Origin of the sequence: Antarcticimicrobium sp. (genome assembly GCF_029212575.1) — a bacterium.
GTDB lineage: Bacteria > Pseudomonadota > Alphaproteobacteria > Rhodobacterales > Rhodobacteraceae > Antarcticimicrobium.
Genome location: NZ_JARGPK010000050.1, coordinates 1 through 45,606 on the forward strand (window position 1 = coordinate 1; position 45,606 = coordinate 45,606).

Genomic DNA, 45,606 nt, shown 5'->3' on the forward strand with positions numbered 1-45,606 from the left:
GGGGCCTGGGCGCCGCTGCTGGCCGGGCGCGGGGTGGCGCTGACCCCCTTTGCCCCCGCCAACGCCGGGCTCTGCGTGGACTGGTCCGAGCCGATGCGCGCCCGGTTCGGGGTGCCGCTCAAGGGGGTGCGGTTCAGCGCCGGGCGAATCCTGTCGCGTGGCGAGGCGGTGATCTCGGCGCGCGGGCTGGAGGGCGGCGGCATCTACCCGCTGACCCCGGCGCTGCGCGAGGGGGCGCCGCTTATTGTCGATCTGCTGCCCGATCTGGCGCGCGAGGCGGTCATCGCGCGCCTGTCCCGCCCGCGTGGCAAGGCGAGCCTTGCAAACCACCTGCGCAAGGCGCTGAGGTTTGATCCCGCGCGGGTGGCGCTGTTGCAGGAGTTCGGCCGGCCGTTGCCCGCCGATCCATCGGATCTGGCCCGGCTGATCAAGGCGCTGCCGATCCGCCACGCGGGCCTGCGCCCGATCGACGAGGCGATTTCCACCGCCGGCGGCGTCGCCCGCGCGGCACTGGACGATTCGCTCATGCTGCGGGCGCTGCCCGGCACCTATTGCGCCGGCGAGATGCTGGACTGGGAGGCCCCCACTGGGGGCTACCTGCTGACTGCCTGCCTTGCCACCGGGCGCTGGGCGGGCCGCGCCGCGGCGGCCCGTCTGAATGCGGGGTAGCCGGGATCACCCCAGCGCGCGCACCCGCTTGAACGCGTCGCGCGCCCGCATCTGTTTGGAATAGGCGATCAGCCTTTCGTTCTCGACCGGGAACTTTGCGCCGAAGGCCCAGTTCAGGCAGTGTACGCAGATAATATCGGCGATGGTCATCTGGTCGCCTTGCAGGAACGGACCGACGAAACGGTCCGCCAGGCGATCGAGGTTGCGGGCAAACTCCCACTTCAGGCTGTCGGAGACCTGCGGCACGCGACGGTCCTCGGGCAGGATGAAGCTGTGCCGCGCGGCGGTCCAGAGCACGGCGTCGAATTCATCGAGGATGGTGTGGGTCAGCGCGTCCTGATGCGCCCGGTCCACGGTCCCGGCGGGATAGGTCAGTTGACCGTGCTTGTCCGCCAGATAGGTCAGGATCGCAGTCGAATCGGTCAGCACCGCGTCGCCGTCCAGCAGGATTGGCACCTTGCCCGAGGGATTCAGCGCGCGCGCCGCCTCGCTTTGCGGTTTGGCATCGTGGTGTTCATAGGCGACGCCCATTTCCTCCAATGCCCAGAGCACGCGAAAGGCACGGCTCACGACACTTCCATAGACCTTGTACATTGGGATCTCCCTGTTCCCGCTTCGCGCGCAGTCTTTACCGCACGAGGGCGCGGCCGCAAGGGGGATGGACGGAGGTCCGACGGCCGGGGCGCCTGGTGTCAACGCTGCCTCAGCATTGCCAGCCGGATCAGCGCGCGCTCCATCACCGCCATGGCGGGTGCGGTCTGGCGCGCCGAACGCAGTTGCAGATCGGTGTCGGTCAGCAGGGTCAGCGCGGATTCGAGCTTGGCAGCGCCCCAGTCCTGCGCCTGCCGAACGATCTGGTCACGCCGCTTGCCATAGACCGGCGGGCGCAGTCTGCCGACCCCGGAGGCGGCACCGCCCGGATCGGAGGCGGCGGCGTAGAGCGTGCGGAAATGGCGGGTGGCCCCGATGCAGAGCGAGACCGCGTTGGTGCCCTGCGCCTGCAGCCGGTTCAGAAGCGGGCCGATCTCTCCGCTGCGGCCCTCGGCCACGACGTTGAGCATATCGTCCAGCGCCGCCTCGGTCGAACGCGGCGCGCAGGCCTCGATATCCTCCTGCGAAACGGGGAGTTCGTCGCCGAATTTGTACAGGGAGAGTTTCTCGATGGTCTGGGTAAAATCCCCCGGCCCCAGATCGTTGGCCAGATCGGTCAGCGCCGCCATCGAGTCGCGCGGCACGTCGCGAATGCCCTTGTCGGCGAGGGTGCGCTCGATCTCGTCGCGCGAGGGGGGATCGTCGTAAAGACCGACGGCAAAGGCGGCCCTGTGCCCTTCGAACGCCTTGCGCAGTTTCGAGCTTGCCTTGAGCGCGCCGGCGGTCACCACGATCTGCGCATCGCCCGGGGCCCAGTCCGTCAGCGCGGCCTGAATCGCGGGGGCGGTGCCGTCGCCGGCCTCTTCGACGAAGACCGCGCGGGGGCCGGGAAAGAACCCGACCGCCTTGACCGCGTCGAGCAGTTGCGCGGCATCCTTGCGCAACTCGCCCCCCGAAAGGCGGGTGAGGCGCATCTCTTCCTCTGCGCCGTCGCCCAGCAGCGCCTTGAGCACCTGTTGCCGCTTGATCGCGACCCGCATCGCGTCGGCGCCGTAGATCAAGAGGCCGGTCTTGTCCGGGTCGGGACGGGTAAAGTAACGGTCCGCCTCGCGTGCCGAGAGTTTCATTCCGGCAGGTCCGCCGTGGCGTAAAGCCGGGTTACCAGTTGATCGGCGAGGACGATCATCAACCGCTCGCTCGCGTCGCGCTCGCCGGACAGGGTCTCGACGGTGGAGCCGGTGGCGGAATAGCCGGTGAAATTGCCGACCCGCCCGGAGGCTGCGACCGCGCCGCTGTCAAGTTCGGTCAGCACGTAGTCGAGTTGCCCGACCAGGCTGTAGCGGGTGGTCTCGCCGGTGGCCGTCACCGCCTGGCCTTCGGTCTCGGTTTCGAGCGTGTAGCTTAGCGCATAGGCCGGTGTTGCGGCGCGGCCCAGCCTGTCTTCCAGCGTCCGCACGAGCACATATTCGTCCGGCGCATCCGGTTCCTGCACCCGGACCCGCCCGCGCAGGGCGGCTCCCGCGCCGCCGGGGCCATAGACAGGGGCAAAGCCGCAGGCGGCCAGCGCCAGCGGCAGGATCAGCAGGCTTCTGCGGTCAAACGACGACATTCACGATCCGTCCGGGGACGACGATCACCTTTTTCGGCGCCGCCCCGTCCAGCGCCTTTTGCACAGCCTTCACCGCCAGCGCGGCTTTTTCAACCTCTGCCTTGTCCATGTCCTTGGGCACGCTGATTTCCGCGCGCCGTTTGCCGTTGACCTGGATCGGCAGGGTCACGGTGTCGTCGACCAGCATCGCCGCATCCGCCTGTGGCCAGGGGGCGTTGGCGACCATGCCCTCGCCGCCCAGCATCTCCCAGATCTGTTCGGAGAGGTGCGGGGTCATCGGTGCCATGAGTTGCGCCAGGGTCAGCGCCGCCTGCCGCTTGGCCGCGCCGCCCGCCCTGGATTTCGCCAGCGTGTTGGTAAAAGCATAGAGCTTGGCGATCGCGGCGTTGAAGCCAAAGCTTTCGACCCCGCCGGTGACGTCATGGATGCATTTGTGCATCTCGCGCAGCAGTGCGGCGTCCTCGCCGGTGGCGGGGGCGTCGGCGTCGATCTCGGAGGCCAGACGCCAGACGCGCGACAGATGCTTGAACGCGGCCTCGGCCCCGGCGGCGGTCCATTCCACATCGCGCTCCGGCGGGCTGTCGGAGAGGACGAACCAGCGCGCGGTATCGGCGCCGAACTGGCCGATGATGCTGACCGGGTCGACCACGTTCTTCTTGGATTTCGACATCTTGGCCGAAGGGATGATCTCGACCGGCTCACCGGTGGCTTTCAGTTTCCCGTCCTCGACGTCCTCGGGCAGGTGATAGACCGGCCGCCCCTTTTCGTCGCGGGTCTGGTAGATCTCATGCGTCACCATGCCCTGGGTAAAGAGCGCGTCGAAGGGTTCGATTGCCTTTTTCGGCAGGTGGCCGGTGATCTGCATCGCGCGGGCGAAGAACCGCGAATAGAGCAGGTGCAGGATCGCGTGTTCGATGCCGCCGATATACTGGTCGACGTTCATCCAGTAGTCGGCCTCTTCCAGCACCGTCGGGGTGTCGGCATGCGGCGCGGTGAAGCGGGCATAGTACCACGACGAATCGACGAAAGTGTCCATCGTGTCGGTCTCGCGCCGGGCGGGCTTGCCACATTTCGGGCAGCTGCAATCGCGCCAGCTTGGGTGGCGGTCGAGCGGGTTGCCGGGAATCGAGAAATCGATCGCTTTGCCGTCTTCGTCATAGGGCAGCTTGATCGGAAGATTCTCTTTCTTTTCCGGCACAACGCCGCAGCTGTCGCAATGTACGACAGGGATCGGGCAGCCCCAGTAGCGCTGCCGCGACAGACCCCAGTCGCGCAGGCGGAACTGCACCTTGCCCTGGCCCAGACCCTGTTTCTCGGCCCAGTCGATGGTGGTGTCGATCGCCTCTTGCCCGGTGGCGACCTCGATCCCGGCGGGCTGGTCGATCCAGCGCACCTTCTCGGTTTTCGGCGGGACAAAGGCGGTGTTCTCGACGCGGCTGTCGTCGTCCAGCGCGGTGAAGGTGTCGATCACCGACAGGTCGTACTTGCGGGCGAAATCGAGGTCGCGCTGGTCATGCGCCGGGCAGCCGAAGATCGCGCCGGTACCGTAATCCATCAGCACGAAGTTGGCGACCCAGACCGGCAGGGTCCGGTCGGGGTCAAGCGGGTGGCGAACGGTCAGCCCGGTGTCAAAGCCGCGCTTCTCGGCCTTTTCCAGCTCGGCCTCCGATGTGCCCAGCTTGCGGCAGTCGGCGTTGAATGCGGCCAGATCTGGGTTGTCGGCCTCGAGCGCCCTGGACAGCGGGTGGTCGGTGCTGAGCGCCATGAAGCTGGCCCCGGCCAGCGTGTCGGGCCGGGTGGTATAGATCTCGATCCCGTCATGGCCGTGCGTCGATTCGGTCAGGCCGAAGCGCATCTGCAGCCCGCGCGACTTGCCGATCCAGTTTTCCTGCATCAGCCGCACCTTGGCGGGCCAGTTCTCCAGCCCGTCCAGCGCCTCGAGCAGGTCCTCGGCCATGTCGGAGATCTTGAAGAACCACTGGGTCAGTTCGCGCCGCTCGACCTCGGCGCCCGAGCGCCAGCCCTTGCCGTCGATCACCTGTTCGTTGGCCAGCACGGTCATGTCGACCGGGTCCCAGTTCACCACCGCGTTCTTGCGATAGACCAGGCCCTTGTCGAGCATGTCGAGGAACAGCGCCTGCTGCTGGCCGTAGTATTCCGGATCGCAGGTGGCGAATTCGCGGGACCAGTCGATCGACAGGCCCAGCGGTTTCATCTGGCCGCGCATGTCGGCGATGTTGTTATAGGTCCAGTCCTTGGGGTGGCCTCCGCTCGCCATCGCGGCGTTTTCGGCGGGCATGCCGAAGGCGTCCCAGCCCATCGGGTGCAGCACGTTGTGCCCGGTGGCCAGCTTGTAGCGCGCGATCACGTCGCCCATGGTATAGTTGCGCACATGCCCCATGTGGATGCGCCCCGAGGGGTAGGGGAACATCTCGAGCACGTAGTATTTCGGCTTGTCGGCGCTGCGGCGGGCGGTGAAGATCCCGGCCTTGTCCCAGGCCTGCTGCCATTTGGTTTCGATTTCGGCGGCAGAATAACGCGACATCGCTGCGGTCCTTTGAATGAAAACGCCGGGTCAAGACCCGGCGTGGTGTTACTTCGGTTCCGGCCGGCATTCCAGCCCGGTTTGCGGCTACAGCCTCTTGTCGCGCACGCGCAACTGACGGGCCCGGGTCAGGATGGCGTCCTCGACCGCGCGGGCGGTGCCGGGGCTGACCGAGCGGCCGCCGCTGGTTTGCAGGGCGACCTTGAGCGACCGGGCGTCCAGCGAAGGATCGCTGATATGCACGGTGGCGCGATAGGACCGCCCGCCGCCCGGCGGGGTGCCATAGCCGGTGACGATCACCCCGGTGAAGGGATCGACCGACTGCACCGGCAGAAAGCTGAGCACATCCAGCGACGCGGTCCACAGGTAACGGTTCACCTGGACCTTTGTTTCGCCCTTGCCGGGGCCGAACAGATCCCAGATCGAGGATTTTTTATTGTAGTCTTCGGACGATTCCCGGTTGAGGGCGATCTGGTCGTCGATCGTCGTCTTTTCACCGACACGCACGCCGCCCAGACCGCGCAAGCGGCTGCAGGATGCAGCGGTAAGGCAGATGGCGACAATCAAGACGACCTTGGTCGGGTTTTTCAGGAAGGTCATTAGGGCAGCCCCGGCTTTTCCATTCTGGCCTGTCCTACCCAAGAGGGCCATGCTGGGCAAGGCTTTCGTGTGAAGACCCGGTCGCCGGGGTCCGCGTCAGGCGGGAAGAAACCGGCGAGATGCCCCGGCAGGGCGATTCCAGGGGCTGCAACAGGACTGTGGCAAAGCTGCACCATCCGGGACGACTTTGATCCATGCCCGGCGGCGGGCCTTGCCAAAATGGCCCCGAAAGAGCGAAACCCCTTGCCATACCCACACCGGATTCCCCGGTTTGGGCGTATGAATCGAAAACCGAGGGAAAGACTATGAAAAAAGTTCTTTTCGCAACGACTGCACTGATCGCGACCGCGGGCATGGCTGCAGCCGAAGTGAGAATCAGCGGCTACGGCCGGTTTGGTGTCGACTACAATGACGGCGCCGATGCTGGCTTGGCCGGTCTGGGTGACTATCCGGGTGGCCGCGGCCCGAGCCGTGGTAACGACACCGCCGTGAACGGCGTCAGCTCGACCACCATCACCAGCCGTCTGCGTCTGCAGTTCGACATGTCGACCGAAACCGACGGTGGCGTCGCCCTGGGTGGTCGTTTCCGTGCGCAAGCCAACAGCGGCAACAACGTTGCTGGCGGCGCCGCGTTTAACGGCGCGCGTTTCTTCGCAAGCTACGGCGGCTTCACCCTGATGGTTGGCAACATCCTCGGCGCCATCGAAAACACCACCGGCCTGTACCTCGAGACCAAGTCGGCTGGTACCGGTGTTGATGGTTCCAACTTCGTCTCGCTGGTCACCAACGTGAACAACGAATACTTCGACTGGGATGCCTACTCTTCGGGTGGTGCCGGTGCGAACGGTGTCGAGGTTCTCTATTCGTCGGGTGCCTTCAACGGCCACATTTCGTATTCCCAGCGTAACGTGGCCCCCGGCGGCTACTACGGCTTGGTTGCTGGTGAAACCCAGCACTCGCGCGTTGGAGCCAACGTTTCCTACACCTTCGGTAACTGGACCGGGGCTCTGGGCTTCCAGGATTCGACCGCTCTGTTCGAAGACAAGGTTCTCGTCACCCTGCAGGGCGACCTGGGTCAGTACGGCGTTCGCATGGCCTATGCCGACAACGACGGCATCAACAAGTGGGGCCTGTACGGCAACATGGATATCGGCGCTGCGTCGAACCTCCTGGTCTGGGTCACCGACGAAGAAGCCGTGTCGGCTGCTGACGTTGTTGCTGGTCGTGGCGACAACCGCGATGCGGTTGCCGGTTCGAACCAGGAAGAAGGTACCTCCTACGGTATCCACTACTCCTACGACCTCGGTGGTGGCGCTTCCTTCGAAGCTGGCTACCGTGAGGCCTCGAACGGCAACACCACCGTTCAGGCTGGTGTGTTCTTCAGCTTCTGATAGCTGTCGACACGTCTGACGTGATTTGGGCAGGTCCTCGGACCTGCCCTTTTCTTTTGCCGCGATCTGGTGTTTTCCTGCCGGCATCACCACGCAAGGGGGCCGTCATGTCGCTGGAAGAGATCAAAACCCGTATCGCCGAGGCCGAGCGCACCGCCGGGCGCGCGCCCGGGGCGGTCAAACTGATCGCGGTCTCCAAGGTGCAGCCGCTGGAGCGGGTCGAGGCGGTGCTGGAACAGGGTCAGCGGATCTTTGGCGAGAACCGGGTTCAGGAGGCGGCCGGGAAATGGCCGGATTTCAAGGACCGCTTCGACGGGGTCGAACTGCATCTGATCGGCCCGTTGCAAAGCAACAAGGCGCGCCAGGCGATCGGCCTGTTCGACGCGATCCATACGGTCGACCGGCCCAAGCTGGCCAGGGCGCTGGCCCGGCTGGCACAGGAGGAGGGGCGCTGCCCCGGGCTGTTCATCCAGGTGAATACCGGCGAGGAGCCGCAAAAGGCCGGGGTTCTGCCCGATGACACCGATGCGCTGGTCGCGGAGTGCCGCGCGCTCGACCTGCCGCTGCGCGGGCTGATGTGCATCCCCCCGGTCGAGGAGGAGCCCAGCCTGCATTTCGCGCTGCTGGCCAAGCTTGCCGCGCGCAACGGGCTCGACGGGCTGTCGATGGGCATGAGCGGCGATTTCGAGAGTGCCATAGCGCTGGGGGCCACCCATGTGCGCGTCGGTTCGGCGATTTTCGGGGAACGCAGCGCTGCGGTTCCGTCGTGACCTGAGACCGCGGCAGGAAAATCTCTTCGAAGAGATTTGCCCGGAAAATTCGAATTTTCCGGTTCAACTCAGCGGATGGGAACGACCAGCCTTGTTCCGGGCAGGACCCGGGCAGCAAGCCAGAGCAGATCGGCGCGGGAAAAGCCGATGCAGCCCTCGGTCGGGAACCCGGGCCGGCGCCATTGGTGCAGGAAAATCGCCGAGCCGCGCCCCGGCTGTGCCCGGGGCCAGTTCCAGTCGGTGAGCAGCACCAGGTCGTAAAGCGGATCGGCCCGCCGCAGCCGTTCGTGGCTGTGCCGGTAGGGTGCCCTCACCCATTGATTGTACGAGGTCTCGCCGCTGGCGTCCGACCACAGGTCGCGCGGCCCGATCGGAAGTGCCCAGCGGGTCGGGCGCGCCATCCGGTCGGGCCGGTAGAGCATCCCGGTGATCCGGTGCAGGCCCGCAGGGGTGGCGCCGTCGCCCTCGCGCTTGTCGGCCGTGATGCCGCCGCGCCCGATCGAGCAGGGCAGCCGGCGCCCGGCGACCCGCAGCCCCATCGGCGTGAGGACAAGATCACGCGGGCTCACAGCAGGTGCCCGGACTTCTTCGCCTTGGTCGCCAGGTAGGCGCGGTTGTGCGCGGTCTCGCCGACCTTGAGCGGCACCCGCTCGGCCACGGCGATGCCGGTCTTTTCCATCATCGCGATCTTCTTCGGGTTGTTGGTCAGCAGCCGCACCGAGGAGAATCCCAGCTCGCGCAGGATGTCGGCGCCAAGGCGAAAGTCGCGCTCGTCATCCTCGAACCCCAGCCGGTGATTGGCCTCGACGGTATCGAACCCCTGGTCCTGCAGCGAATAGGCCCGCATCTTGTTGGCCAGGCCGATGCCGCGCCCCTCCTGGTTGAGATAAAGCAGCACGCCGGCGCCCTCGGCCCCCATCTGGGCCAGCGCCCCGCGCAGTTGCGGGCCGCAATCGCATTTCAGGCTGCCCAGCACATCGCCGGTGAAACAGGCCGAATGCAGCCGCGCCAACACCGGCTTGGCGCGGTCGGGGCGGCCGATCTCGATGGCGTAATGTTCCTCGGCGCCATCCTCGGGGCGATAGATATGCAGCCGTCCAGCCTCCGAGGCCTCGACCGGGAGACGGGCGTGCACCACCTCGTTGAGCGGGCTGCGCTCGTCCAGGTGCGGCACGGCAAGCCGCTGCACGATCCGGGTCAGCCCGTATTGCGCGGTGACCCCGGCACCGTCGGCCACCGGCACCACCACCACCGCCGGCAGCAGCCGCGCGGATTTCACCAGCGCGATCGCCAGACGGTGCAACGCAGCGGTTCCGCCGCGCTGGCTGGAGAGCGGCCCCTTCATCGGCGCGATCAGGTCGTCGGCAGGATCGGCCAGCGCACGGATCCAGTCCAGGTCGGCGTCGGCGGGGATCTCGACCCGCGCCAGATCGCCGTCATAGGCGCGCGCCTTGAGCGTGTCGGCGCGCCGGGCGGTGAGGGCGATGACCGGCGTCGCGTCCAGCGCGCGCAGATCGCCGAGCCGTTCGTCGGTAAGCGTCTCTGCCGCCACGGCGAGGGCCGCGCCATCCTCGCCCTGGAGGACCACGGGCACGCCCATGCGCAGATCGGCGCGGGCGCGGGCAAGAAGTTCGTTGATGTCTGGCAAAAGGCTCATCGTCGGATCCCGGTCAACGTCAGCCGATATCTAGGGGGTTTTGTCGGAATATGAAACAATAGCCGAAAAAGGGACACGACGGCGTGAGCGGATTGCAGCAAAGCTTGTCTTGCGCGCGTCGTGCCCGCATCTGGAAAGCACCGCACAGGAGACACCCGATGGCCCAACTGAAGAAAATCTTGCTGGTGGACGATGACGAGGATCTGCGCGACGCGCTGAGCGAGCAGCTTGTCATGACCGAGGAGTTCGACGTCTTCGACGCCGATGACGGCCAGACGGCGATGGAGCGCGCAAGAGAGGCGTTCTACGACCTGATCATCCTCGACGTGGGCCTGCCCGATACCGATGGGCGCGAGCTGTGCCGGCGGATGCGCAAGCAGGGGGTCAAGGCGCCGATCCTGATGCTCACCGGGCACGACAGCGATGCCGACACCATCCTGGGCCTCGATGCGGGCGCCAATGACTATGTCTCCAAGCCATTCAAGTTTCCGGTGCTGCTGGCCCGCATCCGCGCCCAGTTGCGCCAGCACGAACAGAGCGAGGACGCGGTGTTCCAGCTTGGCCCCTATACCTTCAAGCCGGCGATGAAGATGCTGATCACCGAGGACGACCGCAAGATCCGGCTGACCGAGAAGGAAACCAACATCCTGAAGTTCCTCTACCGCTCGACCGAGGGCGTGGTGCCGCGCGACATCCTGCTGCACGAGGTCTGGGGCTATAACGCCGGGGTGACGACGCATACGCTGGAAACCCATATCTATCGCCTGCGCCAGAAGATCGAGCCGGACCCCTCCAACGCCCGGCTGCTGGTGACCGAGGCCGGCGGCTATCGGCTGGTGGCGTGACGGCGGGAAACTTGACCCAAATCAAAGACGCACCCCGCAGGTATCTTTTAACTGGACCTATCCCGCGCATGTCCGGGTCATGACATGCACCTCCCTGTTGGACTGGACCGGGCCTCGTGCCCGGTCTTTTTTTGTCTGCGGTGGCGTCCCGGGCAAACACCGGTTGTGACACCGGCGCCGGGGACATAACGTGCCGCCAACGCGCACAGGAGAGACGCTCATGCCCTTCACCCTCGCCACCTGGAACATCAACTCGGTCCGCCTGCGCGAGGGGCTGGTCTGCAAGCTGCTGGAGCAGGAGGCGCCCGATGTGCTTTGCCTGCAGGAATGCAAGAGCCCGGTCGAGAAGATCCCGGTCGAGCGGTTCCGCGCGCTGGGCTATACCCACATGGTCGCGCGCGGGCAAAAGGGTTACAACGGCGTGGCGATCCTGTCGAAACTGCCCATCGAGGACATGGGCGACATGGATTTCGCCGGGCTGGGCCATGCCCGCCACGTCGCTGCGCGGCTGGACAACGGGGTGGTGATCCACAATTTCTACGTGCCTGCGGGCGGCGACAAGCCGGACCGCGCGGTGAACGAGAAGTTCGGCCAGAAGCTCGATTACCTGACCGAAATGCGCGACTGGTTCCGCGACGAGCAATTCGGCAAGTCGATCCTGGTGGGCGATCTGAACATCGCCCCGCGCGAGGATGACGTCTGGGATCACAAGAAGCTGCTGAAGGTGGTCAGCCACACGCCGGTCGAGGTGGAGCAGCTGGCCGAGACGCAGGCGGCCGGGCGCTGGGTGGATGTCACCAGAACGGACATTCCGGAGGGCAAACTGTACTCCTGGTGGTCCTACCGCGCCCGCGACTGGGACGAAGCCGACAAGGGGCGGCGGCTCGACCACATCTGGGCGACGCCGGACATCGCCGGGGCCGCGCATGGCAGCCGGGTGCTGCGGGCGGCGCGCGGATGGGAACAGCCCAGCGACCATGCCCCGGTTTTCGCCGGTTTCGACCTGTGATCGCCCGGCCCGGTGACGTCGGGACAGATCGCCCCCTTGGTTTCCGCGCCGATAGCTTTCATATAGGGCGCAAGCACAAAGCAGCGGAGAGCTGAAATGATGGATATTCTTTCGGGTAACGGGGCGGCACCTGCCGCCGATCTGATCAAGGACTCAAGCGAGGCCACTTTCATGGCCGATGTGATCGAAGCCTCGAAAGAGGTGCCGATCATCGTCGATTTCTGGGCGCCCTGGTGCGGCCCGTGCAAGACGCTGGGCCCCTTGCTGGAAGAGGCGGTGAAAGCCGCCGGCGGCGCGGTGAAGATGGTCAAGGTCAACGTGGACGAGGCCCAGATGATCGCCGGCCAGTTGCAGATCCAGTCGATCCCGACGGTCTATGCCTTTCACAACGGTCAGCCGGTCGACGGGTTTCAGGGCGCGCTGCCCGGCTCGGAGATCAAGGCGTTCATCGACCGGGTGATCCAGGCTGCCGGCGGCGAGGCGCCGGGGGCCGGGCTCGACGAGGCGGTGGCGGCAGCAGAGGAGATGCTGGACCAGGGGGCGGCGGCGGATGCGGCGCAGACCTTTGCCGCGATCCTTGGTGAGGACCCCAACCATGCCGGTGCCTACGGCGGGCTGGTGCGCGCCCATATTGCGACCGGAGACCTGGACCAGGCCGAGGCGGTGCTGAACGGCGCCCCGGCCGAGATTTCCCACGCCCCGGAACTGGAGGCGGCGCATGCCCAGCTGGAACTGGCGCGGCAGGCGGCCGATGCCGGCCCCGTGGCCGAGCTTCTGGCGGCGGTCGAGGCCGACCCGAGCAACAACGAGGCCCGGTTCGACCTGGCCAAGGCGCTGCATGCCAAGGGCGATGTCGAGGAGGCTGTGGCCCAGCTGCTCGAACTGTTCCGCCGCGACCGGGAGTGGAACGACGGCGCGGCCAAGGCGCAGCTTTTCACCATCTTCGAGGCGCTCAAGCCTAACGATCCGGTCGTGCTGAACGGGCGGCGCAAGCTGAGTTCGATGATATTTGCCTAATCCGGCTTCGGGGCTAAACTCATAGCCATGATGCAAGCCGCCGACCTGCCGGACACGATCCCCGTTTTCCCGTTGCCCGGGGCGCTGCTGCTTCCCCGGTCGCGGTTGCCGCTGCATATCTTCGAACCGCGTTACCTGCAGATGCTGGAGGATGCCCTGAAGACGCCGCAGCGGCTGATCGGGATGGTGCAGACCTGCGGGGCGCCCGGCAAGCCCGACGCGCTGCACAGCATCGGTTGCGCCGGGCGGGTCACCCAGTTTTCGGAGACCGAGGACGGCCGTTACCTGATCACCCTGACGGGGATCAGCCGCTATCGCATCCTGAACGAGGTCGAAGGCTTTGCCCCCTATCGTCGCTGCGCGGTATCCTGGGACGGATTCGACCGCGACCTGGGTCAGGAGGAGAGCGACCCGGGATTCGACCGGGCGCGGTTCCTGGATCTCTTGGGGCGGTTCCTGTCGGCGCGCGAGCTTCAGACCGACTGGGAGACGCTGAAACAGGCCGAGGAGGAGTTGCTGATCAACTCGCTCTCGATGCTGCTTGACTTCAACCCCGAGGACAAGCAGGCCCTGCTGGAGGCGCCATCGCTGGAGACACGGCGCGAAACCCTTGTCACGCTGATCGAATACACCATGCGTGGCGGATCGAACGAGGAAACCCTGCAATGACCGACCCGCAGATTGCCCCAGAGCCGGGCCACCCCGCCTTTGATCGCCGCATGCTCGAGGCGCTGGTCTGCCCGCTGACGCAGGCGACGCTGGAATACCGCGCCGAGCAGCAGGAGCTGATCTCCAAGGGGGCCGGGCTCGCCTTTCCGATCCGCAACGGGATTCCGGTGATGCTGGTGGACGAGGCGCGCAAGCTCGACTGAGGGCGTGCGCCCGCTTCCGGTGGGGGAGCACCCCTATGGGGCGCTGCCTCCGGCGGGAGTATTTTCGGCCAGAAAAAGACGATGCCGGCGGTTTCCGGAAGACCGGGTGGCGCGCGTCGTCAGATCGGCTGTCCCTTCAACAGGCGCGGCAGATCGCCGGTCAGCCCGGCGGCCTCGCGCAGGAAACCGCGCCGCAGGGCCGGGGCGGCGTTGACCAGCCCCATGCCCAGATCACGGCCCAGCCGCAGCAGCGGGTTATCGTTCGAGAAGAGCTTGTTGAAGGCATCGGTGGCCAGCGCCAGCGTTGCGGTGTCGAACCGGCGCCATTGCTGGTAGCGCTCCAGCACCGGGGCGGCGCCGATATCCTCGCCGCGCCGGGCGGCCTGAACCAGGACCTCGGCCAGGGCGCCGACATCGCGCAGCCCGGCGTTCAGCCCCTGGCCGGCAATCGGGTGCATACCGTGGGCGGCATCGCCCACCAGCGCCAGCCGGTCGGCGATGAAGCTGTTGGCGACGGTCAGCCCCAGAGGGTAGGACCAGCGCGCGCCGGCCAGCTCGATCGCGCCCAGGAAATCGCCAAAGCGGGGGCGTAGCACGGCGAGATAGTCGTCATCGCCCAGCGCGTTGATCGCCTCGGCGGTTTCGGTCCGTTCGCTCCAGACGATCGAGCTGCGGTTGCCGGTCAGCGGCAGGATCGCCAGCGGACCGGGTGGCATGAAGAACTGATGCGCGACACCGTGGTGCGGTTTCTCATGCGCGATGGCGCAGACCAGCCCGGTTTGCCCGTAGCTCCAGCCGGTGCGGGAAATGCCGGCACGCCGGGCGGTGCCGCTGGCGCGCCCGTCGCAGCCCACCAGAACGCTTGCGGTCAGGCTGCGGGTGTCGTCCAGGGTGACCGTGACGCCTTGCGGTCCGATGTCCTGCGCCACCACGGTGCCGTCGACCTGGGTGATCCCCGGTTCGGCATCCATCGCCTCCAGAAAGGCGCGGCGCAGGTGGCGATCCTCGACCATGTAGCCCATCGGGCCCTCTTCGATCTCGTCATGGTCGAAATGCAGGAAGAACGGCGAGGGACCGGCGCCGGCGTGGCCGTCGGTGACCTTGATGTCGAGCATCGGCTGCGCCGCGTCGGCGATCCGGGACCAGACGCCGGTGGCGACCAGCAGCCGTTGCGAGGCCAGCGCCAGCGCATAGGCGCGGCCGTCGAAGCCCGCGTCCTTGCGCGCGGCGCCGGGCAGCGCGTCGATCAGGGTCACGCTTTGGCCGGCCCGGGCCAGCGCGAGGGCCAGCGCGGGGCCGTTCAGCCCGCCGCCGACGATCAGGATATCGGAGTCGTTCGTCATGACCTGCAATATGGCCGGTGGTTCGGGATTGTCCATGCGCGGCGCTGTCGCTACCGTCGCGAATACCGGCAAAAGGGGGATGACATGCAGGACTGGCTGAGCATGACGGCGGGCGACCTGGGGCGCGGCATCGCGCGGGGCGAGATCGACCCGGTGGCGCTGACGCGGACCTATCTGGACGCGATCGACGCCCATCCGCAGCGCGACCGCATCTATGCCCGCATCACGCCCGACCGGGCGCTGTCCGAGGCCGGTGCGGCGCAGGCGCGGGCGCGGGCCGGGCGGCGGTTGTCGCCGCTCGACGGGGTGCCGATCAGCTGGAAGGACCTGTTCGACAGCGCCGGCACCGTGACCGAGGCGGGATCGGCGCTGCTCAGGGGGCGGGTGCCGGGGACCGATGCGGCGGTGCTGCGCAATGCCACCGCAATGGGGCTGGTGTGCCTGGGCAAGACCCACATGAGCGAGCTGGCGTTCTCCGGACTGGGGCTGAACCCGATCACCGCGACCCCGCCCAACGTGCACGACGATGGCGCGGCGCCGGGGGGCTCGTCCTCCGGGGCGGCGGCCTCGGTGGCGTTCGGCCTGGCGGCGGCGGGGATCGGATCGGACACCGGCGGCTCGGTGCGCATCCCCTCGGCCTGGAACGACCTTGTCGGGCTCAAGACCACCTCCGGGCGGATCAGCCTGGAGGGGGTGGTGCCGCTGTGCCTGAAGTTTGACACGGTGGGGCCGCTGGCGCGCTCGGTCGAGGATGCGGCGCTGCTGCTGGCGGCGCTGGAGGGCGGGCGCGCGCCCGACCTGGCAGGCGCCTCGCTGCGCGGGCGGCGGTTGGCGGTGTTGCAAACGCTGGCGATGGACAATCTGCGCGAGGCGCCCGCCCGCGCCTTTGACGGGGCCGTGGCGCGGTTCCGTGATGCGGGTGCCGAGATCGTGCCGCTGGAGGTGCCCGAACTGGTCGAGGCGCATGCGCTGTCGCCGGTGCTTTATACCGGCGAGGCCTATGGGCTGTGGCGCGAGGCGATCGAGGCCGACCCGGAGGCGATGTTCGGCGAGATCCGCGACAGGTTCCGCGCCGGGGCGAATTTCTCGGCCCCCGATTACGTCGCCGCCTGGCGCAGGCTCGAGGCGGCGCGCGCGGCCTGGGCCCGGGCCACGGCGGGATTCGATGCGGTGCTTTGCCCGACATCCCCGATCCTTGCGCCCGAGGTGGGCCGGCTTATGAACGACTCGGAGTATTACGTGACCGAGAATCTGCTGACGCTGCGCAACACGCGGGTGGGCAACCTGATGGGGCTTTGTGCGCTGAGCCTGCCAACGGGCACGCCGGGCTGCGGGGTGCAGATCATGGCCCGGCCCGGCACCGAGGAGGCGCTGTTGCGGCTGGGCGCGGCGGCTGAGACCGCGCTGGCCTGAATGCGCGGGCCTGATTGCCACATTTCCCCGCCCGCACACCGGCTTAGACTGGACGCAAGGGCCACATCCCTGTAACCTTTGGGGAAAAGGGACGCTCACGATCCCGACCTTGAGGCACTGATGATGGACTTTCCCGAGCGGTTTTCGAACCTGCCGCCCTATGCGTTTCCGCGCCTGCGGGCGCTGCTGGACGCCCATGCGCCCGGCGGCGATGTGGTGCATATGACCATCGGAGAGCCCAAGCACCCTTTTCCCGCCTGGGTGACCGAGATCGTCACGGACCATGCGGCGGAGTTCAACAGCTACCCGCCGAACGATGGCAGCCCGGCGCTGCGGGGCGCGATTTCGGGCTGGATGGGTCGCCGATACGGGGTGACGGTCGATCCCGAGACCCAGGTGATGGCGCTGAACGGCACGCGCGAGGGGCTTTACAACGCCGCGATGGCGCTGTGTCCGGAGCAGAAGAACGGCAACCGGCCGGTGGTTCTGATCCCGAACCCGTTTTACCAGGTCTACATGATCGCGGCGATATCGGTGGCGGCCGAGCCGGTGTTCCTGCCCGCGACGCAGGAAACCGGGCATCTGCCGGATTACGCGGCGCTGCCGGCGGACCTGCTGGACCGCACCGCCATCGCCTATGTCTGTTCGCCGGCCAATCCTCAGGGCGCGGTGGCGGATCGCACCTATTGGGCCGATCTGATCGCCCTGGCGGAAAAACACGATTTCCGCATCTTCGCCGACGAATGCTATTCCGAGATCTACCGCGATGCGCCGCCGGTGGGGGCGCTGAGCGTTGCTGCCGAGGTGGGGGCGGATCCTGAGCGGGTCGTGCTGTTCAATTCACTGTCGAAACGCTCGAACCTGCCCGGTTTGCGGTCGGGCTTTGTCGCCGGTGGCGCGGAGAGCCTCAAGCGGATCAAGACCCTGCGCGCCTATTCCGGGGCGCCGTTGCCCGGGCCCCTGCAGGCGGCGGCGGAAAGGGTCTGGGCGGACGAGGCGCATGTGGAGGAGAACCGCGCGCTCTACCAGGAGAAATACCGCGTGGCCGATGCGGTCTTTGACGAGGTGCCGGGATATGCCGGGCCCGAGGCGGGGTTCTTTCTCTGGCTGCCGGTCGAAGACGGCGAGGCGGCGGCGCTGAAGGCATGGACGCAGACCGGGGTGCGGGTGCTGCCCGGTGCCTATCTGGCGCGCGAGGTCGGGGGGCAGAACCCCGGCAAGGGATATGTCAGGGTTGCCATGGTGGCCCCGAAGGATGAGTTGCAGCGCGGGCTGATCACGCTCCGCGACTGCCTTTATGAGTAAGAACGGGCTTTACACGTAAGTACGGGCGTTATGAACAAGAACGAGCGGGACCGGGGATAAGCATGGCATACCAAACGCGCAGCCGCGATCCCCTGCTGGACAGCACCATGCAGGAACAGATCGAGAAACGCGGCAAGGAACTGATCGGGATCGTGCTGATCTGTCTCGGGCTGGCGGCGGCGGCAATGATCGTGTCCTACACGCCGGACGACCCCAACTGGATGGTCTCGACCGACGCGCCGGTGCAGAACTGGATGGGGCGGCTCGGGGCCTCGGTCGCCGCGCCGCTGTTCATGATCGTGGGCGAGGGAAGCTGGGGCATCGCACTGGTTCTGCTGGCCTGGGGGCTGCGTTATGCCCTGCATCGCGGCGAGGAGCGGGCGATGGCGCGGCTGATCTTCTCCCCGATCGCGGTGGCGCTGGGCGCGGCCTATGCCGCCACGCTGGTGCCCGGTGCGGACTGGCGCGCGACCCACAGTTTCGGCCTTGGCGGGCTGTTCGGCGATACGGTGATGGGCGCGCTTCTGACGCTGCTGCCGCTGGGATCGCATTTCGCGGTCAAGCTGGTGTCGCTGGTCTCGGCGGTGGCGATGCTGGCGCTGGGGGCCTATGTTCTGGGCTTCACCCGGCCCGAAATCACCCGGGTCCTGCGCTTTGCGATGATCGGGATGGTGATGGTCTATGGCACCGTTGCCGGCCTGCTGGGGCGCGGCGCGGTCACTGCGGCACATGCGGCGCGGGCGCGGCAGGCGCAACGGGCCGAACGGCGCGCAGCCGAACGGCAGATGCAGGCGGCCCGCGAGGCGGGGCCGATGGCGTCGAGGCATGCGGCACCCGCAGCGATGCCCGCACCGATGTCCGAACCCATGTTTGCCGAACCGCAGACCGAGGAGCGCGGCGGTTTCCTGTCGCGGATGCCCGGGCTGATCCGCCGCCCCGAACCGCTGCCCGAGCCGGAACTGGTGGAGCCGGATCCGGTGGCGGGCGACCGCGCGATGCCGGGCGATGACCGCATCCGGGCCAAGATCGCCGACGCGATCCGTGCCCGGGCACGGCCCCAACCTGACGCCCCCGTGATTGAGGAGGCGCGCCCGCTGACCAAGGGGCGTGGACGGGGACCCGATCCGCTTTTGCTGAACGCCGAAGGTGGGGTGCCCCTGCCGCCGGAGCCGCCGGTGACGATGGTCGCCCGGGCCGGGTTGCCGCCGGAGCCGCCCCTGGCCGCTCCGGTTGCCCCGCTTGCCGCCGCGCCCGCACAGCCGGTCCCGCAGCAGGCGACGCCCAAAGCGCCCGCGCCGACACTGGCCGCCCTTGGGGCCGCCCCCGCCGCCCCCGCCGGGGATGCGGCATTGCCGTTGCGGGCGCCGCAACCGGCGCCGCAGGTGCCTTTGACCGAGCAGCGCAAGGTCGTGCAGAATGCGCCCAGAAAGGCACTGGCCCCCTCGCGCCGGGCGCAGGCAGAGGTGCAGCCGGCGCTGGCCTTCGACGAGAACACGGTGGACTTCGAGCTTCCGCCGCTGGGCCTTCTGACCAACCCGGCGAAGATCCAGCGCCATTACCTCAGCGACGAGGCATTGGAAGAGAACGCCCGGATGCTGGAAAACGTGCTGGACGATTACGGCGTCAAGGGCGAGATCGTCAGCGTTCGCCCCGGTCCGGTGGTGACGATGTACGAACTGGAGCCTGCACCGGGCCTCAAGGCCAGCCGCGTCATCGGGCTTGCCGACGATATCGCGCGGTCGATGTCGGCCCTGTCGGCGCGGGTCTCCACCGTGCCGGGGCGCAGCGTGATCGGGATCGAGCTGCCCAATGACAACCGCGAGAAGGTGGTGCTGCGGGAAATCCTTTCCTCCCGCGATTTCGGCGACAGCAAGATGAGCCTGCCGCTGGCACTGGGCAAGGATATCGGCGGCGAATCCGTTGTCGCCAACCTTGCCAAGATGCCCCACCTGCTGATCGCGGGGACCACCGGCTCGGGCAAATCGGTGGCGATCAATACCATGATCCTCAGCCTGCTTTACAAGCTGACGCCCGAGGAATGCCGGTTGATCATGATCGACCCCAAGATGCTGGAACTGTCGGTCTATGACGGCATTCCGCATCTGCTCAGCCCGGTTGTGACCGACCCGAAAAAGGCGGTTGTCGCCCTGAAATGGGTGGTGGGCGAGATGGAGGAACGCTATCGCAAGATGTCCAAGATGGGCGTGCGAAATATCGAGGGGTTCAACGGACGGGTGCGCGACGCGCTCTCCAGGGGCGAGATGTTCTCGCGCACGGTTCAGACCGGGTTCGACGACAACACCGGCGAGCCGGTGTTCGAGACCGAGGAATTCGCCCCCGAGGCGCTGCCCTATATCGTGGTGATCGTCGACGAGATGGCCGACCTGATGATGGTGGCGGGCAAAGAGATCGAGGCCTGCATCCAGCGTCTGGCGCAGATGGCGCGGGCCTCGGGCATTCATCTGATCATGGCGACCCAGCGCCCCTCGGTCGATGTCATCACCGGCACCATCAAGGCCAACTTTCCGACCCGGATCTCTTTCCAGGTGACCTCGAAGATCGACTCGCGGACCATTCTGGGCGAGCAGGGGGCCGAACAGCTTCTGGGCATGGGCGACATGCTCTACATGGCCGGAGGCGCGCGGATCATCCGCTGCCACGGGCCATTCGTTTCCGACGAGGAGGTCGAGGAGGTGGTGACCCATCTCAAGCAGTTCGGCCCACCCGAATACGTCGGCAAGGTTCTGGATGGTCCCGACGACGACAAGGCCGAGAACATCGACGCGGTTCTGGGCCTGTCCACCGGGGGCAACACCGATGGCGAGGATGCGCTTTACGATTCCGCCGTCCAGATCGTGATCAACGACCGCAAATGCTCGACCTCCTACATCCAACGCAAGCTGGCGATCGGCTACAACAAGGCCGCGCGCCTGGTCGAGCAGATGGAGGACGAGGGGCTGGTGAGCCCGGCCAACCACGTCGGCAAGCGCGAGATCCTGGTGCCGGAGCAGGAGTAGCGGCGGCTTTTTTTCGGTCGCCGCGCACCTATGTTGATGTCATGAAACAGATCCTTTTTGCCTGTGCGCTCTCTCTCGCCGCACCCGCTGCCTGGGCGGCAGACAAGCTGCCGCTGTCGGCAATCTCGACCTATCTGAACGGACTCACCACCGCGCAGAGCCCGTTCACCCAGATCAACGACGATGGCAGCCTGTCGACCGGCATGCTTTACCTGCACCGGCCCGGGCGCGCGCGGTTCGACTACGACCCGCCCGACGGCGCGGCGGTCGTGGTCGGGGCCGGAACCGTGGTGATCCATGATGAGAAATCCAACCAGCCGCCGGAAAGCTACCCGCTCAAGCGCACGCCGCTGTCGATCATCCTGGCCGAGCGTGTGGACCTGGATCGTGCCAACATGGTGGTGGGGCACGGGTTCGACGGCACCGCCACCGTGGTGACGGCGCAGGACCCCGAGAACCCCGACTACGGGCGCATCGACCTGATGTTCACCGGCGACCCGGTGGAGCTGCGCAAATGGGTAATCCACGATGGCGGCGGCGGCCGGACAACGGTGATCCTGGGCGCGCTGGAGACCGGCGTCGACCTCAGCGCCAGCCTGTTTCAGCCCTATACCGCCGGGGGCGTACCCGACCGCTGAGCGCCGCTCCGTCCCGCCGGCGCGATCCGGTCAGTCGCAGCCGCGCAGCTGGGCGCTGTAGGTGTTCGCGCGCTGCTCGACTTGCGACGCGACGCGCAGCAGCCAGCTCTTGCTTCTGTGCGATCCGCGGGAATACCCGGTATGCCCCTCGTGGTAGGCTAGGTACTGGTTGCGCGCATCGGTCAGCGCGATGCCGTTGCGTTCGTAGCTGCGGGTCATGTACCAGCCCATGAAATCGGCCGCGTCGCGCATGTCGTCGCGTTTCGCGCGCCGCCGGCCGACCGCATCCTTGTACTCGTCCCAGGTGCCGTCGAGCGCCTGGCTGTAGCCATAGGCGCTGCTGACCCGACCCATGGGAATCACCCCCAGCGCGTAGCGGTGCGGCGTGCGCGCATCGGAGCGGAATTTGCTTTCCTGATAAATCACGGCCATCTGGACATGGACAGGAACCCCCCACTTGCGCTGGGTCGCGCGAAAGGCGCGCTTGTACTTCGGCCGCTGCGCCAGAATGCTGCAGGCGTTGTCGAGGTTCCGCGGCGGTGCCTTGTACCCGCCGCCGCAGGACGCCAGAAGAAGGACGATTATCAGTGCGCTCAGAGGTCTGCTCATCTGCCTCATGCCTTTTTTTATAGGATTTTAGCCTAACATCTGCCGGGATGAAATCCAATTCACAGCTGCTTTGGGTGCTTGGTCCGCAAGGGGCACTGTCAAGGCCGGGTCCACAGACTGTTTCTGCGAAAATCCCGGCCCGGGGTTGGACAACATGGTGCATTTACGGTTAAGAACGGGCGGTAGGGGCAAGGTCTGATGCTGAAGACACGTGCAAAATATTATCTCGGCCAGGTGGTCCGTCACAGGAAGCATCCGTTTCGTGGGGTGGTGTTCGACGTGGACCCCGAGTTCTCCAATACCGACGAGTGGTACGAGGCGATCCCGGAGGAGAGCCGTCCGGTGAAGGACCAGCCGTTCTATCACCTGCTGGCCGAAAACGACAGCAGCTACTACGTCGCCTATGTCTCGGAACAGAACCTGGTTGCCGATTATTCAGGCGAGCCGGTGGATCACCCCGACATCCCCGAGATGTTCGGACCGTTCCAGGACGGCGCCTATCCGCTGCATTTCCAGTTCAACTGAGCGAACAGGATAAACCGCGGGCCGGGCGTTGCCGCCCGGCCATCCGTGCTCAGTACCCCAGTGCGCAGCCATCCTTGCGCGGATCGCTTGCCCCCTCCAGCACACCGTCGGGGCGGATGCGGATCGCCTGGGCGCCGCCGAGGGGCGTCGGGTAAGGAATAGATACCGACGGCTCATTGGGGGGGCTCTTGCCTCCTTGGGTTGATTCAGTTGCCAAGATGGTGCACTCTAAGTGGCGGCGGAGGCTGTCCTAGGTGTTTTAGATGAAACGGTACCTAATTGTAGCTGCCCTGTTGAGCGGATGTACGGGGTCCTATGGTGGCACTGGGCAAACAACGTCAGGTTTGCCTGTCGCAGGACAGTATACTGCACTCGGTGTCCAGAACGGGCAGGCTGTTTTCGATATCTCAGTCGCTTCAGCATCTGCTGGGGCATGTGTTGGTCAGTCTAAGCGCCCGACGAATTCTGTCATCTCGCCGATCAGGTTAACTTGTGAAGGCGGCGTAAATGGGTCAGGGACCTTTGCATCCGATTTTTCCAAGGGGCAGGACACCATAATCTACCGGCTTTCTAACGGTGAGCGTGGCGACGTTGTGATCGGAGGAGTCAGCCCACAGCAACAAGCTACAAACCGTCAAGCAGCCTACAATGCAAGCTACAACGTTGGTGTCGCACTGGCCGGTGGAGTTCGAAATTCTGCGGATGATCGCGTGACCTGCCGCACTTATGGTAGCACGACAAGATGCCAAGCATATTGATTGGCTACTTATAGTTGTGAGTGGTTCCTATGCGAGAGCGACAGTGATTGGTCTGACGTTAATCCTTGTGCCTTGGAATATCCGGGTAACCCCATAAAGGACCTCTCCCCTGGCGGGAAAGGTCAACTAGAAGGGTTAAAGAGCCAACGCGTAGCAGGCGCTAAAGACATTGATCCAGAGAGATAGCTGAGGTGCTCAATACCCCAGTGCGCAGCCATCCTTGCGCGGATCGCTTGCCCCCTCCAGCACACCGTCGGGGCGGATGCGGATCGCCTGGGCGCCGCCGAGGGGCGTGTCCGGGATCGCCACCTTGTGCCCGAGATCGGCCAGCTGCTGCCGCACGGCGTTCGAATAGCCGCGCTCGAGCTTCATCGTGCCGGCATCGGAAAAGGCGCGTGGCGCGTCCACGGCTGCCTGCAGGCCCATCCCGAAATCGTGCAGGTTGCTGACGAACCGGGCATGCCCGTTGGGCTGATAGGCACCGCCCATCACGCCGAAGGGCATCAGCCCACCGTCGCCGTCGCGCAGCATCGCCGGGATGATCGTGTGCATCGGCCGCTTGTTGCCCGCCAGCTCGTTCGGGTGCCCCTGCTGCAAGGAAAACCCGGCGCCGCGGTTTTGCAGCAGGATGCCGAATTTCTCGCTGGCGATGCCCGATCCGAAGCCGTGGAAGATCGAATAGATCAACGAGACAGCCATGCGATCCCGGTCCACCACGGTGATATAGATCGTGTCCTTGTGCACCGCCTCGCTCAGCGGTGCGGGATCGGCCATCGCCCTGTCCATGTCGATCAGCGCCGCCAGCCTGGCGGCGGTTGCCGGTGCCAGCATATGGTCCAGCCGGGTGGTGTGGTCGGCATCGGCGATGAAACGGTTGCGCGCGTCATAGGCCAGCTTGGCGGCCTCGGCCTCCAGGTGGGCGCGTCGGGCGCCGAGCGGGTCCATCCCGGCGATGTCGAAATGTGACAGGATATTCAGCATCAGGATCGCGGTCGCACCCTGGCCGTTGGGCGGATGCTCCAGCAGCTCCGCCCCCTTGTAGGTGCCCGACACCGGGTCGGTCTCGGCACAGCGGGTGGCGGCGAAATCCTCGGGCGTATGCACCCCGCCCAGCGCATTGAGCGTGGCGCAGATATCCTCGGCCACCTCGCCGGTGTAGAAGGCATCGCGCCCGTCGCGCGCGATCCGGCGCAGCACCTCGGCCTGGCCCGGGGCGCGGAAAACCTCGCCCACCCTGGGCACGCGGCCGCCGATCAGGTAGGTGTCGCGCGCCGCGCCCTGCAGCGTCTCCGCGGCACTGGCCCAATCGAAGGCCACCCGCGGGGCCACCGGAACGCCTTCGTCTGCATAGCGGATCGCGGGGGCAAGAAGGCTGTCCAGCCCCAGCTTGCCGACGGTGCCCGAGAGGTGGCAAAAGGCATCGATGGCCCCCGGAACGGTCACCGCGTGGGCGCTGTGGACCGGCACCACGGTTTCACCGGCGGCGCGCAGCGCCTCTGCGCTGGCCGCCGCGGGCGATCTGCCGGACCCGTTCAGCGCCTTGACCGCGCCGGTTTTCGGATCGCTGTAGAGCACGAAGCAATCGCCGCCGATCCCGGTCATCTGCGGCTCGCAGATCCCCAGCAGCACCGCGCCTGCGATCGCCGCGTCCATGGCGTTGCCGCCCTGCTTCAGGATCTCAACCGCGGCCTGTGCCGCCAGCGGGTGCGAGGTTGCGCAAACCCCGTTCGTGGCCAGCACCTCCGACCGTCCGGGCCTGTGAAAATCGCGCATGGAAACCCCCCTTGTCCTGTCCGCCAGGGGACATTAGGGCGCGGCGGGGCGAATGCCAACCGATGTAAATGTCGGGGGGAAAGACCTCGGCGCCGCGCATTGGGTGGGGGCAATTACAGCGCGGCACCGAGGGAAGCCTGTTGCAGCTACATCCCCCTTATCGCGGCGCAATCGGGCAGCAGTTGGGAGCGATTGCGGCGGTTTCAGGGCGCGATTTCCCGCCCGGTTCGCGGAGTCCCGGTGAGGCGGAAGCGCAGCGACAGCATGTTGCACGCGTCCCTGCGTTGGTAATCGACCTGATCCGTCAACTGGTGGATCAGCGTCCAGCCGAACCCGCCTTCGGGCAGGTCGGCCCGCGGCAAACCGGGATCCAAGGATTTTGCCTGCGGCACGCGCCCGCCAGGAAGCGGGCGGCCATCGTCGATGATCCGCAGGTCCAGCATTGCCTCTGACAGCCGTGCGTGGATCGCGATCCGATGCCCCGGTTTGCCGCCGAAGGCATGCTCGATGACGTTGTTTACGGCCTCCACAAGGGCCAGTTCGACATCGCCGACTAGCGTCGCGGGCAGGCCGCTTGCGCGCAACCGGCCGATAACGCCGCCGATCCCGTCGCGAGCGGCAAGATCGGTCGCGTCGAATTCAAACGAACACTGATGCGACATCGTGCTGTGGCGCCATCCGGCCGGGAGATGGACCCGGGCTCATCCGCCGAGCTCGGTCATGGCGTCGTCCAGGGAGGGGAACAGGGTGAAAACCGTGTCCATCCGGGTCAGGCGAAAGACCTTCTCGACCATCGGGGATAGGCCGGCAAGGTCGAGCCGGCGATCGGCGCCCAGGTGCTTCATCGCGGCGACGATGGCGCCCAGCCCGCTGGAATCGATGAACGACACCTCCGACAGGTCCAGGATCACCCGCTCAGGCCCGCCATCGGTTTCGGTGCGCATGTTCTCCTTGAACTGGATTGCGACCGCCGCGTCGATCCGCTCGGCCTTGACGGTGACCACGCGGGCGCCGCCGTGCTGTTTGCTGGACAGGAACATGGATCTCCTCATATGGCGTTTTGGCCCGGTTCAGGCTAGACGGGAATCCTTACCAATCGGTTGTCCTGAGCTTTGAGGAGTAAGCGGCATGAAAGAAGTTGTGATCGCGGGGGCGGCCCGTACGCCAATGGGCGGTTTCCAGGGCATCTACGACGGGGTTCCGGCCGCCAAGCTTGGCGGCGCGGCAATCCGGGCGGCTCTGAAGGGGGCAGGCACCGATACCGTCGATGAGGTTCTGATGGGTTGCGTCCTGCCCGCCGGCCAGGGCCAGGCCCCGGCGCGCCAGGCCGGGTTCGCCGCCGGCCTCGGCGAAGAGGTGCCGGCCACCACGTTGAACAAGATGTGCGGATCGGGGATGAAGGCGGCGATGCTGGCCTGCGACCAGATCGCGCTGGGCCAGAACGACGTGATGATCGCCGGCGGTATGGAAAGCATGTCGAACGCCCCCTACCTGCTGCCCAAGATGCGCGGCGGAGCGCGGATCGGTCACGGTCAGGTGATCGACCACATGTTCCTCGACGGGCTCGAGGATGCCTATGACAAGGGACGCCTTATGGGCACCTTTGCCGAGGATTGCGCCGAGGCGTTCCAGTTCACCCGCGAGGCGCAGGATCAATACGCCATCGGTTCGCTCGACAACGCGCTGGAGGCCGAACGGTCGGGCGCCTTCGAGGGTGAGATCACGCCGGTTACCATTCACGCCCGCACCGGCGAAGAGGTGGTCACCCGAGACGAGCAGCCCGGCAAGGCGCGCCCCGAAAAGATCCCGATGCTGAAACCGGCCTTCCGCAAGGACGGGACGGTGACGGCGGCGAACTCCTCGTCGATCTCAGATGGCGCGGCGGCCCTCGTGCTGGCCTCGCGCGATCACGCCGAGGCGCAGGGGCTCAGCATCCGCGCCCGCATCCTTGGACATGCCTCGCACGCGCAGGCGCCGTCGATGTTCCCGACCGCCCCGGTGCCCGCGGCGCGCAAGCTGCTCGATCGCCTGGGATGGAAGATTGGCGACGTGGACCTGTGGGAGGTCAACGAGGCCTTTGCCGTGGTGCCCATGGCCTTCATGCGTGAAATGGGCGTGCCCCGCGACATCATGAACGTCAACGGCGGCGCCTGTGCGCTGGGCCATCCGATCGGCGCCAGCGGCGCGCGGATCATGGTCACGCTGCTGAACGCGCTTGAAAAACGCGGGCTGAAACGCGGCATCGCCGCGATCTGCATCGGCGGCGGCGAGGGCACCGCTATCGCCATCGAACGGGTCTGACCCAGCCGTCAACCGGGGGCGGGGGGCCGCCTCCGCCACAGGCAAAGGGACCGCCGATGCGCGTCGATTACGCCACCCTGTCCAAGACCGTCGCCGCGCTGACCGTGGGCGAAACCGACCCCATCGCCCTGATGGCGACCGTCGCCTGCGAGGTGCACCAGTCGGACGACCGGTTCGACTGGACCGGGTTCTATCGCGTGGTGGCGCCCGAGTTGCTCAAGATCGGCCCCTACCAGGGCGGGCATGGCTGTCTGACCATCCCGTTTTCGCATGGCGTCTGCGGGGCGGCGGCGCGCAGCGGCGCGGTGCAGCTTGTCGCGGATGTCGAGGCCTTTGCCGATCATATCGCCTGTTCCAGCTCGACCCGGTCGGAGCTGGTTCTGCCGGTGCGTGACGGCGCCGGGCGGCTGATCGGGGTGTTCGACATCGACAGCGACCTGCCGAGCGCCTTTACCGAACAGGACGCCGAGGCGCTGACCGCGATTCTCGACCGGGTTTTCGGCCAGGTCGGAACGGGTTAGCCGAAGCGCGCCAGCCGGTCGATCTGTGGCGCCATGGTGCACCATCCATCCGCATCAGTGAGGACCCAGACGGCTTGTCCCTCGGTGGCGTGGACGATAATCCGCCCGGCGTCAGAGGAAATCAGCCCCGGGTCCAGCAGGTTCAGAAACAGCGCGAGCGCTTCTCCGGTCAGGCACATTTTCCGCATCTCCTTGCAATCGGTTCCGCGGCGCAGCGTCGCCTCCCACGGCTGAGCCGGGTTCAGTCTATCAAGGCGCGGGATTTGCCGGGCGCGAATAATGCTGCGATGCAGCAAATATGACAGCAACACTCCCCCATATGCGGTTCCGTGCTCATTTGCCGGGCGCTGGGCCAGGGCGGATTCGGGAAAACGGGCGGCTTGCGTGAAAAAGGAGGCGAAAAATTCACCGAATCGCGCGATCATGAAAAACAGGAACGAATTTTCACCGCGCCGAGGGGCAACAGGGCATGATCCACGCGCAGCCAGAACGTCCGCAAAGCCTGGGCGCCGACCTGCGCGCGTTGCGCCGCGCGCGCGGGCTGACCCTGGTAGACCTGGCCGAGCGGCTTGGCCGGTCGGTCGGCTGGCTCAGCCAGGTGGAGCGGGATCTTTCGGAACCCTCGATCGCCGACCTGCGCCAGATCGCCACTTGTTTCGACGTGCCGCTGTCGCTGTTGTTCGGCTCGGCCCAGGCCCCCACAGATGAACAGGGCTACGTGGTGCGCGCCGGGGCGCGGCGACCGATGGGGCCGGGCGACGACGGGCTGGTCGAGGAATTGCTCTCGCCCGACCTGACCGACGATTTCGAAGTGATCCATTCCACCTTTCATCCTGGCACGCGGCTGGAAACGGCAACGCAACGCCCGACGCAGGAGCTTGCCTATCTGGTCGCCGGGCGGCTCGACCTGGAGATCGGGTCGCGCGCCTTTACCATCCAACCCGGCGACAGCTTCCGCATTCGCGGCGAACCATTCCGCTGGGCCAACCCTTACGCCGATCCGGCGGTGGCGATCTGGGTCATCGCCCCGCCGGTCTATTGATCCGCCATCAAGGAGCCGATCCCATGTCCAACCTTCCCACCCGGGCCCGCGTGGTCATCATCGGCGGCGGTGTCGTCGGCTGTTCGGTCGCCTATCACCTGACAAGGCTGGGCTGGACCGATGTTGTCCTGCTGGAGCGCAAACAGCTCACCTCCGGCACCACTTGGCACGCGGCCGGGCTGATCGCGCAGCTGCGCGCCACCGCCAACATGACCAAACTGGCCAAGTACAGCCAGGAGCTTTACGGCGAGCTGGAGGGCGAAACCGGCGTTGCCACCGGGTTCAAGCGGGTCGGGTCGATCACCGTGGCCCTGACCGGGGAGCGGCGCGAGGAACTGTGGCGACAGGCCGCCATGGCCCGCGCCTTTGGCGTCGAGATCGAGGAGATCACCCCCGACGAGGTCGGCGCGCGCTATTCGCATCTGAACCTCGACGGGGTGTTGGGCGGGGTCTACCTGCCCAAAGACGGGCAGGGCGATCCGGCCAATATCGCGCTGGCGCTGGCCAAGGGCGCGCGGCAGCGCGGTGCGATCGTCCGCGAACGGGTCAAGGTCACCGGGATCCCCCGCGACCACCGCCGCGTCACCGGTGTCGACTGGCAGGATGAGGCGGGCGCCTCCGGGCATATCGCCTGTGACATGATCGTCAACTGCGCCGGCATGTGGGGGCATGAGGTCGGGCGCATGGCCGGTGTCAACGTGCCACTTCAGGCCTGCGAACATTTCTACATCGTCTCCGAGCCGATCAAGGGGCTGACGCAATTGCCGGTGCTGCGGGTGCCGGATGAATGCGCCTATTACAAGGAAGACGCGGGCAAAATCCTGCTGGGCGCCTTCGAGCCGGTCAGCAAGCCCTGGGGCATGGCGGGCATCCCCGACAGTTTCGAGTTCGACCAGTTGCCCGAGGATTTCGATCACTTCGAGCCGATCCTGGAACGGGCCGTGAACCGGATGCCGATGCTGGCCGATGCGGGGATCCACACCTTCTTCAACGGACCGGAAAGCTTTACCCCCGACGATGCCTATCACCTTGGCCTGGCACCCGAGATGGACAATGTCTGGGTCGCCGCCGGCTTCAACTCGGTCGGCATCCAGAGCGCGGGCGGCGCCGGCATGGCACTGGCGCAATGGATGGACGAGGGTGAGAAACCCTTTGACCTGGGCGACGTCGACATTTCGCGGATGCAGCCGTTTCAGGGCAACAAGCGCTATCTGGTCGAACGGTCCACCGAAACGCTGGGCCTGCTTTATGCCGATCACTACCCTTACCGGCAAAAGGCCACCGCGCGCGGCGTGCGGCGCTCGCCCCTCCACGCGCAGCTGGCCGAGCGTGGCGCGGTCTTTGGCGAACTGGCGGGGTGGGAGCGGGCCAACTGGTTCGCCCGGCCCGGTCAGGCGGCCGAGTACGCGTATTCGTGGAAACGGCAGACCTTCTTTGACAACGTGGCGCAGGAACTGGCGGCGGTGCGCAGCGGGATCGGCCTGTACGACATGACCAGCTTTGGCAAGCTGCGTATCGAGGGGCCCGACGCCGAGGGCTTCCTCAACCATGTCTGCGGTGCCGACATGTCGGTGCCCGCGGGCAAGATCGTCTATACCCAGTTTCTTAACGCGCGCGGCGGGATCGAGGCCGACGTGACCGTCACCCGCCTGTCCGAGACCGCCTATCTTGTCGTCACCCCCGCCGCCACGCGGCTGGCCGACGAGACCTGGCTGCGTCGCCACCTGGGCGACTATCGCGTGGTGATCACCGACGTGACGGCGGGCGAGGCGGTGCTGGCGGTGATGGGACCCGATGCGCGCAAGCTGATGCAGGTGGTCTCGCCCAATGACTTCTCCAACGCAACCAACCCCTTCGGCACCGCGCAGGAGATCGAGCTGGGCCTTGGCCTGGCCCGCGTGCATCGGGTGTCCTACGTGGGCGAGCTGGGCTGGGAGATCTATGTCAGTTCCGACATGGCCGCCCATGTCTTTGAAACCATTTGGCAGGCCGGCGAGGGGATGGGCCTGAAACTCTGCGGGATGCACATGATGGATAGCGCCCGGATCGAAAAGGCGTTCCGCCATTTCGGTCATGACATCACCTGCGAGGATCACGTGCTGGAGGCCGGGCTTGGCTTTGCCGTCAAGACCGACAAGCCCGATTTCATCGGCCGCGATGCGGTGTTGCGCAAGAAGGAGGCCGGGCTGGAGCGGCGGCTGGTCCAGTTCCGCCTGACCGATCCCGAACCGCTGCTCTATCACAACGAGCCGGTTCTGCGCGACGGCCAGATCGTCGGCTACCTGTCTTCCGGCGCCTATGGCCACCACCTGGGCGGGGCGATCGGGATGGGCTATGTCCCCTGCGCCGGCGAGACCGCGCAGCAGGTGCTGGCCTCGCGCTACGAGATCGACGTGGCCGGCACCCGCGTTGCCGCCGAGGTCTCGCTGAAACCGATGTACGATCCCAAGTCGGAACGCGTGCGCGCCTGACCGGAGTATCGACCGACGCGCCGTCGCCATTGCACGTCCCCCGGCGCTGACCTAAAGCGTCGGGGGCAGGAGGAGCGCGCGATGGTGTCGAAAACCACCCCCCGGATCATCGAAAACATCGACACGCCGCAGGGGCTGGTGTTTGCCGTCTCGGCCTATGTGATGTGGGGGGTCCTGCCGCTCTATCTCAAGGCGGTGTCGCATATCCCCGCGCTCGAGGTGGTGGCACATCGGGTAATCTGGTCGGTGCCGGTGGCGGCGGGCCTGCTGATCGTGCTGCGCCGCACCAATGACCTGCGCGCCGCGCTGCGCAGCCCGCGCACGCTGGCCATGGCCTGCCTGACCGCGGCGCTGATTACCGTCAACTGGTTCGTTTATGTCTGGGCGGTCTCGACCGGCCATGCGCTGGATGCGGCGCTGGGCTATTACATCAACCCGCTGTTCAGCGTGTTCCTCGGCGCGGTCTTGCTGCGCGAGCGGCTGGACCGGGCGCAGGTCACCGCCATCGGCCTGGCCTTCGCCGCCGTCGTGGTCCTGACGGTCGAGGCCGGCGGTCTGCCCTGGGCGGCGCTTGGCCTGACGCTGAGCTGGGGGTTCTACGCCTTTCTCAAGAAATGGCTACCGGTGGGCCCCAACCAGGGCTTCCTGCTCGAGGTGCTGATCCTGCTGATCCCGGCGCTGGGCTACGCAGGCTATCTGGGCGCCACCGGTGCCGGGCATTTCGCCGCGAGCGCGGGCGATACCGCGCTGCTGCTGGGCTGCGGCGTGATCACGGCGGTGCCGCTGATCACCTATGCCAATGGGGCAAAGCTGTTGCGGCTTTCGACCATCGGCATCCTGCAATACATCGCGCCGACAATGATCTTTCTGGTCGCCGTTTTCGTCTTTGAAGAGCCGATGGGGCATGCCCGGATGATCGCCTTTCCGATGATCTGGGCGGCGCTGGTGCTCTATTCCGCGGCGATTCTGCGTCAGGCGCGCCGTCGCCGCAAAAGCTGAAGGCGTTTACGACAGCGCCTCGCGGTACTTCAGGAACCGCGGATCGCTCATCACCCGCGCGTTCATCGCCTCGCGCAGGGCAGCGACGGTCTTGAGCGGGCGCATCGCCACCTCGAAGGTCTCGATCAGCCCCTCGGCGTTCAGCGTGATCAGGTCCACGCCCACCGCGTCGAGATCGCCGACCTTGCACTGAAACTCCAGCGCCCAGTCGCTGCCCGATCCCATGACCCGGCGATAGCGAAAGTCGCTGAACACCTGGCCGACGTGTCCCAGAACTGCGGCGACCGGGTCGCGTCCGGTCCAGGTGGCCCAGTAGGTCGGCGGCAGGAATTGTACGTTTTCGGCCAGGATCTGTGCAATCCGCTCATGATCGCCCGAGGCGACGATTTCCAGCGCCTGGGCGATGGTCGGGTGCATGTCGGGGTGCAGCTCTGCGGTCATCTCGGGGGCTCCTCTTTTCCGGTTGCCGCCAGCTTGGCGGTGCCGGGAACGGGCGGCAAGCTTGACGTCAGGGCGGGGTGCGTTACGACGCGGAGGCATGAGCGACTATGATCCCCCAACCGATCCGCTGGAGATTCTTTACGAGGATGCGCAGCTTGTCGCGGTGAACAAGCCCGCCGGCCTGCTTTCGGTGCCGGGCAAGGGCGCGCATCTGGCCGATTGCCTGCTGAGCCGGGTGCAGGCCGCCTTTCCCGACGCGCTACTGGTGCACCGGCTGGACCGCGACACCTCGGGCGTGATCGTCTTTGCCCTGACCCCCTATGCGCAGCGGCACATGTCGCTGCAGTTCGAAAAGCGGATGACGAAAAAGACCTATGTTGCCCGCGTCCGGGGCCGGCTGGAGCCGAAGGAGGGCATCGTCGATCTGCCGCTGATCGTCGACTGGCCCAACCGGCCGCTGCAAAAGGTCTGTCACGAGACCGGCAAGCCGGCCGAGACCGGGTGGAAGGTGCTGAAATACGGCGAGAGCGAAACCCGCGTGCGTCTTTTCCCCAAGACCGGGCGCAGCCACCAGTTGCGCGTGCACATGCTGGCGCTGGGCCACCCGATCCTGGGCGATCCGCTTTATGCCACGGGGGCGGCGCGCGAGTTTCCGCGCCTGATGCTGCATTCCGAGGAACTCCGGATCAAGAACCCCGAGGGCGGCGTATCGCTCAAGATCCGGGCCAAGGCGCCGTTCTGAGCCTCACACCTCGATCCGCAGCCAATCCTCCGGCAGGATGTCGGGGTTGCGCATCTTCGGGTCACCGAACCAGCGCGCCGGGCCGGCCACCCGCTTGCCCGGGTTGGTGTTGAGCCAGGCCGCCCACCAGGAAAACGACGAATTGCCGATGATGTTGTGGCGGCACAGCGACATCAGCCGCATGTCCTCGAAATCCGTCTCGGGGCCGTTGAAATCGACAACCACCTTTTGCACCGGCAGCGGCAGGTTGGTCTTGGCCCAGTCCGGATCGTCGGAAAAGACGAAGACGGTCGGCGTGCCCTCGATCTCTTCCATCAGCCGCTCCAGCGCGCGGGTGTAATAGGCCTGGTCGCAGACCGCGTGCGCGTTCAGCGTCAGGTAATCGCCGTGCCGCACATGCAGCGAGATCGAATTGCCCGCCTCGACCCTCTCGGCCATCTCTGCGTTCTGCGCGGTGCTGAAATCGGGAAAGGCGAAGTCGCGCCGGATGTCGTCGGCGGCATGGGCGAAATATCTCTCACTCTGCCAGTAGCCGTGCAGGTATGTGCCGTCCTCCCACTCCGCGAAGGCGGGATTGTAGCCGAGCCCGCGTTCGCGGCAGAACCGTGGCGGGCGTCCCAGTACGCGCCACAGCGCATAGGCCAGCAGCCGGTCGTGGCGATCCGGCGGAAGGCTCAGGGGCTCGGCCAGCGGCAGGTCGAACACGCGCGTCAGCACCCCCTCGCCCCGGCGCAGGGCCTCGCGCGTGTCCAGTGCCACGGCGACGCCCATCCGCGCGGCCAGCCCGCGCGCGGCGGCGTATTGGAACATCTGGTTTCCAAGGCGTCCGTGCAGGCGGGTCGTGATCATCGGGGGCGGTCCTTTCCTTGGCCCCGCAATAGCGCATCGGCCGGACCCGAGGCCAGCGGGAAAGCCGCCTGCGATATGACGGCTGCGTCCGGGGCGCGACTGGCGTCAGGCCAGGACGAGATCGTCGCTCAACTGGGCGATTCGGGTAAATCCGGAGAGGGTCAGAACATTTCCGCCGCCGAAATCGAAAACCGTGTCGCCGCCGATCACCTCGGCGAGGTCCAGCACCTCGTCGACCGTCAGGCCGGAGATGCCAAGGTCAGACGCGTCCAGTTCGATGGTGTCCCTGTTGTTGCGGAAATCGGTGATCACGTCGTGGCCCTCGGCGTAAACGAAGGTGTCCCGTTTCGACCCGCCGGTCAGGATGTCGTCACCGCTGCCGCCGTCGAGCCGGTCGTTGCCGCCGTTGCCGACAAGCCGGTCGTCGCCGGCGCCGCCCTGGATCTCGTCATGCCCACCGCCGCCGGTGATCGTGTCATCGCCATTGCCGCCGTCCAGCGTGTCGCCACCGGCCTCGCCGAAGATCTTGTCGTTGCCGCCGCCCGCCTCGACGGTATCGGAGCCGCCGCCGGCCCGGACCGTGTCGTTCCCGGTTCCGAGAATGACGGTGTCATCGCCGCGACCGAGCTTGGCGACCAGTTTTTCGATCTCCTCGAAATCGACCCGGCGGGTCGAGCTGCCCCAGCTGGCGCCGACAAAGGCATGGGTCGAACCGGAGTTGTAGAGGGTGGCGTCGGTCCCGGCATCGCGCCACAGCAGCTTCAGAACATCGGTTCCGCTGCCGCCGTGGATGTAGTCATCGCCGCCCGACAGGGTAATCCTGTCGTCGCCAGCTCCGGTATGGACCGTATCATCGTGGGCGCCGAAATCCCTGAACCGGTCCTTGTGCGCCGTCAGCGTGAGATCGACCACCTCCACGTTCCTCGCCACCGATCCGTCGTCGAATTTCTGGCCGCGCGCGCTGGCGATCTTATTCATCAGCACGTTCACGCCGGACTCAAGCGATGACAAACTGTCGGTCCATTTGTCGATGCCGGCGCCGCCGTTCACCTTGTCCCAGCGGTTAAACCGGCCGTGGAAGACATCGTCGCCGCTGCCGAAGCGGACATCGACGTGTTCGAAACTGCGCAGCGGGAAATCCACCGAGCGGGAGGAGGAGGCAAAACTGTTGCCGACGAAACCGTGGGAGGAGGTGGTGTTGTGAAGCTCGGCATCCTCGGTCGCGTCGCCCCATTTCACGATCAGCGTGTCGTCGCCATCGCCGCCGCTGACGTAATCGATCCCGTCCGAGACCTGGACCCTGTCGTCGCCCGCGCCGGCGGAAACCTCGTCGTCGAAGGCGCCGAAATCGCGAAAGACGTCATCGCCCCCGGTCAGCAGCAGATCGACACGCTCGATGTTGCGGATGATCGAGCCGTCATCCAGCGCGAGGCCGCCGTCGCTGGCCATGCGCCTGACATCGAAGGTCATCCCGGTCGCGAGAGAGGAAAAGGAATCGATCCAGAAATCGGTCCCGTCGCCGCCATCGACGATGTCCCAGCGGTTCGGGGTGGCATGGATCAGGTCATCGCCGGACCCGAGCGCGACATCGAGATGCTGGAAACTGCGCAGCGGAAAATCCACCGACCGGGTCGAGACGTCGAAACTGGTGCCGACGAACCCGTGCGAGGAGGTGGTGTTGTACACCTCGCCGTGCAGCGCGGTATCGCCCCAGCGGATGATCAGCTTGTCCTCGCCGGTGCCGCCGCTGGCGTAATCGACGCCGTTGGTGATCCGGACGCTGTCGTTGCCATCCTTGGCATAGATCGTGTCGTCGCCCAGCGTATCGACCAGCGCGTCGTTCTTGTCGGTTCCATTGATTTTGGCCATGGTGCACCCCCCCCCCGGGTGAAACAATGAACTTGTGGCTATGGGGCGAGGATACACGAAAAACTGCCTCCGGTCATGGGAGGCCCGGATTCGCGGGCATTTCGAGGCATCCGGAGTTGCGGCACAGATGGCTCCACGAAAAAAGCCGCCCGTCGGGGCGGCTTTCCGAAGCAGTATCGTTGCGGCGATGGTTACTCCGGGGTCCAGCCGCTGACCGCCTTGACCTCTAGGAAATCCTCGATCCCGAAGATGCCGCCCTCGCGCCCGTTTCCGGATTTCTTCATGCCGCCGAAGGGCGAGCCCGCGCTGCGCGGCTGGCCGTTCATCTCGACCATGCCCGAGCGCAGGACGCGGGCCATGCGGTTGGCGCGGGCGCCGTCCTGGGTCTGGACATAGTTGGTCAGCCCGTACTCGGTATCATTGGCCAGGGCGACGGCGTCCTCTTCGCTGTCGAACTTCATGATCGACAGCACCGGGCCGAAGATTTCCTCGCGGGCGATGGTCATGTCGGGGGTCACGTCGGCAAAAACGGTGGGGCGCACGTAAAAGCCCTTGTTGAACTGCTCGGGCAGGCCCGGGCCACCGGCGACCACGCGGGCGCCCTCGGCGATGCCCTTCTCGATCAGGCCCTGGATCTTGTCCCACTGGGTCTTGTTGACCACCGGGCCGATGTGGCGGCCTTCCTCATGGGCGTTGCCGACGGTGAGCTTGTTGGCGGTTTCCGCCGCGATCTCGACCGCCTGGTCATAGATTTCGGCCTGCACCAGCATCCGGCTGGGCGCGTTGCACGACTGGCCGGTGTTGTTCATCATGTGCATCACGCCGCGCTTGACCGCCTTGTCGTCGGCATCGGCAAAGATCACGTTGGCGCCCTTGCCGCCCAGTTCCAGGTGCACCTTTTTCAGCGTGTCGGCAGCGTTCTTGGAGATCGCGATGCCGGCGCGGGTGGAGCCGGTGAAACTGACCATGTCGACGTCGGGATGCCCGGTAAGCTGGTTGCCCACGCCCAGGCCGTCGCCGTTCACCAGGTTGAAGACCCCCGCGGGAAAGCCGGCCTCGTCGATCATCTCGGCAAAGACCATGGCGTTCAGCGGGCTTTCCTCCGACGGCTTCAGCACCATGGTGCAGCCGGCGATGGCCGCCGCGCCGACCTTGAGCGTGACCTGGTTCATCGGCCAGTTCCACGGGGTGATCAGGGCCGCGACGCCCACCGCCTCAAAGATGATGCGGTCGTTGGGGGCGTGATCGCCCAGCGGCCGGTCGAACTGGAATGCCTTTGCGGCGCGCACGAAATTCTTGAGGTGGCCGATGCCGGCGCCGACCTGCTGGGTGCGGGCCATGTCGATCGGCGCGCCCATCTCGGCGGTCATCGCCTGGGCCAGATCCTCGCCGCGTGTCTTGTAGACCTCGATCAGTTTCTCGACCAGCGCGATGCGCTCTTCGACCGGGGTGGCCATCCAGCCCGGCAGCGCCGCCGTGGCGGCGGCGACGGCGGCGTCGGTATCGGCCTGCCCGCCCAGCGAGATCACCGCGCAGGGCTCTTCGGTCGATGGGTCGATAACCTGGTGATCGTTCGGCGGCGACGGGGCGACCCATTGGCCGTTGATGTAGAAATTGCGTTTCTCGATCATGTCCGGTTCTCCCAACTCGGCGGTTCTCCTGACCGTGCGGTCAGCGATTCCGCGCCAATGTGTCACCGCTGACCTTTGGGGACAAGTCAGGGGATGCAACGCGGCTTGCCTGCCCTTACATTGCCTCCGAAACGCGATAAGTTCCGACCGGAACAACCACCCCGAATTTCAACCAGAGGAGAGTAACATGGGTCTTCGTATAAACGATATCGTTCCCAATTTCACCGCCATGACCGACCAGGGCGAGATCAGTTTTCACGACTGGATCGGTGACAGCTGGGCCATCCTGTTCAGCCATCCCAAGGATTTCACGCCGGTCTGCACCACCGAGTTCGGCGCCGTTGCCCAACTGGCCGACGAGTGGGAAAAGCGCGGCACCAAGGTCATCGGCCTCAGCGTGGATGCCGCCGACGAGCACGTGAAGTGGAAATCCGACATCGAGGGGTTTGCCGGTGCCAAGGCCGGATTCCCGATCATCGCCGACCAGGATCTGGCGGTGTCGAAAGCCTTCGACATGCTGCCCGCCGAGGCCTATCTGCCCGATGGCCGCACCGCCGCCGACAGCGCCTCGGTCCGCTCGGTCTTCATCATCAGCCCGGACAAGAAGATCCAGCTGATGATGATCTATCCGATGACCGTGGGCCGCAACTTTGCCGAGGTGCTGCGCGCGCTGGACGGTCTGCAACGCACCTACCAGCAGCCGCTGGCCACCCCGGCCAACTGGACTGCGGGTCAGGACGTGATCGTGGGGCTGGCGCTGGATGATGCCGCCGCCGAGGCCAAGTTCGGCAAACTGGACAAAAAGCTGCCCTACCTGCGCTTTGCCAAGAACCCGGACTAAGCCGGGTGCTGCGGGCGCAGGGCAACCTGCGCCCGATAGGCGGCCCGTTTGAATTCCCGCGCCAGCTTGCTGCCGGTGCGGGTTTTCTTTTGAATCGTTGAGCCGCCCAGATCCGCCGTCAGCTCGCGCGCGCCGCTGCCCAACAGGCTGTGGACCGGCTGGCCGGTGATCCAATGCATCTGAAGCAGGGTGTCGACCGGGCGGTCGATCGTCGCGGTCGCGGCGAGCAACCGCTCGGCGGCGCCGCGCCCGACCACCTGTGCAACGGTCTGCAACCCGATCACCCTGGGCAGGACCAGCGCCAGCCCCGCCTCTTCGGCCAGCACCCGTGCCGGTTTTTCGCGCGCCTTGACCGGCAGGCGGATGTAGCTGTCGGGCGTGGCCTGTTGCGCGATCAGGTCCAGTGCAAGCCGCAGCCTGCCCGGGTCCACTTCGAGATCGTCCTCGACGATCAGCGCATACTCCCACCCCTCGGCCAGGATGCGCCGCCAGCAGCGGCGATGGCTGAGGAAACAGCCGATCTCGCCGGGGGAAAGCGGAAAGGGATAGGCCGGGGCATGGGCATCGCCGGGCCGAATCGTCACGCCGGTGACCTGCGCCGGATCGCGCCCGTCGACCGCCTCGACCAGTTGCGCATCGGGCAGGGTGCGCAGCAGCGCCTCGGCATTCGGGCGCCGCGTGGTGCTGGCGGACATGTGGATGATCAGCGAATGCATGGGGGTGTCATAACGGGGATGCGGAAAACGAAAAAGCCCCGGCAGCGATGCCGGGGCTTCTCATGCGTGTCAGAGGGGGGCGGATCAGTCCGCCGCTTCCTCTTTCTTCTCGGGAGAAACCTCTTCTCCGGTCTCCTGATCGACCACCTTCATCGACAGGCGGACCTTGCCGCGGTCGTCGAAGCCCAGCAGCTTGACCCAGACCTCCTGGCCCTCTTTCAGAACGTCCGAGGGGTGGTTCAGGCGGCGGTTCTCGATCTGGCTGACATGGACCAGCCCGTCGCGCTTGCCGAAGAAGTTCACGAAGGCGCCGAAATCGACGATCTTGACGACGTTGCCCTTGTAGACCTTGCCCTCTTCCGGCTCTGCCACGATCGAATGGATCATGTCATAGGCCTTCTGGATCGAGTCGTTGTTTGGGCTGGCGATCTTGATCACGCCATCGTCGTTGATATCGACCTTGGCGCCCGAGACCTCGACGATCTCGCGGATCACCTTGCCACCCGAGCCGATCACTTCACGGATCTTGTCGGTGGGGATCTGCATGGTCTCGATGCGCGGCGCATGGACCGAGAAGGACCCGGTGCCGGACAGCGCCTTGTTCATCTCGCCGAGGATGTGCATCCGGCCCTGCTTGGCCTGGGCCAGCGCCTTTTGCATGATCTCCGGTGTGATGCCGGCGACCTTGATGTCCATCTGCAGCGAGGTGATGCCCTCTTCGGTGCCGGCGACTTTGAAGTCCATGTCGCCGAGGTGATCCTCGTCGCCAAGAATGTCGGTCAGCACCGCGTAGGAGCCGTCGTCCTCCAGCACCAGGCCCATCGCCACACCGGCCACGGCCGATTTCAGCGGCACGCCCGCATCCATCATCGACAGCGAACCGCCGCAGACCGACGCCATCGAGGACGAGCCGTTCGATTCGGTGATCTCGGACACCAGGCGCAGGGTGTAGGGGAAGTCGGTCGAGGCCGGCAGAACCGCCTGCAACGCCCGCCACGCCAGCTTGCCGTGGCCGATCTCGCGACGGCCCGGACCACCCACGCGACCCACTTCGCCGACCGAGTAGGGCGGGAAGTTGTAGTGCAGCATGAAGTTCGATTTGAAGTTGCCGTGCAGCGCGTCGATGAACTGTTCGTCATCGCCGGTGCCCAGGGTGGTCACGACCAGCGCCTGGGTTTCGCCACGGGTGAACAGCGCCGACCCATGGGTCCGCGGCAGCAGCCCGGTTTCGCACACGATCGGGCGAACCTGATCGAGGGCGCGGCCGTCGATCCGCTTGCCGTCCTTGACGACCGAGCCGCGCAGCACGGTCGACTCGAGCTTTTTCAGCGCGGCGCCGAGGTTCGGATCCTCAAGCTGCTCGTCGTTCAGCGCGGCGCGGACCGCCTCTTTCGCGGCGGCAACAGCGGCCTGACGCTCCTGCTTGTCGGTGATGGCATAGGCGGCGCGCATCTTGTCTTCGCCCGCAGCCTTGACCGCGTCGAACAGCGCGGAGTAATCCGGCGGCTGGAAGTTGAAGGGCTCTTTCGCCGTGTCTTCGGCCAGGTCGATGATCAGGTCGAGAACCGGCTGGATCTGCTCGTGCGCGAAGGTCACGGCGCCCAGCATCTCCTCTTCCGACAGCTCATAGGCCTCGGATTCGACCATCATCACCGCGTCCTTGGTGCCGGCGACCACCAGGTCGAGGCGCTGCTCGGGGTTGTTGCGCAGCCCGTGCATATCCTCGACTTCGGGGTTGAGGATGTATTCGCCATCCACATAGCCCACGCGGCAGCCCGCGATCGGCCCCATGAAGGGCACGCCGGAGATCGTCAGCGCGGCGCTGGCGGCGATCATTGCCACGATATCGGGGTCATTGACCAGATCGTGGCTCAGCACGGTGCACATCACCAGCACTTCATGCTTGAAGCCGGGGACGAACAGCGGGCGGATCGGGCGGTCGATCAGCCGCGCGGTCAGCGTTTCCTTTTCGGTCGGACGCGCCTCGCGCTTGAAAAAGCCACCGGGCACCTTGCCGGCAGCGTAATATTTTTCCTGGTAGTGCACGGTCAGCGGAAAGAAATCCTGACCGGGCTTGGGTTCCTTGGCAAAGGTCACATTGGCCATCACCCGGGTCTCGCCCAGCGTGGCGATGACCGAACCGTCGGCCTGGCGGGCAACCTTGCCGGTTTCCAGAGTGAGGGTTTCTTCGCCCCACTCGATAGATTTCGTCGTTACATTGAACATCATCGTATCCTGTTTGGGAGCACTCCCGGCCTTCCGGGTCTCCCGTTTGCGTGGCGGCCCCATTGCCGCCGACCCCTTGCTATCTTCCATTCGAGTGCCGGGGTCCGGGCACAACGTCTGAGATGGGCGGGCCATACAGGAGAATGGGCCCTTTGGAAAGGATGGATAGCAGGGGGGTGTCGGCCTGCAGGTCCTGCCCCCGCCGCCTGGTCGAACCGGATTCGGCTCAGCCCCTCGTTTTCCACGACCGCGTGGCGGCGCCACAGTAAATGGAGGAAGTTCATAATTCGGGGAGGTGCATTTTGTCGCAGCTATGAAAGTCTTCATAGAAAGAACACATTGTTTTCACATGAAGAGCTGTGATCGAATTTTCGTCAAAACGTCCCTGGAGGCGGCAATGAAGAAAAAACACCCTGAGAGCATTTCCAAATCTTTTTCGGATCGGCCGAATGCTGCGGCACCCGCTGCTGATTCCCCAGTCTCCGATCAGGAGTTTCTCGAGGCATCTTCCGCAGGCGGCGAAACGCAGCGCGGCGACATTCTGGCCCATGTTCTCAACCAGCATGCGATCGTCAGCGTCGCTGATGCCAAGGGCAGGATCACCTATGTCAACGACAAATGCGTCGAATGCAGCGGCTATTCGAAGTCGGAACTGATGGGAAACGATCACCGGATCCTGAAATCCGATGCCCATCCGCCCGAGTTCTATGCAGAAATGTGGCGAACAATCGTGGGCGGTAAAACCTGGACCGGTGAGATAAAGAACATCAAAAAGACCGGGGAACCATATTGGGTGAAGGCAACAATTGTTCCCCGTCTGGATGGAGCCGGCAGACCGGTGGAGTATGTTTCAATAAGGACGGATATTTCAAGGGAAAAGGCGGCTGAAGAGACGCGGGCGCAGCAAGAGACCTTCGATCTTTCAGATGCCGAGGTTTACATGTTCTGGGCCGACACGTTGAGATTTTTCTACGTGAACAAAAAGGCGCAAGAGTACTGGCGCCTGGACAGTGCCGAATTCTTCCAGAAAACACCCCTGGACGTGACGAACGAGTTCAAGAAAGAGGAGTTCCTCGAAGTGTTGAACAGCCTTACGAGCGGCGAGAAGCAGAATGTCATTTTCAGGCGAAACATGACGTCGCCGGAGGGGATGAAACGCCCCGTAGAGTTCAGAGTGCAGCTCGTCAACCCTGACGGCAGGCGCGCAAGATTCATCACAATTATCAGTGATATGTCCGAAACTCTCCAGGCGGAGAAGGCGAAGTCGGAGTTCATTGCCAATATGAACCATGAACTCAAGACGCCGTTGACCACGTTGAAGGGGGCAATTGATTTGTTGAAATCCGGATATGCCGGAGACATCCCGGAAAAGGCACTCAACCTGTTTCGTGTCGCGGACAGAAGCCGTATCCGGCTTGAGGAACTGATCGGTGACCTTTTGGATGCACAAGCAATCGAAAACGGACAAACGATTTCAAGTCTGGAAAAAGTTGACTTGTCTCAGGTGATAGAGGATGCGATCGGGGTGGTTGCCGGACCCTTCAAAGAAAAGGATGTCCGGGTATTCTTCTTTGGCACAGAAGGGCCGGTGTGGGTGATCGGTGACAGGCATCGACTTCGCCAGGCCATGAAGAACCTTCTGTCCAACGCGGTGAAATTTTCTATCCAGAGAGGGAAGGTCGAAGTTTCGCTGCATGTCGAGGAAGAAACCGTCCTGGTCCTGATCAAGGATTATGGAATCGGTATGCCGGAAGAGGTTCGGTCCAGAGTTTTCGAGAAGTTTACCCAGGCAGACATGTCAGACAGACGGGCCTCCGGGGGGGCCGGCCTTGGCCTGTCCATCGTCAAAGCGATCATAGAGGATCACGGCGGCACGATTGAATGCGACAGCACCAGCGGCAAGGGCACGATGTTCTCGGTCGCGCTGAAAAAATGCCAGGATGAAGAGTACGCATTGAAGGCAACCGGTTAACCCGCAATAACCGCGGGGGCCGGTTCCTCCGGCGGGATACCCTTGGTCGGAAAACCTGCACGGTTGAGTGAAGGAACGGCGGCAAGGCAGTGGAGGCGCCCCACAAAGAAAAACCGCGCCCCCGGCGGGGACGCGGTTGATCGCAACGGATTCAAGAGCTGCCTTAGCGGCGCAGGCCCAGGCGCTGGATCAGGTCCTGATACCGGGCTTCTTCCTTGCCCTTGAGGTAATCCAGCAGCTTGCGGCGCTGGGCGACCATCTTGAGCAGGCCGCGGCGGCCGTGGTTGTCTTTCTTGTGGGTCTTGAAGTGCTCGGTCAGCGTGGAAATGCGCGAGCTCAGGATCGCAACCTGAACCTCGGGCGAACCGGTGTCGCCCTCCTTGGTCGCGAATTCCTTCATCAGCCGGGTCTTTTCTTCGGCGGTAATCGACATCGGGGTCTCCTTTAAGAGTTAGAGTGAATGGCGCAGGCCGGGATGTCGTCCAGCACAGGCCCATGGAGAGTGCACCGGTCCAGGCGGGGAAGCCCCGTTGCCGGACCGGATGCGGGCGTATAAGCGGATTCTGTTCGAATGCAAAGGGAAATTCTTCGCGCCTAACCGGCGATCAGCCCCAGACCGGCCGCCTTGGCGTGATCGACCAGCCGGATGTCGCCCGCCGTCACCCCGTCGCCGCCCTGCAGGCTGGCCAACTCGGATCCGTTCACCACGATGTGGCTCAGCCCCGGGGTCACCGGATCGGCCACCACCTCGATCTCCGGGTCCGGTTCGGCCTGGGTATCCCAGACCAGGTACAGCTGGTCTTCCTCCGGGTCATAATCGGTCAGCTCCGCCGCCGCACCGCCATGGATCCAACCGCCCAGCACGATACTGTCGCCCTCTTCGCCCCCGGTGACCACGTCGCCGGAGCCCGCCACGATGGTGTCGGCGCCACCGCCGCCGTTCAGGAAATCGCTGTCGGGATCGCTGCCCGCCGGTTCCACCCCGTTGAGGGTATCGTCGCCCCAGCCGCCGAACAGGGTATCGGCCCCGGCGCCGCCGTCGAGCATGTCGTCGCCCCCGGCCCCCTGCAGCGCGTCGTCGCCGATCCCGCCCATCAGCACATCGTCGCCAAGCCCGCCATCCAGCCGGTCGGCCCCGAACCCGCCGTCCAGGGTGTCGTCCCCGGCATGGCCGAAAAGCTGGTCTTCGCCCGCATCCCCGCGCAGATCGTCCCCGCCATAGCCGCCGTGCAGGATATCCTCGCCGCCGCCGCCAAACAGCGCATCCGCACCGTCCTCGCCATAAAGGATGTCGTCCCCCTCGCCGCCCGAGAGCCGGTCGTCCCCTTCGTATCCGTTGAGCTGGTCCTGCCCGGCGCCCCCGGCGAGCCTGTCATCCCCGGCGCTGCCGGAGAGGAAATCGGTTCCCGGACCGCCGGTCAGGTCAAACCCGCCGGACCCGTCCTCCTCCAGCGGCAGGGCGGTTTCCGCCACCTCCGCGTCAAGGTCGGAGTCCGAGTCCTCGCCGATGTCCTCGTCGTCATCGGAAAAAATATCTGCCAGGGCAACGCCGCCGATGGCGACGAGGCCAAGCAAGCCTGCCAGCCAAACCATGCTGTCGCTCCACTCGAAAAACCGCGCTTCTACCAGCCACAAAGACGAAGCAAGGTCAAAACAATCCGGTCCGGCTGGTTAACCGTTGGTTTCCTGTGGCCCGGCGTCGGGGATCACACCACCGACCGGCGGACACTCGTCATGAACGAGGCGCCCGCGGCGGGCAGGTCACCTGTTTCAGCATTTGCAGGGCTTTGTTGCGCAAATCGGTTGAGGGGATTCATCTCGTGAATCCAGCGTGATAGCTGGAGGGCATGAACAGCTGGGCGCCAACGAAGTACAAGACCGCGAACTGGCCTTCGTACAACACCGCACTGAAGCAACGCGGATCGCTTTCGATCTGGTTTGATCCCGGGATGATCCGGGTGCCGCCGCCGAGCGGCAAGCGTGGTCGACAGCAGCAATTCAGTGACGCGGCGATCCAGACCTGTTTGAC

The 45,606-nt window shown here is 65.6% G+C and carries 43 protein-coding genes; 22 read left to right on the top strand and 21 right to left on the bottom strand.

The genetic code is table 11. The annotated features are described in order from the left end of the window. A partial coding sequence (locus P1U75_RS10205) for a TIGR03862 family flavoprotein (protein WP_300242786.1) occupies positions 1 to 669 on the top strand: 669 nt, incomplete at its 5' end. A 6-nt stretch (positions 670 to 675) separates the two neighbouring features. Here P1U75_RS10205 and P1U75_RS10210 read toward each other — a convergent pair. From P1U75_RS10210 to P1U75_RS10230, 5 genes are all read right to left on the bottom strand, one after another. Continuing rightward, on the bottom strand, positions 676 to 1,263 hold the full coding sequence (locus P1U75_RS10210) for a glutathione S-transferase family protein (protein ID WP_300242788.1): 588 nt from the start codon (positions 1,261 to 1,263) through the stop codon (positions 676 to 678). Positions 1,264 to 1,361: 98 nt separating this feature from the next. Then, positions 1,362 to 2,387 (bottom strand): DNA polymerase III subunit delta, encoded by a 1,026-nt coding sequence (gene holA / locus P1U75_RS10215; protein ID WP_300242790.1) that lies wholly within the window; start codon positions 2,385 to 2,387, stop codon positions 1,362 to 1,364. Then, positions 2,384 to 2,869: an LPS assembly lipoprotein LptE gene (gene lptE / locus P1U75_RS10220; RefSeq protein ID WP_300242791.1), complete on the bottom strand. Its 486-nt coding sequence runs from the start codon at positions 2,867 to 2,869 to the stop codon at positions 2,384 to 2,386. The genes holA and lptE overlap by 4 nt, the downstream gene beginning before the upstream one ends. Then, the gene (leuS, locus tag P1U75_RS10225; protein WP_300242794.1) at positions 2,856 to 5,414 is read right to left on the bottom strand and encodes a leucine--tRNA ligase; all 2,559 of its coding nucleotides are present in this window, start codon (positions 5,412 to 5,414) and stop codon (positions 2,856 to 2,858) included. Before leuS ends, lptE begins: the two co-directional genes overlap by 14 nt. 87 nt (positions 5,415 to 5,501) lie before the next feature. Continuing rightward, positions 5,502 to 6,014, bottom strand: a complete 513-nt coding sequence (locus P1U75_RS10230) for a DUF3576 domain-containing protein (protein WP_300242796.1) — start codon at positions 6,012 to 6,014, stop codon at positions 5,502 to 5,504. A gap of 305 nt (positions 6,015 to 6,319) precedes the next feature. On the opposite strand from P1U75_RS10230, the gene P1U75_RS10235 reads away from it, so the two are divergent. Then, positions 6,320 to 7,405, top strand: a complete 1,086-nt coding sequence (locus P1U75_RS10235) for a porin (protein ID WP_300242799.1) — start codon at positions 6,320 to 6,322, stop codon at positions 7,403 to 7,405. Between the two features lie 107 nt (positions 7,406 to 7,512). Next, positions 7,513 to 8,175, top strand: a complete 663-nt coding sequence (locus tag P1U75_RS10240; protein WP_300242801.1) for a YggS family pyridoxal phosphate-dependent enzyme — start codon at positions 7,513 to 7,515, stop codon at positions 8,173 to 8,175. Positions 8,176 to 8,243: 68 nt separating this feature from the next. Here P1U75_RS10240 and P1U75_RS10245 read toward each other — a convergent pair whose 3' ends face one another. Further along, complete coding sequence (locus P1U75_RS10245) at positions 8,244 to 8,744, bottom strand: L,D-transpeptidase family protein (RefSeq protein WP_300242803.1); 501 nt, start codon at positions 8,742 to 8,744, stop codon at positions 8,244 to 8,246. Next, positions 8,741 to 9,832 (bottom strand): GTP cyclohydrolase II, encoded by a 1,092-nt coding sequence (gene ribA / locus P1U75_RS10250; RefSeq protein WP_300242805.1) that lies wholly within the window; start codon positions 9,830 to 9,832, stop codon positions 8,741 to 8,743. Before ribA ends, P1U75_RS10245 begins: the two co-directional genes overlap by 4 nt. A 158-nt stretch (positions 9,833 to 9,990) precedes the next feature. Here ribA and P1U75_RS10255 point away from each other — a divergent pair, with 158 nt between their 5' ends. The 5 genes from P1U75_RS10255 to P1U75_RS10275 all read left to right on the top strand — a co-directional run bounded on the left by P1U75_RS10255 (position 9,991) and on the right by P1U75_RS10275 (position 13,575). After that, positions 9,991 to 10,677: a response regulator transcription factor gene (locus P1U75_RS10255; protein WP_300242807.1), complete on the top strand. Its 687-nt coding sequence runs from the start codon at positions 9,991 to 9,993 to the stop codon at positions 10,675 to 10,677. A 220-nt stretch (positions 10,678 to 10,897) separates the two neighbouring features. Continuing rightward, entirely contained in the window at positions 10,898 to 11,686 is a 789-nt protein-coding gene (locus P1U75_RS10260; protein ID WP_300242809.1) for an exodeoxyribonuclease III, read from the top strand. A 99-nt stretch (positions 11,687 to 11,785) separates the two neighbouring features. Continuing rightward, positions 11,786 to 12,703, top strand: coding sequence for a thioredoxin (trxA, locus tag P1U75_RS10265; protein WP_300242872.1), 918 nt, complete (start codon positions 11,786 to 11,788; stop codon positions 12,701 to 12,703). A gap of 27 nt (positions 12,704 to 12,730) precedes the next feature. After that, positions 12,731 to 13,372: an LON peptidase substrate-binding domain-containing protein gene (locus tag P1U75_RS10270; protein WP_300242811.1), complete on the top strand. Its 642-nt coding sequence runs from the start codon at positions 12,731 to 12,733 to the stop codon at positions 13,370 to 13,372. Continuing rightward, entirely contained in the window at positions 13,369 to 13,575 is a 207-nt protein-coding gene (locus tag P1U75_RS10275) for a Trm112 family protein (protein ID WP_300242813.1), read from the top strand. Before P1U75_RS10270 ends, P1U75_RS10275 begins: the two co-directional genes overlap by 4 nt. A 119-nt stretch (positions 13,576 to 13,694) precedes the next feature. Here the strand turns inward: P1U75_RS10275 and P1U75_RS10280 are convergent, their stop codons facing one another. Then, a complete protein-coding gene (locus P1U75_RS10280) occupies positions 13,695 to 14,918 on the bottom strand; it encodes an FAD-dependent monooxygenase (protein WP_300242815.1) in 1,224 nt (407 codons plus the stop codon). Between the two features lie 84 nt (positions 14,919 to 15,002). Here P1U75_RS10280 and P1U75_RS10285 point away from each other — a divergent pair, with 84 nt between their 5' ends. The 4 genes from P1U75_RS10285 to P1U75_RS10300 all read left to right on the top strand — a co-directional run bounded on the left by P1U75_RS10285 (position 15,003) and on the right by P1U75_RS10300 (position 21,291). Next, on the top strand, positions 15,003 to 16,331 hold the full coding sequence (locus tag P1U75_RS10285; RefSeq protein WP_300242818.1) for an amidase family protein: 1,329 nt from the start codon (positions 15,003 to 15,005) through the stop codon (positions 16,329 to 16,331). A 123-nt stretch (positions 16,332 to 16,454) separates the two neighbouring features. Beyond that, positions 16,455 to 17,636 carry an aminotransferase class I/II-fold pyridoxal phosphate-dependent enzyme gene (locus P1U75_RS10290; RefSeq protein WP_300242874.1) on the top strand — a complete coding sequence of 394 codons (1,182 nt, stop codon included), beginning with the start codon at positions 16,455 to 16,457 and terminating at the stop codon, positions 17,634 to 17,636. Between the two features lie 62 nt (positions 17,637 to 17,698). Next, the gene (locus P1U75_RS10295; protein WP_300242820.1) at positions 17,699 to 20,653 is read left to right on the top strand and encodes a DNA translocase FtsK; all 2,955 of its coding nucleotides are present in this window, start codon (positions 17,699 to 17,701) and stop codon (positions 20,651 to 20,653) included. 41 nt (positions 20,654 to 20,694) lie between these two features. Then, entirely contained in the window at positions 20,695 to 21,291 is a 597-nt protein-coding gene (locus P1U75_RS10300) for an outer membrane lipoprotein carrier protein LolA (protein ID WP_300242822.1), read from the top strand. A 30-nt stretch (positions 21,292 to 21,321) separates the two neighbouring features. Here the strand turns inward: P1U75_RS10300 and P1U75_RS10305 are convergent, their stop codons facing one another. Next, a complete protein-coding gene (locus tag P1U75_RS10305) occupies positions 21,322 to 21,900 on the bottom strand; it encodes a transglycosylase SLT domain-containing protein (protein WP_300242825.1) in 579 nt (192 codons plus the stop codon). Between the two features lie 198 nt (positions 21,901 to 22,098). On the opposite strand from P1U75_RS10305, the gene hspQ reads away from it, so the two are divergent. Then, positions 22,099 to 22,425, top strand: a complete 327-nt coding sequence (hspQ, locus tag P1U75_RS10310) for a heat shock protein HspQ (protein ID WP_300242827.1) — start codon at positions 22,099 to 22,101, stop codon at positions 22,423 to 22,425. Positions 22,426 to 23,378: 953 nt separating this feature from the next. Here the strand turns inward: hspQ and P1U75_RS10315 are convergent. The 3 genes from P1U75_RS10315 to P1U75_RS10325 form a co-directional block, all read right to left on the bottom strand. After that, positions 23,379 to 24,956 carry a gamma-glutamyltransferase family protein gene (locus P1U75_RS10315; RefSeq protein WP_300242829.1) on the bottom strand — a complete coding sequence of 526 codons (1,578 nt, stop codon included), beginning with the start codon at positions 24,954 to 24,956 and terminating at the stop codon, positions 23,379 to 23,381. Between the two features lie 203 nt (positions 24,957 to 25,159). After that, positions 25,160 to 25,618: an ATP-binding protein gene (locus P1U75_RS10320; protein WP_300242832.1), complete on the bottom strand. Its 459-nt coding sequence runs from the start codon at positions 25,616 to 25,618 to the stop codon at positions 25,160 to 25,162. A 39-nt stretch (positions 25,619 to 25,657) separates the two neighbouring features. Next, positions 25,658 to 25,996 (bottom strand): STAS domain-containing protein, encoded by a 339-nt coding sequence (locus P1U75_RS10325; protein ID WP_300242834.1) that lies wholly within the window; start codon positions 25,994 to 25,996, stop codon positions 25,658 to 25,660. 88 nt (positions 25,997 to 26,084) lie between these two features. Between P1U75_RS10325 and P1U75_RS10330 the strand changes: the two genes are divergently transcribed. After that, the gene (locus tag P1U75_RS10330) at positions 26,085 to 27,257 is read left to right on the top strand and encodes an acetyl-CoA C-acyltransferase (protein WP_300242836.1); all 1,173 of its coding nucleotides are present in this window, start codon (positions 26,085 to 26,087) and stop codon (positions 27,255 to 27,257) included. A 56-nt stretch (positions 27,258 to 27,313) separates the two neighbouring features. Then, the gene (locus P1U75_RS10335) at positions 27,314 to 27,778 is read left to right on the top strand and encodes a GAF domain-containing protein (protein ID WP_300242838.1); all 465 of its coding nucleotides are present in this window, start codon (positions 27,314 to 27,316) and stop codon (positions 27,776 to 27,778) included. Here the strand turns inward: P1U75_RS10335 and P1U75_RS10340 are convergent. Continuing rightward, complete coding sequence (locus tag P1U75_RS10340; protein ID WP_300242840.1) at positions 27,775 to 28,203, bottom strand: hypothetical protein; 429 nt, start codon at positions 28,201 to 28,203, stop codon at positions 27,775 to 27,777. The genes P1U75_RS10335 and P1U75_RS10340 overlap by 4 nt on opposite strands. A gap of 44 nt (positions 28,204 to 28,247) precedes the next feature. On the opposite strand from P1U75_RS10340, the gene P1U75_RS10345 reads away from it, so the two are divergent. The 3 genes from P1U75_RS10345 (at position 28,248) to rarD (ending at position 32,290) form a co-directional block, all read left to right on the top strand. Further along, positions 28,248 to 28,820 carry an XRE family transcriptional regulator gene (locus P1U75_RS10345; RefSeq protein WP_300242842.1) on the top strand — a complete coding sequence of 191 codons (573 nt, stop codon included), beginning with the start codon at positions 28,248 to 28,250 and terminating at the stop codon, positions 28,818 to 28,820. 23 nt (positions 28,821 to 28,843) lie between these two features. Then, positions 28,844 to 31,291 carry an FAD-dependent oxidoreductase gene (locus tag P1U75_RS10350; RefSeq protein ID WP_300242844.1) on the top strand — a complete coding sequence of 816 codons (2,448 nt, stop codon included), beginning with the start codon at positions 28,844 to 28,846 and terminating at the stop codon, positions 31,289 to 31,291. A gap of 81 nt (positions 31,292 to 31,372) precedes the next feature. After that, positions 31,373 to 32,290, top strand: coding sequence for an EamA family transporter RarD (rarD, locus tag P1U75_RS10355; protein WP_300242846.1), 918 nt, complete (start codon positions 31,373 to 31,375; stop codon positions 32,288 to 32,290). A gap of 6 nt (positions 32,291 to 32,296) precedes the next feature. Here the strand turns inward: rarD and P1U75_RS10360 are convergent, their stop codons facing one another. Further along, positions 32,297 to 32,707 (bottom strand): nuclear transport factor 2 family protein, encoded by a 411-nt coding sequence (locus P1U75_RS10360; RefSeq protein WP_300242876.1) that lies wholly within the window; start codon positions 32,705 to 32,707, stop codon positions 32,297 to 32,299. Between the two features lie 121 nt (positions 32,708 to 32,828). On the opposite strand from P1U75_RS10360, the gene P1U75_RS10365 reads away from it, so the two are divergent. After that, positions 32,829 to 33,473, top strand: coding sequence for an RluA family pseudouridine synthase (locus tag P1U75_RS10365; RefSeq protein ID WP_300242849.1), 645 nt, complete (start codon positions 32,829 to 32,831; stop codon positions 33,471 to 33,473). A gap of 3 nt (positions 33,474 to 33,476) precedes the next feature. Here the strand turns inward: P1U75_RS10365 and P1U75_RS10370 are convergent, their stop codons facing one another. The 3 genes from P1U75_RS10370 to P1U75_RS10380 form a co-directional block, all read right to left on the bottom strand. Then, positions 33,477 to 34,322, bottom strand: coding sequence for an alpha-1,2-fucosyltransferase (locus tag P1U75_RS10370; protein ID WP_300242851.1), 846 nt, complete (start codon positions 34,320 to 34,322; stop codon positions 33,477 to 33,479). A 105-nt stretch (positions 34,323 to 34,427) separates the two neighbouring features. Next, positions 34,428 to 36,191: a calcium-binding protein gene (locus P1U75_RS10375; RefSeq protein WP_300242854.1), complete on the bottom strand. Its 1,764-nt coding sequence runs from the start codon at positions 36,189 to 36,191 to the stop codon at positions 34,428 to 34,430. A 191-nt stretch (positions 36,192 to 36,382) separates the two neighbouring features. Next, on the bottom strand, positions 36,383 to 37,822 hold the full coding sequence (locus P1U75_RS10380) for an aldehyde dehydrogenase family protein (protein ID WP_300242855.1): 1,440 nt from the start codon (positions 37,820 to 37,822) through the stop codon (positions 36,383 to 36,385). Positions 37,823 to 38,009: 187 nt separating this feature from the next. On the opposite strand from P1U75_RS10380, the gene P1U75_RS10385 reads away from it, so the two are divergent. Beyond that, positions 38,010 to 38,663 carry a peroxiredoxin gene (locus P1U75_RS10385; RefSeq protein ID WP_300242857.1) on the top strand — a complete coding sequence of 218 codons (654 nt, stop codon included), beginning with the start codon at positions 38,010 to 38,012 and terminating at the stop codon, positions 38,661 to 38,663. Here P1U75_RS10385 and P1U75_RS10390 read toward each other — a convergent pair. Together P1U75_RS10390 and pnp are read right to left on the bottom strand one after the other, a co-directional pair. Beyond that, positions 38,660 to 39,379: a glycosyltransferase family 25 protein gene (locus P1U75_RS10390; RefSeq protein ID WP_300242858.1), complete on the bottom strand. Its 720-nt coding sequence runs from the start codon at positions 39,377 to 39,379 to the stop codon at positions 38,660 to 38,662. The genes P1U75_RS10385 and P1U75_RS10390 overlap by 4 nt on opposite strands. A gap of 84 nt (positions 39,380 to 39,463) precedes the next feature. Beyond that, a complete protein-coding gene (pnp, locus tag P1U75_RS10395; protein ID WP_300242861.1) occupies positions 39,464 to 41,605 on the bottom strand; it encodes a polyribonucleotide nucleotidyltransferase in 2,142 nt (713 codons plus the stop codon). 397 nt (positions 41,606 to 42,002) lie between these two features. On the opposite strand from pnp, the gene P1U75_RS10400 reads away from it, so the two are divergent. Then, positions 42,003 to 43,577: an ATP-binding protein gene (locus P1U75_RS10400; protein ID WP_300242863.1), complete on the top strand. Its 1,575-nt coding sequence runs from the start codon at positions 42,003 to 42,005 to the stop codon at positions 43,575 to 43,577. Positions 43,578 to 43,740: 163 nt separating this feature from the next. Here the strand turns inward: P1U75_RS10400 and rpsO are convergent, their stop codons facing one another. Next, positions 43,741 to 44,010, bottom strand: a complete 270-nt coding sequence (rpsO, locus tag P1U75_RS10405; RefSeq protein WP_300242865.1) for a 30S ribosomal protein S15 — start codon at positions 44,008 to 44,010, stop codon at positions 43,741 to 43,743. A gap of 161 nt (positions 44,011 to 44,171) precedes the next feature. After that, positions 44,172 to 45,170, bottom strand: coding sequence for a calcium-binding protein (locus P1U75_RS10410; protein WP_300242868.1), 999 nt, complete (start codon positions 45,168 to 45,170; stop codon positions 44,172 to 44,174). Between the two features lie 254 nt (positions 45,171 to 45,424). On the opposite strand from P1U75_RS10410, the gene P1U75_RS10415 reads away from it, so the two are divergent. After that, positions 45,425 to 45,606 (top strand): transposase (locus tag P1U75_RS10415; RefSeq protein WP_300242870.1); only part of this gene is annotated, 182 nt, incomplete at its 3' end.

Bases quoted from the DNA above. Each gene is read 5' to 3' on its own strand.
- P1U75_RS10210 (WP_300242788.1), bottom strand. From the start codon at position 1,263: ATGTACAAGGTCTATGGAAGTGTCGTGAGCCGTGCCTTTCGCGTGCTC.
- holA (WP_300242790.1), bottom strand. From the start codon at position 2,387: ATGAAACTCTCGGCACGCGAGGCGGACCGTTACTTTACCCGTCCCGAC.
- lptE (WP_300242791.1), bottom strand. From the start codon at position 2,869: ATGTCGTCGTTTGACCGCAGAAGCCTGCTGATCCTGCCGCTGGCGCTG.
- leuS (WP_300242794.1), bottom strand. From the start codon at position 5,414: ATGTCGCGTTATTCTGCCGCCGAAATCGAAACCAAATGGCAGCAGGCC.
- P1U75_RS10230 (WP_300242796.1), bottom strand. From the start codon at position 6,014: ATGACCTTCCTGAAAAACCCGACCAAGGTCGTCTTGATTGTCGCCATC.
- P1U75_RS10235 (WP_300242799.1), top strand. From the start codon at position 6,320: ATGAAAAAAGTTCTTTTCGCAACGACTGCACTGATCGCGACCGCGGGC.
- P1U75_RS10240 (WP_300242801.1), top strand. From the start codon at position 7,513: ATGTCGCTGGAAGAGATCAAAACCCGTATCGCCGAGGCCGAGCGCACC.
- ribA (WP_300242805.1), bottom strand. From the start codon at position 9,832: ATGAGCCTTTTGCCAGACATCAACGAACTTCTTGCCCGCGCCCGCGCC.
- P1U75_RS10255 (WP_300242807.1), top strand. From the start codon at position 9,991: ATGGCCCAACTGAAGAAAATCTTGCTGGTGGACGATGACGAGGATCTG.
- P1U75_RS10260 (WP_300242809.1), top strand. From the start codon at position 10,898: ATGCCCTTCACCCTCGCCACCTGGAACATCAACTCGGTCCGCCTGCGC.
- trxA (WP_300242872.1), top strand. From the start codon at position 11,786: ATGGATATTCTTTCGGGTAACGGGGCGGCACCTGCCGCCGATCTGATC.
- P1U75_RS10270 (WP_300242811.1), top strand. From the start codon at position 12,731: ATGATGCAAGCCGCCGACCTGCCGGACACGATCCCCGTTTTCCCGTTG.
- P1U75_RS10275 (WP_300242813.1), top strand. From the start codon at position 13,369: ATGACCGACCCGCAGATTGCCCCAGAGCCGGGCCACCCCGCCTTTGAT.
- P1U75_RS10280 (WP_300242815.1), bottom strand. From the start codon at position 14,918: ATGACGAACGACTCCGATATCCTGATCGTCGGCGGCGGGCTGAACGGC.
- P1U75_RS10285 (WP_300242818.1), top strand. From the start codon at position 15,003: ATGCAGGACTGGCTGAGCATGACGGCGGGCGACCTGGGGCGCGGCATC.
- P1U75_RS10290 (WP_300242874.1), top strand. From the start codon at position 16,455: ATGGACTTTCCCGAGCGGTTTTCGAACCTGCCGCCCTATGCGTTTCCG.
- P1U75_RS10295 (WP_300242820.1), top strand. From the start codon at position 17,699: ATGGCATACCAAACGCGCAGCCGCGATCCCCTGCTGGACAGCACCATG.
- P1U75_RS10300 (WP_300242822.1), top strand. From the start codon at position 20,695: ATGAAACAGATCCTTTTTGCCTGTGCGCTCTCTCTCGCCGCACCCGCT.
- P1U75_RS10305 (WP_300242825.1), bottom strand. From the start codon at position 21,900: ATGAGCAGACCTCTGAGCGCACTGATAATCGTCCTTCTTCTGGCGTCC.
- hspQ (WP_300242827.1), top strand. From the start codon at position 22,099: ATGCTGAAGACACGTGCAAAATATTATCTCGGCCAGGTGGTCCGTCAC.
- P1U75_RS10315 (WP_300242829.1), bottom strand. From the start codon at position 24,956: ATGCGCGATTTTCACAGGCCCGGACGGTCGGAGGTGCTGGCCACGAAC.
- P1U75_RS10320 (WP_300242832.1), bottom strand. From the start codon at position 25,618: ATGTCGCATCAGTGTTCGTTTGAATTCGACGCGACCGATCTTGCCGCT.
- P1U75_RS10325 (WP_300242834.1), bottom strand. From the start codon at position 25,996: ATGTTCCTGTCCAGCAAACAGCACGGCGGCGCCCGCGTGGTCACCGTC.
- P1U75_RS10330 (WP_300242836.1), top strand. From the start codon at position 26,085: ATGAAAGAAGTTGTGATCGCGGGGGCGGCCCGTACGCCAATGGGCGGT.
- P1U75_RS10335 (WP_300242838.1), top strand. From the start codon at position 27,314: ATGCGCGTCGATTACGCCACCCTGTCCAAGACCGTCGCCGCGCTGACC.
- P1U75_RS10340 (WP_300242840.1), bottom strand. From the start codon at position 28,203: ATGATCGCGCGATTCGGTGAATTTTTCGCCTCCTTTTTCACGCAAGCC.
- P1U75_RS10345 (WP_300242842.1), top strand. From the start codon at position 28,248: ATGATCCACGCGCAGCCAGAACGTCCGCAAAGCCTGGGCGCCGACCTG.
- P1U75_RS10350 (WP_300242844.1), top strand. From the start codon at position 28,844: ATGTCCAACCTTCCCACCCGGGCCCGCGTGGTCATCATCGGCGGCGGT.
- rarD (WP_300242846.1), top strand. From the start codon at position 31,373: ATGGTGTCGAAAACCACCCCCCGGATCATCGAAAACATCGACACGCCG.
- P1U75_RS10360 (WP_300242876.1), bottom strand. From the start codon at position 32,707: ATGCACCCGACCATCGCCCAGGCGCTGGAAATCGTCGCCTCGGGCGAT.
- P1U75_RS10365 (WP_300242849.1), top strand. From the start codon at position 32,829: ATGAGCGACTATGATCCCCCAACCGATCCGCTGGAGATTCTTTACGAG.
- P1U75_RS10370 (WP_300242851.1), bottom strand. From the start codon at position 34,322: ATGATCACGACCCGCCTGCACGGACGCCTTGGAAACCAGATGTTCCAA.
- P1U75_RS10375 (WP_300242854.1), bottom strand. From the start codon at position 36,191: ATGGCCAAAATCAATGGAACCGACAAGAACGACGCGCTGGTCGATACG.
- P1U75_RS10380 (WP_300242855.1), bottom strand. From the start codon at position 37,822: ATGATCGAGAAACGCAATTTCTACATCAACGGCCAATGGGTCGCCCCG.
- P1U75_RS10385 (WP_300242857.1), top strand. From the start codon at position 38,010: ATGGGTCTTCGTATAAACGATATCGTTCCCAATTTCACCGCCATGACC.
- P1U75_RS10390 (WP_300242858.1), bottom strand. From the start codon at position 39,379: ATGCATTCGCTGATCATCCACATGTCCGCCAGCACCACGCGGCGCCCG.
- pnp (WP_300242861.1), bottom strand. From the start codon at position 41,605: ATGTTCAATGTAACGACGAAATCTATCGAGTGGGGCGAAGAAACCCTC.
- P1U75_RS10400 (WP_300242863.1), top strand. From the start codon at position 42,003: ATGAAGAAAAAACACCCTGAGAGCATTTCCAAATCTTTTTCGGATCGG.
- rpsO (WP_300242865.1), bottom strand. From the start codon at position 44,010: ATGTCGATTACCGCCGAAGAAAAGACCCGGCTGATGAAGGAATTCGCG.
- P1U75_RS10410 (WP_300242868.1), bottom strand. From the start codon at position 45,170: ATGGTTTGGCTGGCAGGCTTGCTTGGCCTCGTCGCCATCGGCGGCGTT.